General features: G+C 61.5%; 35 protein-coding genes, 2 tRNA genes, 1 pseudogene and 1 riboswitch (1 of these 39 running past the window's edge). Of the genes and pseudogenes, 25 read left to right on the top strand and 13 right to left on the bottom strand.

The window, feature by feature from the left end:
• A protein-coding gene (locus V5B44_RS22940; RefSeq protein ID WP_332361362.1) for a DNA topoisomerase III crosses the window boundary here: on the top strand, nt 1-165 show its end. 2427 nt of this gene lie to the left of the window's left edge; only the last 165 of its 2592 coding nucleotides appear in the window; its start codon lies off the left edge, out of view; its stop codon occupies nt 163-165.
• 90 nt (nt 166-255) lie between these two features.
• Here the strand turns inward: V5B44_RS22940 and V5B44_RS22935 are convergent, their stop codons facing one another.
• Together V5B44_RS22935 and V5B44_RS22930 are read right to left on the bottom strand one after the other, a co-directional pair.
• Nucleotides 256-1167 (bottom strand): hydrogen peroxide-inducible genes activator, encoded by a 912-nt coding sequence (locus V5B44_RS22935; protein WP_332361361.1) that lies wholly within the window; start codon nt 1165-1167, stop codon nt 256-258.
• 244 nt (nt 1168-1411) lie between these two features.
• Nucleotides 1412-2137: a 16S rRNA pseudouridine(516) synthase gene (locus V5B44_RS22930; RefSeq protein WP_332361360.1), complete on the bottom strand. Its 726-nt coding sequence runs from the start codon at nt 2135-2137 to the stop codon at nt 1412-1414.
• Nucleotides 2138-2228: 91 nt separating this feature from the next.
• Here V5B44_RS22930 and V5B44_RS22925 point away from each other — a divergent pair, with 91 nt between their 5' ends.
• Entirely contained in the window at nt 2229-2570 is a 342-nt protein-coding gene (locus V5B44_RS22925) for a DUF1840 domain-containing protein (RefSeq protein ID WP_332361359.1), read from the top strand.
• A 287-nt stretch (nt 2571-2857) separates the two neighbouring features.
• On the opposite strand, the gene thiC is transcribed toward V5B44_RS22925, so the two are convergent.
• From thiC to V5B44_RS22905, 4 genes are all read right to left on the bottom strand, one after another.
• On the bottom strand, nt 2858-4774 hold the full coding sequence (gene thiC, locus V5B44_RS22920; protein WP_332361358.1) for a phosphomethylpyrimidine synthase ThiC: 1917 nt from the start codon (nt 4772-4774) through the stop codon (nt 2858-2860).
• Between the two features lie 102 nt (nt 4775-4876).
• A riboswitch (TPP riboswitch) is annotated at nt 4877-4976 on the bottom strand.
• Between the two features lie 216 nt (nt 4977-5192).
• Nucleotides 5193-5268 (bottom strand) — tRNA-Glu (locus V5B44_RS22915).
• 24 nt (nt 5269-5292) lie between these two features.
• Nucleotides 5293-5368 (bottom strand) — tRNA-Ala (locus tag V5B44_RS22910).
• 26 nt (nt 5369-5394) lie between these two features.
• Complete coding sequence (locus V5B44_RS22905; RefSeq protein ID WP_434735518.1) at nt 5395-5931, bottom strand: toluene tolerance protein; 537 nt, start codon at nt 5929-5931, stop codon at nt 5395-5397.
• A 209-nt stretch (nt 5932-6140) separates the two neighbouring features.
• Between V5B44_RS22905 and pyrF the strand changes: the two genes are divergently transcribed.
• Nucleotides 6141-6962: an orotidine-5'-phosphate decarboxylase gene (gene pyrF / locus V5B44_RS22900; RefSeq protein ID WP_332361356.1), complete on the top strand. Its 822-nt coding sequence runs from the start codon at nt 6141-6143 to the stop codon at nt 6960-6962.
• Between the two features lie 12 nt (nt 6963-6974).
• Here pyrF and gyrB read toward each other — a convergent pair whose 3' ends face one another.
• The 3 genes from gyrB to dnaA all read right to left on the bottom strand — a co-directional run bounded on the left by gyrB (nt 6975) and on the right by dnaA (nt 12250).
• Complete coding sequence (gene gyrB, locus V5B44_RS22895) at nt 6975-9443, bottom strand: DNA topoisomerase (ATP-hydrolyzing) subunit B (RefSeq protein WP_332361355.1); 2469 nt, start codon at nt 9441-9443, stop codon at nt 6975-6977.
• Nucleotides 9444-9506: 63 nt separating this feature from the next.
• A complete protein-coding gene (gene dnaN, locus V5B44_RS22890) occupies nt 9507-10637 on the bottom strand; it encodes a DNA polymerase III subunit beta (RefSeq protein ID WP_332361354.1) in 1131 nt (376 codons plus the stop codon).
• 212 nt (nt 10638-10849) lie between these two features.
• Nucleotides 10850-12250 (bottom strand): chromosomal replication initiator protein DnaA, encoded by a 1401-nt coding sequence (dnaA, locus tag V5B44_RS22885; protein ID WP_332361353.1) that lies wholly within the window; start codon nt 12248-12250, stop codon nt 10850-10852.
• A 302-nt stretch (nt 12251-12552) separates the two neighbouring features.
• Here dnaA and rpmH point away from each other — a divergent pair, with 302 nt between their 5' ends.
• From rpmH to V5B44_RS22810, 15 genes are all read left to right on the top strand, one after another.
• Nucleotides 12553-12687 carry a 50S ribosomal protein L34 gene (gene rpmH / locus V5B44_RS22880; RefSeq protein WP_081444259.1) on the top strand — a complete coding sequence of 45 codons (135 nt, stop codon included), beginning with the start codon at nt 12553-12555 and terminating at the stop codon, nt 12685-12687.
• The gene (gene rnpA, locus V5B44_RS22875; protein WP_332361352.1) at nt 12684-13082 is read left to right on the top strand and encodes a ribonuclease P protein component; all 399 of its coding nucleotides are present in this window, start codon (nt 12684-12686) and stop codon (nt 13080-13082) included. The genes rpmH and rnpA overlap by 4 nt, the downstream gene beginning before the upstream one ends.
• Nucleotides 13083-13086: 4 nt before the next feature.
• On the top strand, nt 13087-13296 hold the full coding sequence (gene yidD / locus V5B44_RS22870; RefSeq protein ID WP_332361351.1) for a membrane protein insertion efficiency factor YidD: 210 nt from the start codon (nt 13087-13089) through the stop codon (nt 13294-13296).
• Between the two features lie 26 nt (nt 13297-13322).
• On the top strand, nt 13323-15005 hold the full coding sequence (yidC, locus tag V5B44_RS22865) for a membrane protein insertase YidC (protein WP_332361350.1): 1683 nt from the start codon (nt 13323-13325) through the stop codon (nt 15003-15005).
• Complete coding sequence (mnmE, locus tag V5B44_RS22860) at nt 14971-16332, top strand: tRNA uridine-5-carboxymethylaminomethyl(34) synthesis GTPase MnmE (protein ID WP_332361349.1); 1362 nt, start codon at nt 14971-14973, stop codon at nt 16330-16332. Before yidC ends, mnmE begins: the two co-directional genes overlap by 35 nt.
• A gap of 379 nt (nt 16333-16711) precedes the next feature.
• Nucleotides 16712-20443, top strand: a complete 3732-nt coding sequence (locus V5B44_RS22855) for a DUF6531 domain-containing protein (protein WP_332357583.1) — start codon at nt 16712-16714, stop codon at nt 20441-20443.
• Nucleotides 20440-22380, top strand: a complete 1941-nt coding sequence (locus tag V5B44_RS22850; RefSeq protein WP_332361348.1) for an Ig-like domain-containing protein — start codon at nt 20440-20442, stop codon at nt 22378-22380. Before V5B44_RS22855 ends, V5B44_RS22850 begins: the two co-directional genes overlap by 4 nt.
• 537 nt (nt 22381-22917) lie before the next feature.
• Complete coding sequence (locus V5B44_RS22845) at nt 22918-24132, top strand: RHS repeat-associated core domain-containing protein (protein WP_332361347.1); 1215 nt, start codon at nt 22918-22920, stop codon at nt 24130-24132.
• On the top strand, nt 24120-24407 hold the full coding sequence (locus V5B44_RS22840; RefSeq protein ID WP_332361346.1) for a hypothetical protein: 288 nt from the start codon (nt 24120-24122) through the stop codon (nt 24405-24407). The genes V5B44_RS22845 and V5B44_RS22840 overlap by 13 nt, the downstream gene beginning before the upstream one ends.
• Before the next feature lie 346 nt (nt 24408-24753).
• Entirely contained in the window at nt 24754-25386 is a 633-nt protein-coding gene (locus tag V5B44_RS22835; protein ID WP_332361345.1) for a cohesin domain-containing protein, read from the top strand.
• A gap of 318 nt (nt 25387-25704) precedes the next feature.
• Nucleotides 25705-35970, top strand: coding sequence for a PKD domain-containing protein (locus V5B44_RS22830; protein WP_332361344.1), 10266 nt, complete (start codon nt 25705-25707; stop codon nt 35968-35970).
• Nucleotides 35971-36612: 642 nt separating this feature from the next.
• A complete protein-coding gene (gene ltrA, locus V5B44_RS22825; protein WP_332358919.1) occupies nt 36613-37947 on the top strand; it encodes a group II intron reverse transcriptase/maturase in 1335 nt (444 codons plus the stop codon).
• A 220-nt stretch (nt 37948-38167) separates the two neighbouring features.
• The gene (locus V5B44_RS22820; protein ID WP_332361343.1) at nt 38168-38560 is read left to right on the top strand and encodes a hypothetical protein; all 393 of its coding nucleotides are present in this window, start codon (nt 38168-38170) and stop codon (nt 38558-38560) included.
• Entirely contained in the window at nt 38557-39027 is a 471-nt protein-coding gene (locus tag V5B44_RS22815; RefSeq protein ID WP_332361342.1) for a DUF2846 domain-containing protein, read from the top strand. Before V5B44_RS22820 ends, V5B44_RS22815 begins: the two co-directional genes overlap by 4 nt.
• A 252-nt stretch (nt 39028-39279) precedes the next feature.
• Nucleotides 39280-40959: an IS1634 family transposase gene (locus tag V5B44_RS22810; RefSeq protein WP_332361341.1), complete on the top strand. Its 1680-nt coding sequence runs from the start codon at nt 39280-39282 to the stop codon at nt 40957-40959.
• Nucleotides 40960-41261: 302 nt separating this feature from the next.
• Here the strand turns inward: V5B44_RS22810 and V5B44_RS22805 are convergent, their stop codons facing one another.
• The 3 genes from V5B44_RS22805 to V5B44_RS22795 form a co-directional block, all read right to left on the bottom strand.
• Nucleotides 41262-42941, bottom strand: coding sequence for an IS1634 family transposase (locus tag V5B44_RS22805; protein ID WP_332361340.1), 1680 nt, complete (start codon nt 42939-42941; stop codon nt 41262-41264).
• A 118-nt stretch (nt 42942-43059) separates the two neighbouring features.
• Nucleotides 43060-43323 (bottom strand): type II toxin-antitoxin system HicA family toxin, encoded by a 264-nt coding sequence (locus V5B44_RS22800; RefSeq protein ID WP_332361339.1) that lies wholly within the window; start codon nt 43321-43323, stop codon nt 43060-43062.
• On the bottom strand, nt 43323-43550 hold the full coding sequence (locus V5B44_RS22795) for a type II toxin-antitoxin system HicB family antitoxin (protein WP_332361338.1): 228 nt from the start codon (nt 43548-43550) through the stop codon (nt 43323-43325). The genes V5B44_RS22800 and V5B44_RS22795 overlap by 1 nt, the downstream gene beginning before the upstream one ends.
• A gap of 1153 nt (nt 43551-44703) precedes the next feature.
• Between V5B44_RS22795 and gltB the strand changes: the two genes are divergently transcribed.
• The 7 genes from gltB (at nt 44704) to ribD (ending at nt 57449) form a co-directional block, all read left to right on the top strand.
• On the top strand, nt 44704-49380 hold the full coding sequence (gltB, locus tag V5B44_RS22790; RefSeq protein ID WP_332361337.1) for a glutamate synthase large subunit: 4677 nt from the start codon (nt 44704-44706) through the stop codon (nt 49378-49380).
• Nucleotides 49381-49382: 2 nt separating this feature from the next.
• Nucleotides 49383-50825 (top strand): glutamate synthase subunit beta, encoded by a 1443-nt coding sequence (locus V5B44_RS22785; RefSeq protein ID WP_332361336.1) that lies wholly within the window; start codon nt 49383-49385, stop codon nt 50823-50825.
• Between the two features lie 368 nt (nt 50826-51193).
• Nucleotides 51194-52552 (top strand): bifunctional UDP-N-acetylglucosamine diphosphorylase/glucosamine-1-phosphate N-acetyltransferase GlmU, encoded by a 1359-nt coding sequence (glmU, locus tag V5B44_RS22780; RefSeq protein WP_332361335.1) that lies wholly within the window; start codon nt 51194-51196, stop codon nt 52550-52552.
• A gap of 7 nt (nt 52553-52559) precedes the next feature.
• On the top strand, nt 52560-54389 hold the full coding sequence (gene glmS, locus V5B44_RS22775; RefSeq protein ID WP_332361334.1) for a glutamine--fructose-6-phosphate transaminase (isomerizing): 1830 nt from the start codon (nt 52560-52562) through the stop codon (nt 54387-54389).
• A 233-nt stretch (nt 54390-54622) separates the two neighbouring features.
• Nucleotides 54623-55873 carry a serine hydroxymethyltransferase gene (gene glyA, locus V5B44_RS22770; RefSeq protein ID WP_332361333.1) on the top strand — a complete coding sequence of 417 codons (1251 nt, stop codon included), beginning with the start codon at nt 54623-54625 and terminating at the stop codon, nt 55871-55873.
• 5 nt (nt 55874-55878) lie between these two features.
• Complete coding sequence (gene nrdR / locus V5B44_RS22765; RefSeq protein WP_332361332.1) at nt 55879-56349, top strand: transcriptional regulator NrdR; 471 nt, start codon at nt 55879-55881, stop codon at nt 56347-56349.
• Entirely contained in the window at nt 56349-57449 is a 1101-nt protein-coding gene (ribD, locus tag V5B44_RS22760) for a bifunctional diaminohydroxyphosphoribosylaminopyrimidine deaminase/5-amino-6-(5-phosphoribosylamino)uracil reductase RibD (RefSeq protein ID WP_332361331.1), read from the top strand. Before nrdR ends, ribD begins: the two co-directional genes overlap by 1 nt.
• Before the next feature lie 119 nt (nt 57450-57568).
• Here the strand turns inward: ribD and V5B44_RS26885 are convergent.
• Nucleotides 57569-57616 (bottom strand): annotated as a pseudogene (locus V5B44_RS26885) (hypothetical protein); the annotation flags it as partial.
• Between the last annotated feature and the right edge of the window lie 55 nt (nt 57617-57671).

The following is a 57671-nucleotide window of genomic DNA, read 5'->3' as shown; positions in this document are numbered from 1 at the left end:
GCCTATCTGGTACGCGGTGCGGATGGTAAGGTCGGCTTCGAGTTCGAGAAACGCGAACCCAGAACGACCAGGAAGACAAGCTCGGCTACGGCCGGGAAGACCAGCCCAAAGGAAGTGCCAGCAGGACCCAACGTGCCGGCACGTCGGCGGAAGGCTGGGTCCTGACCCCACAAAGGGAAGCCTGTTTCACGTGGAACAACGGTGGCTATCACTGCCACCCTGCCGCCACAACCGCCTCGCCGCAAGTATCACCTGTCAAACAGCGATCACGCCAGGTGGGGGCGCATCCAGGATGGCAGCTCGCAAGATATCAACGGCCTGTGGTCTGGGGAAAGTGGCTCGCCAGGCGATCACCACCTCGCGTAGGGGCACAGGCTCACTGAAATGGCGAAATGACAGCAGCGAGTCTTCCTGTGGCCACGACGCAGCGGCCGATGCCGGGACGACGGATATGCCAGCGCCACTCGCTACCATATAGCGCACTGTTTCCAGCGAACTTCCTTCCACCGCGCCTTCCGTACCTCCTGGCGCCGCCAGCTTTGGGCATGCTTGCACCACCTGATCTCGAAAGCAGTTGCCAATACCCAGCAGCAACAGGTTCTCCGACGCTACCTGCCCGGGGTCGATCAACGATTGCTGCGCCAGTTGATGTCCCCGCGGCATCACGACACAGAACGGCTCCCGGTAGACCAGTCGCGATACGATACCAGACTCCGAAAACGGTAAGGCCACAACGATCACATCCAGCTCGGCCCGACGCAGCTGCGCAGCCAGGTTTACGGTGAAGTTCTCGTGCAGGAAGAGTGGCATCCGCGGAGCTCGCGCGTGCAGCGCCGGAATTAGCCTTGGCAACAGGTAGGGCGCTATCGTATAGATGACGCCGAGGCGCAATGGCCCCTGCAGCGGATCCTTACCTTGTGCGACGATCTCCCTGAGCTTTCCTGCTTCCTCGAGTACGCGCTCAGCCTGCGCCGCGACCTGGTCGCCAATCGTTGTCAGGCGGACATCGGCTGATGACCGTTCGAAAAGGATAACGCCGTATCGCTCCTCAACCTTCTTCAGCGCCACCGAAAGGGTCGGTTGGCTGACGTGGCATTTCTCGGCAGCGTGTCCAAAGTGTCTCTCGCGAGCAAGGGACACGATATAACGCAGTTCAGTCAAAGTCATCACGAAGATCCCTCGGCTCAGACGGCGATTGCCTTGTGGGTATGGATAGCCCACTCCGCAACTCTGGTTAGCCGCCCAACACCAGCACCATCGACACCACCGTCACAACACCTCGTGACCGCCCACAGATACCAGACAGACGAAACGGCGTACCTCGTTGTACCAGATCCTCGAATCAACCCCATAGCCATCGCCATCCTCCCGAAAGAGCACCCGCCCTCAACATCGTTCAGCCCAATCATCGTTAGCCATCGACTCGGCCTCCCCGACGTTCCGCCAGGAGTTCAAGATCCGGCGATTCCAGCCACATCCATTGACCCAAAGGCAATGTGACCGGCAAAGAAAAGCCACCAATGGCAATCCGATGCAATCCCACCACACGATTGCCGGCTGCCGCGATCATTCGCTTGACCAGATGATACTTGCCCTGCGTCACGGTCAAGCGCAACTTTCGCTCGTCCAATAGCGTGCAGGCGCTGGCTACCACCCGCTTCGGTTCGCCATGCAACTCCACTCCGCCTAGCAGCGCGGCGCATTGCGCATCGTCTACTGGATGCCGGGTGATCACATCGTAAATCTTCGGCACCAGCTTTCGCGGTGAGGTATAACTGTGAATGAAAGGACCATCGTCCGTCATCAGAAGCAGGCCTGTCGTATCCTGGTCAAGCCGGCCAACAGCCTGGACACCTCGCACTACCAGCGGCCGAGGTAACAGCGAATAAACGCTTGGATGGCACACCGGCCGACGTGAACACTCATGGCCCGCAGGCTTGTTCAGCGCCAGATAGACAAGCTTGCGATAGGTCCACAGAACATTGTCGACGGAAAAACTCAAACGCTCGGCCTCAAACTCAGCATCCGCATCATCGCAGACCTCTCCGTCCACCCTGACCCGACCCTGGCCAACCAGCGCGCGGCACTCAGCGCGGCTACCAAAGCCCTGCGATTTAAGCAATTGCTCAAGGTCCATTCGCATACGATACCTCTTCGGCTATTGTTGCCCAACGCGACAACTGCAACAATAGGAACCCTGCCCCCCAACTTCGCGGAGACCGCCACTCATGTTGGTGAAATTCACTTCCAGCACCTCCGGCCAGATCATGATGTTCGCCCAAACCGCGCGCCAATTGCTCGCTATCCTAGGCAAGGAGTGTAACGCCCGCGGAGTCATCACCACGGAGCAACTACCAGGGGCCATCGAACGACTACGCCTCGCAGTTGCGGATGACAAGGGCGTCTCTCCGGCCACGGACGAGCGGCCAAACGATGCTCCCGACAGCGATGACCGGGACCAGGCTGCAAGGGTTGGGCTTCGTCAGCGTGCGTACCCTTTGATCGAACTCCTCGTGTGGACGAGCAAGGAAGACGGATTTATCCTTTGGGAGGCTGCGAAGGACTTCTGACTGTTGTGGTGGAACCGGGACGGCACAACCCGGACCGACCGCGACCCCCTGCGGTGGTTTGGCTTTGTGTCTCACACGACAAGCACCCTGCGCTCTGCGTCAGCCATGGTTGCGAGCCTGCCCCGGACCGGAATTCTGCCAACCCTGCCTTTCACCCAAACAGTGCTTGGCCCAGCTTGATCCACCAAGCAGGAAACAAGCAGCCGACACGATCGCCACCTATAGAGCAGCCGCCCTTAATGTTCCGGGAGGCTTCCCGGTTGGGCGGCGACACGCATGGCGCCGCTTCAAACCTTCCGATAAACCTCTGCGCCTGCCTTGACGAACTCGATAGCCTTGCCTTCCATTCCCACCGCCAGCGCTTCAACCTCAGTCACGCCCTGCGCAAGAGCGAACTCCCTCACCTCCTGGGTGATCTTCATCGAACAGAAGTGCGGACCACACATCGAGCAGAAATGCGCCACCTTGGAGGACTCCTTGGGCAGCGTTTCATCGTGAAACTCGCGAGCCTTGTCGGGGTCGAGACCGAGGTTGAACTGATCCTCCCAGCGAAACTCGAAACGCGCCTTTGACAGGGCGTTGTCACGAATCTGTGCGCCCGGATGACCTTTGGCCAAGTCTGCGGCATGCGCGGCAAGCTTGTAGGTGATGATTCCGGTCTTCACATCGTTCTTGTCGGGCAAACCGAGATGTTCCTTGGGTGTGACGTAGCACAACATCGCCGTACCCAACCAGCCGATCATCGCCGCACCGATACCACTGGTGATATGGTCATAACCCGGCGCGATGTCGGTAGTCAGCGGACCAAGGGTGTAAAACGGCGCTTCCTTGCAGTATGCCAGCTGCAGGTCCATGTTCTCCTTGATCATGTGCATTGGCACATGCCCGGGGCCCTCGATCATCACCTGCACGTCGTGCTTCCAGGCGATATCAGTCAGTTCTCCGAGGGTCTTCAGTTCAGCAAGCTGGGCTTCGTCGTTGGCATCGTAGATCGACCCTGGACGCAGGCCGTCACCCAGGCTGAAGGCGACATCATAGGCCAGCATGATTTCGCAGATCTCCTCGAAGTGCGTGTAGAGGAAACTCTCTCTATGGTGGGCGAGGCACCACTTCGCCATGATCGAACCGCCGCGGGACACGATTCCGGTCAGGCGTCCGGCAGTCAGTGGCACATAACGCAGGAGCACGCCGGCGTGAATCGTGAAGTAATCAACCCCTTGCTCGGCCTGCTCGATCAGGGTATCGCGAAAGATCTCCCAGGTCAGATCCTCCGCCTTGCCATCGACCTTCTCCAGGGCCTGGTAGATCGGTACGGTCCCTATCGGCACCGGACTGTTACGAATGATCCATTCGCGCGTCTCATGGATGTTCTTCCCGGTCGACAGGTCCATCACCGTGTCGCCGCCCCAGCGAATTGCCCAGGTCATCTTTTCAACCTCTTCCTGAATGCTCGAGCCCAACGCTGAGTTGCCGATGTTGGCGTTGACCTTGGTCAGGAAGTTGCGCCCGATGATCATCGGCTCGCTTTCCGGATGGTTGATGTTGCAGGGAATGATCGCGCGACCTCGCGCGACTTCCGAACGCACGAACTCGGAGCTGATTTCATCGGGAATACTGGCGCCGTGGCTGTTGCCGCGATGCTGGCGTCCGAGTATCTCGGCGAGACGCTCGCCTTGCGCACCAGAAGCCTTCAGCTGCTCCATGTAGCGGCGGCGGTTATTGTTTTCCCGGATAGCCACATATTCCATTTCCGGCGTAACGATGCCGCGCCGCGCATAGTGCATCTGGCTCACGTTGGCACCCGGCCTGGCACGCAGAGGACGGCGCTGCAGACCTGGAAAGCGCATTTCGTCCAGCGTCACGTCGGCGGCGCGACTACGCCCGAAATCCGAGCTGAGAGCTGGTAGCGGCTCGCTGTCGGATCGCTCGGCGACCCACCGTGCGCGCAGCGCTGGCAGCCCATTGCGAATGTCGATTGTTGCCTGCGGGTCGGAATACGGTCCGGAACAGTCGTAGACATAAATTGGCGGGTTCTTCTCGCCGCCAAAAGCGGTGTCGGTGTCCGCCTGACTGATCTCCCGCATCGGTACGCGGATGTCGGGCCGACTGCCTGCCATATAGACCTTACGCGAATTGGGCAGCGGCTGGATCGCGGCTTCGTCCACATGAGCATCGGCAGCGATGAATTTTTCGTTAGCGTTCATGGTGTTTCCTTGCAAAGGGCTATGGCAGAAGCGCTGCAACAAGAGGCAGCATGCAAGGGGATTGGCGACGCGACGGAGACGGATGAGGCACAAGACCGCGCAAGGCGACCGGCTCCGCTTCCCTACGACGGCATGACCCGTACAGGTTCGAAGGGACTCTCTCAGCCACACCAGGATCGACGTGGCACCCCCAACGTGACGCCACAACTTACTGGAATTGCCGCTCTTTGGCAAGAATCTTGATGTTCACCGTGCATGCGCAGCTGCGTGCTGCAAGGAGATTTCCATGTGACCGCTTCCGGCCTGCGGCAAAGACTGGAAGAATCGCTCGCTGCTTTGGAAAACTGGGGCCGACTGCTGCTTGCGTGCAGGCGCAAGGCTGATCGACAAGGTGATACCGGCTGCAGCCAAGGCTGGCTGGCGTCCCCACGGGGATTCGAACCCCGGTACCTACCGTGAAAGGGTAGTGTCCTGGGCCTCTAGACGATGGGGACCCGGAAAAATCTCCCTCGACGTGCTGGTGGAGGTACGCGGGATCGAACCGCGGACCTCTTGCATGCCATGCAAGCGCTCTCCCAGCTGAGCTATACCCCCCTCGAAAGGAGCGCCGATTATAGGGTTCATGAGCGCTCCTGTAAAGCTGGTGGAACCCCCTTCGCATTGACCACCGTTCCGAAGTCGACCCAATCGCTCTCGCCAGCAATGCCCTGAAGACGACGGAGGTTTCGCGCGCGCTGGCGCTTGCTCAGGCGTCTCAGTCGAATCCGTGCATCGGAGATATCGATCAGACCAAATCGATGTTCAGGCGTGTAGACCACGTTTCCCAGGTGCAGCGAACGGAAATACACCCCGCACTCATGCAAGCAGATGACGAAACGCGTGAAGGCTTCCCGCAAACGATCTTCCGAATCAGGGTCCAAACCCTCCCGCCGAATCTCGCGCAGCGTCTTGCCAACTAGCGGATGATAGTGCACGGCGTCGCGCGCTATTGAGGGAATTCGCAAGACCTCGATGACCTTCGGCACGGGAATCCCGCGTTTGTCCAGAGCGACAGCGTTGTCAGCAAAACGTTGTGCGTACGGATACCATGCCGCCGATGAAAACATGCGCTTTCGTCGAAAGAGCTTCAGCATCGTTCCATCGGCCAGGCGCAGCACCTTATCGCCAAATCCATCGGCTTCAAGGACCGTCGCTCCGGCGCGCATGGCCAGATAGTCATCGTGCACCAGTCTCTTCAAGGTGCCAACTCTGCCAAAAGCCCTCAGTTTGCATTCTCCTGGAAGACGCATGCACGATCGACTGCGCAAGCCAAGCCGTCGATACGAATACCTCTTAGAATGATGCCTTTGCAACAACTGCTATAGCCATGAACTTCATCCATGCCTTGAACTCGGCTTGGCGCGAGCGCGACAGCCTGCTTTGCGTTGGTCTCGATCCCGACCCTGACCGCTTCCCTCGCCACCTCAAAGGCAAGCCGGATGCCATTTTCCAGTTCTGCGCAGCCATTGTCGACTCCACGGCAGACCTCGTCTGCTGCTTCAAACCCCAGATAGCGTATTTCGCCGCGCGCCGCGCGGAAGATCAACTCGAAACACTGATTGAACATATCCATCGCCAGCATCCGGCTACGCCCGTGATCCTTGATGCCAAGCGCGGCGACATCGGCAGCACCGCCGAACAGTATGCGATCGAGGCTTTCGAACGCTTCCAGGCCGATGCGGTAACGATCAACCCCTACATGGGACACGACTCGGTGGCTCCCTACCTGGCCTACAGCGACAAGGGCGTCATCATCCTTTGCCGGACATCGAACGCTGGTGGCAGTGATCTGCAGTTTCTCGAGGTCGGCGGCGAAAGGCTTTACGAGCGAGTTGCCCGTCTGGTAAGCACGCAATGGAATGTCAATGGTCAGTGCGCCCTGGTTGTCGGCGCCACCTTCCCCGGCGAGATCGCCCGCGTCCGAACCTTGACCGGCGACATGCCGCTGCTTGTACCGGGCATCGGAGCACAGGGCGGTGACATCGAAGCGACTGTACGCGCTGGGCGCACGGCGAGCGGCTGCGGCCTGGTGATCAATTCCTCCCGCGCCATCCTCTACGCCGGCAATGGTGAAGATTACGCAGAGGCCGCACGCGCAATGGCCCGGTCTACTCGCGATGCCATCAACCGCCATCGCCTATCGGGCTGAGTCAACTTTGCGTCAAACGTCAATGTTGCGTGCTGCCAGAGCATTCGATTCGATGAAACTGCGACGCGGCTCCACCAGTTCCCCCATCAGTGTGCTGAAAATCTCATCGGCACCGATTGCGTCTTCAATCTGAACCTTGAGCAAACGCCGTACCTTCGGGTCCATTGTCGTTTCCCAGAGTTGCGCCGGGTTCATCTCTCCGAGGCCTTTGTACCGCTGCTTGCTGACACTACGCTCGACCTCGCTGAGCAGCCATTGCATTGTTTCTGCAAAACTGCTGACCGCCTTCTTCTTTTCACCGCGGACGACGAAACCACCCGCACCAAAGAGCCCTGCGAGAATCTCGGCCGTCCTCCGCAGCTGCGCGTAATCACCGCTGACCAACAAGTCTTCGTCAATGACACCCAGCTTGAGGTTGCCATGCAGAATCTTTTCCAGACGGAGCTGCCAACGCTCCTGAACTGCGTCATAGCGTGCCAGGATATTGATGCCCAGCTTGTTCCCCACGGCTTTCATCAAAGCGTCTGCGCTGGCCATGGAAGACGTTTCATCGGCGAGTTCAACCTTCAGATTGCTGTCGATCAGCGCATGCAGCACCTCCGGGTTGATCAGATGCGAAAGACGATTGATCACTGCCTCGGCCAGCAGATACTCTCTTGCCAGGTTTTCCAGCGCAGATCCCGAGATTTCTGGCGAACCGGCCTGTGGGGTCAGCACCGAACCCTCGAGCGCTAGGGTCAGCAGGAACTGCTTCAGCGCCTGATCATCCTTGATGTAGCGCTCGGTCTTGCCATGCTTGACCTTGTACAGCGGCGGCTGCGCGATGTAGATATGGCCACCCTCCACCAGTTCCCGCATCTGCCGGTAAAAGAAGGTGAGCAACAGTGTGCGGATATGGGCCCCGTCGACGTCGGCATCGGTCATGATGATCAACCGATGATAGCGTAGCTTCTCCGGCTTGTACTCGTCCTTTCCGATACCGGTACCAAGTGCGGTAATCAGGGTGACGATCTCCTGTGACGAAATCAGTTTGTCGAAACGAGCCTTCTCCACGTTCAGGATTTTTCCCTTGAGCGGTAGGATGGCCTGGAACTTCCGGTCTCTGCCCTGTTTGGCCGAACCTCCGGCAGAATCACCCTCGACCAGATAGAGCTCACAAAGCGCCGGGTCCTTCTCCTGGCAATCGGCAAGCTTGCCCGGCAGACCAACGCCATCGAGCAATCCCTTGCGTCGAGTCATTTCCCTGGCCTTGCGCGCGGCGTCCCGAGCACGTGCGGCTTCCACGATCTTGCCGGTAATGACCTTCGCATCGACCGGCCGCTCCTGCAGGAACTCTGTCAGTTTCGCCGCCACCACTTCTTCGACTGCCGGACGTGCCTCCGAGGAGACCAGCTTCATCTTGGTCTGTGAAGCAAACTTTGGATCCGGCATTTTCACCGACAGAACGCAAGCAAGGCCCTCGCGCATGTCATCGCCACTGATATCGACCTTGGCCTTCTTGGCAATCTCGTTTTCTTCGATATAGCGATTGATCACCCGCGTCATGGCCGCGCGCAGCCCGGTCATGTGGGTTCCACCGTCAGCCTGCGGGATGTTGTTGGTGAAACAGAGAACCTGCTCGGCGTAGCTGTCGTTCCACTGCATGGCCACTTCGATGCTGATGGCACCATTGACGCTCAATGACTCACCGCTGGCGTAGAAGATGTTCGGATGCAGAACCGATTTTGTCCGATTGATGTACTCGACGAACCCCTTGACGCCCCCGAGAAAGGCAAAATTCTCGTCCTTGCCAGTGCGCTGGTCATTGAGGCGAATCTTCACGCCATTGTTCAGAAAGGAAAGCTCTCGCAGGCGCTTGGCGATGATCTCGTAGTGAAACTCGACCTGGCCAAAGATCTCCTCATCAGCCATGAAGTGAAGCTCGGTACCTCGCTTCTCGGTGTGACCCACCACCCTCAGTGGGGAAACCTCGACACCCCTCTGAACTTCGATCAGTCGATCGACGACAGAGCCCCGATTGAACTCCACCAAGTGCTTCTTGCCCTCACGCCGAACAGTCAGACGCAACCACCGGGAAAGCGCATTGACACAGGAAACGCCAACGCCGTGCAAACCGCCCGATACCTTGTAGGAATTCTGATTGAACTTGCCACCCGCGTGCAGCACACACATCACGATCTCGGCCGCCGACCGCTTCGGCTCATGCTTGTCGTCGAACTTTATCCCGGTCGGGATACCACGACCGTTGTCGCTCACCGATATCGAATTGTCGGCATGGATGGTGATCACGATATCATCGCAATGACCGGCCAGAGCCTCGTCAATGGCGTTATCAACCACTTCAAACACCATGTGGTGCAAACCCGTGCCGTCAGAAGTATCCCCGATATACATCCCGGGACGCTTGCGCACTGCCTCCAGGCCCTCAAGCTGCTGGATGCTGGATTCGTCGTAGGCAAACTGCTCGTTCTCTTCAATCATCTGAAACCGGTATTCCTTTCGTGTTGAACCGCTGCAACTTCCGGGCCTTTGCTACCAACTCAGCTAGATCCGCATCGGCATCACGACGTACTTGAATCGGTCGTTGCCCGGGATGGTCAACAGCGCACTTGAATTGGCGTCGTTGAAACCCCACTCGATGATGTCGTCGGCCGTATTGTTCAGGACATCAAGCAGATAGGACACATTGAAACCGACGTCCAGGGGCTCGCCGCTGTAATCCACTTCAATCTCTTCCTGCGCTTCCTCCTGTTCAGCATTGGCGGCCATGATCTTCAAACTGCCGTCCGCGAGGACCAAGCGAACGCCACGAAACTTCTCGTTGGTCAGAATTGCCGCTCTGATCATCGACTGCAGCAGAAGACTGCGCTCCACGGCCACGACATTCCGGAGCGCTGTCGGTATGACCCTCTGATAATCCGGGAATCTCCCATCGATCAGCTTCGAAACAAGATTGATCTGTCCAAACTGGAAGCGGATTTGCGCCGGCAGAATCTCGATCGACAAAGGCTCATCGCTATCGGCGAGCAAACGATTCAGTTCGATCACCGTCTTGCGCGGCAGAATGACTTCCTGACGCTGGCCGCTATCCGGAGGTGATGCATCCCCTGTATCACCGAGGGCCATGCTCGCATAGGCAAGCCGATGACCATCGGTCGCTACGGCACGCAGCTCACCGCCTTCAACGAGCAAGAGGAGCCCGTTGAGGTAATAGCGAACGTCCTGCGTCGCCATCGAATAATGGGTTTGCGCGAGCAAATGACGAAACTGCTTCTGGCTTACCGCAAACCTCCTGGCTTCCCCCTCGGAAAGCGCCATGCACGGAAAGTCGTCAGCAGGCAAGGTCTGCAGGTTGAAGCGGCTCTTTCCCGCTTTCACCTGCATCCGTCTGTCCTCGAGAATGAGGCTGACTTCCGCGGCTTCCGGCAGTGAGCGCAGGATCTCCTGTAACTTTCGGGCACCAACGGTGACCGCGCCATCGCCCTCACCGCTGGCGCCGGTCGTGGACGTGGTGATCTGGATCTCGATGTCGGTCGCCAGCAGCGTCAGCACCTGTCCCCTCTTTTCGAGCAGAACATTGGAAAGGATCGGCAACGTGTGACGTCTTTCCACTATCCCGGAAACTGCCTGCAAGGGTGCCAAAAGAACGTCTCGCCGTGTTTTGATAAGAAGCATATATATAAATCCTAAAAAGACTATGGTCCGGTCAAGTCTGTTGATACATACAATTTTTATAATTTAATCAATAAGTTATATATCATTTCACGACTGTATAAGGGCGGTATCGTGTTGTGTACTCATTCTTACAACTTATCCACAAGCCCTTCTCGCACGTCTTGTTCACTATTCCTCAACAACTTTTCCACTGATTCGTCCCCAGGGCTGAGTCAGCCCTTGAGCACCTGCTGCAGCACATGCACGTCGTGATTGAGGTCGTTATCCCGGGTACGCAGTTCATCAATCGTTCGTACAGCATGCAGTACTGTCGTATGGTCACGACCACCAAAGGCACTGCCGATAGACGGATAGCTTTGCGAGGTCAGATTCTTTGCCAGCCACATGGCGATCTGCCGCGGTCGGACAATCACCCGAGTTCTCTTCTTCGAAAACAGGTCGGCTACCTTGATCTTGAAATACTCGGCCACGGTCTTCTGGATGTTCTCGACCGTGATCTGCCGGTTGACCGAACCGATCATGTCCTTGAGAGCCTCCTTGGCCAGATCGAGTGCTATGTTCTGACCGTGAAACGCGGAGTAGGCGAGGACCTTTTTCAGCGCTCCCTCCAGTTCGCGAACATTGGAGCGCAGATGTTTGGCGACGTAAAAAGCGACCTCGTCGTCGAGTGCTACTCCCTCCGCCTCCGCTTTCCTTTGCAGGATCGCAACGCGCATTTCCGTTTCCGGCGGCTCTATCTGAACCGTCAGTCCCCAGTCGAAACGGGTTACCAGACGATCCTCCAGACCGGAAATGTTTTTCGGATAGGTGTCACAGCTGATGACAATCTGTTTCTTTGCCTCACTCAGCGCGTTGAAGACGTAGAAAAACTCTTCCTGCGTTCGGTTCTTGCCGTTGAAGAACTGAACGTCGTCGAGCAGCAGCACGTCCAGTGACCGATAGTAGCGCTTGAACACGTCGAATGACTTCTGCTGGTAAGCACGAACGACGTCGGAATAGTAGTCCTCGGCATGGACGTAACGCACCACCTTTTCCGGGCAATGTTCGAGAATCTGGTTGCCGATCGCGTGTACCAGGTGGGTCTTGCCAAGACCAGCGCCGCCATAGATGAACAAGGGGTTGTAAGTCGCTTCGCCAGGACTGAGGGCGACGCGCCTGGCGGCTGCCCGCGCGAGATCGTTTGCCTTTCCCACGACCAGGTTGTCGAAGGTGAAAGTAGGGATCAACCTGGTTTTCTCGTAGCTCGACCGGTCCTTCTCAACCGGAGCCGCCATTCTCGCCATCGTACCAACGGCAACCATCTTCCCGGCCGTGGGGTTCGCAGCCCTGCCAGTCGCACCTGAAACCTGAGTCGGCGCTACAGCGACACGTTCGCCCAAGGTCAGCGTGATGTTGACGGGAACCGAGAAGTACTCGCTTCCCAGTGCTTCAATTCTTGCCAGATAACGCTCCTTGACCCACTTCAGGATGAAACCGTTTGGCGCCAGCAAGCGCAAGCCGCGCGCCAAGTCCTCTTCACCGTCAAGACGCAGGGGCCGGATCCAGGTATTGAATTGCTGCGGCGGGAGTTCCTGTTCGAACTGGCTCAGGCAGGACGACCAGAAGCTACTCATTGGCGATCATGACGGTAAATTCTGACGTGGGGCAAAGGTCTGGGTGGCTGAAGATGCTGCATTTTTCTTTCTTGAACTCAACAACATCAGTGGGCATCGCTGGCAGCGGCAAGCTAACCAGCAGACGCGTCAGCTTGCCGCTGGGAGTCTGGTGCCATCTCTTGCCGAGAATTCCTAAACGCAAATTCTAACCCGTTGGGGCGAAGTTATCCACAGCTCGAACAAAAATATGGCCTTGACAAAGGTCTCGCGGAGGCTGTCTAATTGCACGTTTTTCTTGCTTTGACTTCAAGGGTTTAACCATGAAACGTACCTATCAACCGTCGGTTGTTCGCCGCAAGCGCACGCACGGCTTCCTCGTTCGCATGTCTACCCGTGGCGGTCGTGCCGTAATCAGGGCCCGTCGTGCCAAAGGTCGTCACCGCCTGGCCGTTTGAGCGGTAGCTCCCTTGCCACGGGCGATCTTGCACTAGCATCTGCCACTTTTCCGAAGCACTACCGCCTGATCAAAACGGATGAGTATTCATCCGTTTTTGGTTTCAGGAGGGCACTGAAAAGTCGGCATTTCCTGCTACATTATCGCCCGCGTGGTGTCGACGAAGTGCCGGGAGCTCGGCTAGGACTGGTTGTTGCCAAGCGCTTCCTGCGTCGCTCCGTTGATCGAAACCTTCTTCGACGTCTGGCCAGGGAGCAGTTCCGCCTGCTGCGGGCGCAGCTTCGCTCAAGCGATTTCGTGCTACGGTTGGCCGTCAAGCCATCAACTCTTGATCGGCAAGCCATGGCGCAGGAAATCAATGCCTTGTTGAGCAAGGCGACCTCACCTCAACGATGAGCCGATGAAACAGTTGCTGCTGGCGTTGATAGCCTTTTACCGATACGCGGTCAGCCCCATGCTCGGCCGCCGCTGCCGGTTTTTCCCCAGTTGTTCCGAGTACGCAGCAGACGCCGTCGAGAAGTATGGCGCCATCAAAGGGGCAGGTCTGTCCCTGCGCCGACTGTGCCGCTGTCATCCGTGGAATCCAGGCGGTTTTGACCCAGTACCCTGAACAGCAATCAAATCGTATAGGTTTTCATGGATAACCGACGCCTGCTCCTCCTCCTTGTTTTTTCGTTCTCGCTGGTGATGCTCTGGGACGCCTGGCAGAAGTACAACCAGCCGAAGGCCGTTGCTTCAATCACGGTCAGCACGGCCGAAACGCCGACACCACAGCCGACCTCAAGCCTGCACGCACCGCTTCCGGTGGCACCTGTGACTGCCGCCGTGCCTGGTGCTGAACGAGCCGAAACAGTCGTCGTCAAGACCGATCTGTTGAGTGCCGAGATTTCGAAGCAGGGTGGTGACATCGTCCGCCTCGAGTTCAATCACTACAAGGACAGCGTCAACAAGAAAAAGGACTTCGCGCTTTTTGAGGCCAAGCATCAGTACGTCGCGCAGAGCGGTCTGATCGGTGACAACCTGCCCAATCACAAGACCGTCTTTTCTGCGGTAGCGGGCAAGAGAGAGCTCGGCAGTGACGCCGAGACCCTGGAGCTTCGCCTGGAGGCACCGACGACCAACGGCGTCAGCGTGGCCAAAGTCTATACCTTCACCCGCGGCAGCTATCTGATCAACGTCGCCTATGAAATCGACAACAAGGGCGAGAAGGAGATCGCAGCGCACGCCTACTATCAGTTGCAGCGCGACATTAAGGCGCCTGATGGTGAAAGTTCGATGGTCTCGACCTTCACCGGCCCGGCAGTCTATACCGACCAGGAAAAGTTCCAGAAGGTCGCCTTTGCCGACATCGAGAAAGGCAAGGCCAACTTCGCAACCAAGGCAGATAACGGCTGGCTTGCCATGATTCAGCACTACTTTGTCTCTGCCTGGATTCCGGAGCCCGGATTACCGCGCGAGTTTTACATGCGGATGGTGGAAAACAGCGTCAGTCCTGCCGTTGCGGCGGGGGTCATTGTGCCGGCACCGGTTGCTGCGCCCGGCACCAAGGCCACCCTTTCGGTGCCAATCTATGCCGGCCCACAGATTCAGACAACGCTTGAACAACTTGCCAAGCCCAAGGCAGACGGCGGTATTGGCGCGCAGGGCCTGCCGCTGGTGGTCGACTATGGCTGGTTGACAATCATCGCTGCGCCGATCTTCTGGTGCCTCGAAGCCATCTACAAGGTGGTCGGTAACTGGGGCTGGGCGATCGTCCTGCTCACCGTGTGCATCAAACTGCTGTTCTTCCCGCTGTCGGCGGCCAGCTACAAGTCAATGGCCAAGATGAAGACCGTCACGCCGCGGCTGATGGCCCTCAAGGAACGCTATGGCGACGACCGCCAGAAGCTCAACCAGGAGATGATGGCGCTCTACAAGCGTGAAAAGATCAACCCGCTCGGCGGCTGCCTGCCCATAGCCGTGCAAATCCCGGTTTTCATCGCCCTCTACTGGGCCTTGCTGGGTGCCGTTGAAATCCGCGATGCACCGTGGATCCTCTGGATTACCGACCTCTCGGCGCAGGATCCCTATTATGTTCTGCCGGTGATCATGGTCGTCACCATGTTGATCCAGACCAAGCTCAATCCCACCCCGCCCGATCCGATTCAGGCCAAGGTGATGATGATGATGCCGTTCATTTTTGGCGCGATGTTCTTCTTCTTCCCGGCCGGCCTGGTGCTCTACTGGGTGGTGAACAACATCCTTTCGATAGCCCAGCAATGGCAGATCACAAGGATGATCGAACGTGGCGGAAAAGCCGCCAACGACAGCAAGGCCTGAGGCAACCATAGCCGCCATCGCGACCGCTGCTGGTCGCGGTGGTATCGGCGTCATCCGCGTCTCGGGAAAAGGCCTCCTCGCGTTTGCTGAAGCAATTAGCGGCAAACGGCCGGCCGCCCGAGTGGCAACGCTCACCGATTTCTCGGCGGCTGACCGGAGCGTGATCGACACCGGGCTGCTGCTGTACTTCCCGGCGCCAGGCTCCTTTACCGGCGAGGATGTCCTCGAGCTGCACGGCCACGGTGGGCCCGTGGTCATGCAGATGCTGCTGGCGCGCTGCCTCGAACTTGGTGCACGACTCGCCGAACCCGGCGAGTTCACGCGCCGGGCCTACCTCAACGGCAAACTCGACCTGGCGCAGGCCGAGGCGGTCATCGATCTGATCGACGCGGCGACGACAGCCGCCGCCCGTAGCGCCGTGCGCTCGCTGCAGGGCGAGTTTTCCAGGGAAGTGAACGCCCTGCTGGCGCAACTGACCGAACTCCGCGCCCTGGTCGAAGCCACCCTCGACTTTCCCGACGAGGAAGTCGACTTCCTCGAAGCGGCCGATGCCTTTGGCCGCCTTGAGCGCCTGCAGCAGTGCTTGACTCAGGTGTTCGACCGCGCCCAGCAGGGCCGGCTGCTGCAGGGCGGCCTGCACGTCGTACTCGCCGGCCAGCCGAATGTCGGCAAATCCAGCCTGCTCAACCGGCTGGCCGGCGACGAGCTGGCAATCGTTACCCCGCTTCCCGGCACGACGCGAGATCTGGTGCGCAGCACCTTGCAGATTCATGGTATCCCGCTGCATGTGATCGACACCGCAGGCTTGCGCGAGACCGACGACGAGATCGAGAAGATCGGTATTGAACGCACCTGGCGCGAGATCGAACGCGCCGACGTAGTCGTCCTGCTGGTTGATGCGCGCACCGGTGTCGGCCCCGCCGACCGGGCCATCATGGCTCAGTTTCCTGCTCAGCTTGCTCGGCTGACGGTCTACAACAAGATCGATCTGGTCTCCCTGGCAGCTGAACGCCGCGAAGAAGCCGATGCCGTGGCGATTGCCCTGTCTGCCAGGACCGGCGCCGGCATCGAACTGCTGCGTCAGGAGTTGTTGCGCATCGCTGGCTGGCATCCCGCCGAAGATGTCTTCATTGCCCGAGAACGTCACCTGCGCGCCCTCACCGAAACCTGCCGACATATGGACCGCGCGCGCGAACAATTGCCGCGGCTGGAACTCTTTGCCGAGGAGCTTCGCCTAGCGCAGTTGTCGCTGAGCGCCATCACCGGCGAATTCAGTGCCGATGACCTTCTGGGCGAGATCTTCGGGCGCTTTTGTATTGGCAAGTGAGTATTACGAGTATTTAAGGGACGTATTTAAGGGACAGTATATTAATTTGAGGGTAAATAGAGCCGCATTACGGGGACAGTATATTCATTAGAGGGAAAGGAGGGAGAGGGGACCACGGTCGACATACGTTGGGCAACTGAACGGCTGTCCCCCTTGCAATTCCCTTGCAAATAGGTTGAAATTCGTGGTGTCGCCTTGGGGATTCGACCCTTCTGGGGGTCGGCTGGTGGATTGGGGGGGTTTTCCGCTCTGAAGATTGGCCGCTGACAACAGCGAACCGGAGACCGGATACCCTCGGGCTGCTCAACAGCGCCTCAGGGAAAACGCCGCAAACTGCTCACCCACAGGACAGCCAGCTCCAGACGCCAGGACCCCCAGGATGAAGAGACCCCGCGCCCCGTCTCCGACCATACCGCGCTGGCCCCACTGGACCCCCCGTGCCCTTCTCGCCATCGCCGCCCTGCTCGGCGCCCCGGCCGCCTGGAGCGCCACCTGCAGCTACCCCAACTTCGCAATCGGCTTCGAGATCTCCGCTCGCCAGGGCCCTGACAGCACCGGCAAATACCTCTTCGCCGTCTCGCCCCTGCGCTGCAACGCCAGTGGCAGCGTCATCCACGACAGCGGCCTCGGCTTTTCCGACGGCTACGAAATGGGCTGGTACACCCCGACCGCCATCCGGGAAGCCCTCCAGAAATCCTTCCTCTTCAACCTCAAAGCCTTTGAAGGCTGGTGCCGCCTGCACTACCTCGGCATCCACCGGACGTACCGCGGCGAAGTCGCCGGCGTCGACGTCAACCGCTATCCCGTCCAGCCGACGCCCCACCTCGGCGTCTTCCCCAGCCCCCTCCACCTGCCGCTCGGCGACACCCCGCAAACCTACCTGCGCGATGCCGTCGCCGAACTGGACAGTAACCTGTGCCATCTACCGGCCCAGATCAAGGAAGCGCAAAGCTGTATCGGCAACCCCATCGTCCCCGGCCAGGGCTGCAAGCGCCAGCAAGAAACCGACTACCGCGCTGCCGGCACCTCACCACTCGACTTCGTCCGCCACTACGACAGCCAGAACCCCTACCACGACTTCAGCGCACCGCCGCGCCCGCTCGGCAACCGCTGGCGGCACAACCACGAAGTCAGTCTCAACCCCAGCGTCCCCGGCCTCGTCGTCGTCCAGCGCGAAGACGGCCAGATCCACCACTACCGCCAATCCGGCAATGGCCCATGGACCGCCGACGCCGACCTCGTCGGCCAGCTCAGCCAGACCGGCCAAGGCTGGACCTGGCACGGCCCCGACGACGCCCGCGAAACCTTCGACCGCAGCGGCCGCCGCCTCAGCCGCACCCTCGCCGACGGCCGCCGCCTCAGCTACACCTACGACGCAACCGGTCGCCTCAGCGAAGTCAGGGACCCGGCCGACCGCCGCCTGCAACTCACTTACGACCCCGACGGTCGCCTGAGCACCCTCACCGACCCCGCCGGCCAGGCCACCACCTACCGCTACGACCCCGACGGCTCACTCGACACCGTCCGCTACCCCGATCACAGCGAACGACGCTACACCTACACCCAGGTCACCGTCGCCGGCCAGCGCCAACCGGCCCTGCTCACTGGCCTCATCGACGAAAACGCCACCCCCTACGCCAGCTGGACCTACGACGCCAACGCCCGCGCCACCAGCAGCGAACACGCTGGCGGCGTCGACCGGCACCAGCTCACCTACCAAACCAGCGGGGACCAGATCACCGGCGTCACCCTCACCCACCCCCTCAACGCCGTCAGCCAGCACAGCTACCAGGCCATCCTCGGCGTCAACAAAGTCAGCCGCAGCAGCCACCCCCTGCTTCCCGGCCTCAGCCAGACCTACACCTACGACGCCAACGGCAACCTCAGCCGCCGCACCGACTTCAACGGCCGCCTCGACACCACCCAGCACGACCTCAGCCGCAACCTCGAAACCCGCCGCAGCGAAGCCACCGGCCAGGCCGAAATGCGCACCGTCTCCACGCAGTGGCACGCCACCTGGCGCCGCCCCGTCCAGCGGGCCGAACCGAATCGCCTCAGCACCTGGACCTACCACGGCGACCCCCTCGCCGGCAGCCCCGTCAGCTGCGCCCCCGATCCCCAGCCGCTCGCCCTCGTCTGCCAGCACAGCGAACAGGCCACCACCGACACCGACGGCAGCAGCGGCTTCAACGCCACCCTGACCGGCCAGCCCCGCACCTGGACCTACCGCTACAACGAGCAGGGCCAGATCCTCAGCGCCGACGGCCCGCGCATCGACCTCGCCGACCTCAACAGTTACCGCTACTACGACCTCGACGATCCCGACCCCGGCCGGCGCGGCCAGCTCGCCAGCATCACCAACGCCCTCGGACAACGCACCGAGATCACCGCCTACAACGAACATGGCCAGCCGCTCACCCTCATCGACGCCAACGGCAGCGTCACCACGCTCGGCTACGACCCCCGCCAGCGCCTCACCAGCCGCAGCGTCGACGGCGAAGTCACCACCATCACCTACGACCCCGCCGGACAGATCACCCGCATCACCCTCCCCGACGGCAGCCACCTCGACTACACCCGGGACCCCGCGCATCGCCTCACCACCCTCAGCGACGGCCTCGGCAATCAGATCCGCTACACCCTCGACGCCCAGGGCAACCGCCTGCACGAAGCAATCCACGACGCCACCGGCCAGCTCGCCCAGACCCGCCAACGCCTCTACGACAAGCTCGGCCGTCTCGCCCAGGAGATCGGCGCCCGCGGCCAGATCACCGCCTACGAACACGACGCCCAGGGCAACCGTAGCCGCATCACCGACCCGCTCAACCAGCAGACCGTCCTCGCCTACGACGCCCTCGACCGCCTGCGCCAGGTCACCGACGCCGCCGGTGGCCAGACCCACTACCAGTACGACGGCCAGGACCGCCTGCGCCGCGTCACCGACCCGAGAAACCTCGCCACCACCTACACCATCGACGGCCTCGGCAACCGGACACAGCAGCACAGCCCCGACAGTGGCCTGACCAGCAGCCGCCATGACGCCGCCGGCAACGAAATCAGCCGCACCGACGGCAAGGGCCAGACCACCACCTTCGACTACGACGCCCTCAACCGCCTCAGCCGCATCCACTACGCCGACGGCCGGCGCAGCGATGTCCTCTGGGACCAGGGCGCCAACGGCATCGGCCGCCTGAGCCGCATCGAAGACCGGCAGAACGACCAGCTCATCAGCCGTCTCGAGAACACCTACGACCCGCCGGGCCGCCTGATCCGCCAGACCCGCAGCGTCGGCCAGGCGAGCCACACCCTCACCTGGACCTGGTCAGCCGGCCGCCTCACCGGCTTCACCACCGCCAGCGGCCGCCACCTCGCCTACAGCCGCGACAGCAACGGCCGCATCAGCGCAATCCACCTGACCGATAGCGCCCCCGGCGGCGACGGCCGCACGCGGCTGATCGCCAGCGAAATCAGCTATCACCCCTTCGGCGGCGTCCACAGCTACCGCGACGGTGCCGGCCAGAAGCACACCCGCAATCAGGACCAGGACGGCCGTCCGAGCAGCTACACTCTCGGCAACGAGCACTGGCTGCTCAGCCACGATGCCGCCGGCCGCCTCAGCGCCCAGTTCGACGCCGCGCAGGCAGCGCGCAGCGCGACCTACGGCTACGACAGCCTGGACCGCCTGACCAGCGCCAGCCTGCCCCACACCCGCTACGGCTACACCTGGGACGCCACCGGCAACCGTCTGAGTCACACCCTCGGCGGCACGACCCGCTCCTACACCCTCGACCCGGCCAGCAACCGCCTGCAGCGTGTCGACAGCACCCCGCCGAAGCACTACAGCTGGGACGCCAACGGCAGCCTGGTCAGCGATGGAGCCAGCCAGTTCGCCTACGACGGCCAGGGCCGCCTCGCCCAGACCACCACCGCCGCCGGAATCACCCGCTACGAGTACAACGGCCTCGGCGAACGCGTCCGCAAGATCGACGTCACCGACACCGTCTACGGTTACGACCCCGAAGGTCGCCTGATCGCCGAAAGCGCCGCCGACGGCACCGTCCAGCGCGAATACCTGTGGCTCGAAGACCTGCCCGTCGCGGTGCTGCAATGAAGCCGAACGACTGCCTCACCCCCGCAAGCTCCCTGCGCCGGTGGTTTGCCCGCCTGATCGGTGGCCTTTGCTCCCTCTGCCTGGTCCTCCTGGCCGGCCAGGCCTGGGCCACCCCCTGCGACCTCGACCAGGATGGCGACGTCGACCTGGACGATGTTACCCAACTCCAGCGCTCGCTACCGGGCCGTCCCAAGGTCAGCGGCCCGGACGATCCCCGCGACCCGGATCGCAACGGCCGCATTGACATTCTCGATGCCCGCGTCTGCGTCCTGCGCTGTACGCTACCTCGTTGCGCCCGCGTCAGCCCGACGCCACCGACCGTCAGCCTCACCGCGCCGGTCGCTGACGCACGCTACCTCGCGCCGGCGACGATCACGCTGGCGGCGGATGCCAGCGGCGCCACGCCGGTGACCCGGGTCGAGTTCCTGGCCGACGCAACGGTCATCGCCACCGTCGGCAACAGCCCTTATACGGTCGACTGGCCGAACGTCGCGGCGGGGACTTACCAGCTGAGCGCGCGGGCGACCGACCGTGCCGGCGCGGCGACGACCAGCGGCGCGCGCCGGATCATTGTCGACAGCCACAACACGCCGCCGACGGTCAGTCTCACCGCACCGCTCGACGGCGCGGCCTATCCCCTGTCAGCGACCGTGACCCTGATGGCGACGGCCAGCGACGTGGAAGTCAACACCCCGATCAGCCGGGTGGACTTCTACCACGGTCAGACGCTGATCGGCGGCAGCACGACGGCTCCCTACCGTCTTGACTGGACGCCGCCCGCGGCGGGGGTCTACCGCCTCACCGCCCGGGCGACCGACAGCGCCGGCGCGACGACCATCAGCGCGGCGCACGACCTCACCGTCCAGGGCAACCTGCCACCGACGGTGAGCCTGACGAGCCCGGGGGCCAACCAGAGTTTCATGGCGCCGGCGACCGTCACGCTCACCGCTGACGCGAACGATCCCGACGGGGTGGCCCGGGTCGACTTCTTCCACGGGGCGACGCTGATCGGCAGCGCGGTGAGCAGTCCGTACCGCGTCGCCTGGAACCACGTTCCAGCCGGCCGCTACCTCCTGACCGCGCAGGCGACCGACCGTCTTGGGGCGAGCCAAACCAGCGCGGCGGTGCCGATCACGGTCAATGCGCCGGCCAGCGCCGGCCTGACGATCCTCTATCTGCACGCGGACCATCTCGGGACACCGCGCGTCGCGACGGACGAGAGCCAGACCGTCGTCTGGCGCAACCCGCCCACCACCGAGCCCTTCGGCATGGCCTTGCCGGAGGAGGACCCCGATGGCGACGGCCGGGTCACGACCATCAACCTGCGTTTCCCGGGGCAGTACTTCGACCAGGAGACGCAGGCGCACTACAACTACTTCAGGGATCATTACTTCCCGGAACTGGGAAGGTATGGGCAGAGTGATCCGATTGGGTTGGCGGGGGGGGGCAACGGGTACGCCTACGTCAAGTCCTCGCCCTTAAATTTTATTGATCCTCTTGGCTTATATACCGAGATTATTCAGTGGGGGTCTGGGCCGCGTTTTGCGAGTCGTTGGGGGCATATTTCTGGCAACATTAACGGAGAGAATTGGTCGTTTGGTCCGAAAGGTTGGGATTCACAACGGCCTTCTGCTGATGCCTATGCGAGGCGCCAAACCGAGCCTGACATTGACCGCGGCGGTCGCGGCATTGTCTTGGATTTGTCGCCATTTGAAGAAGCACTATTGAGAAAATGCCTGAAAGAGACAGGCGACTATCAGGAGATCAGGAATAATTGCGGTAATCCCTGGATTCGATGCCTCAGTCGCTTGGGGATCATAAATCCTGCAGACAAGGCGCGTGTTCTTCCGATGGATGTTTATCGAATAATTCATGATTCTCCTCGGGCTATCGGCAATAAGAAATATCCGGGTAAAAATTTACCAAGTGGGCAGTAATGCATAAATCGTTCGTTTCATTTATATGCATGCGAATGGCAAAATGCAGTACAGTGGTTATTGTTGCGGCAGCGATTTCGGCAGGCATGTACCTGCTGCACATAGGTGAAATCATTACGCTGCATGCAACAGGAACCACTATAGTTTATGCCAATCCCGTAAATCAGGACTTGGCTTATACTCTGGCTGAAGGTGAACAAGCGCACGTTCTCTCATGTGAGGACACGAAGAGCGATCTACTAATTCGAGTTCGTTTGAAAAATGGCGTAACGGGATACGTTTCGAGCGGGAGCTATTTCTTAGAGCGACACCGTATCAATCCCTATCTGCTATTTTCAAAGTACGATGAAATTACATTTGATTGCAAAGGGTTATTTGAGAGCAGACGAGGGACTTTGACGAGTTACAAAACAGGGACAGAGGCTCGCGGAGAATTGCGGAGACAGTATGCGTAATTAATTATGATCGCCATGCGATACGTAATTACGGTGACAGTATTTTAATTAACCGTGACGATATGCACTGCGCGAAACGCCAGTGACCAACGTCGAGTTCCTGGCTGACGCCACGGCCATCGCCACCGCCGACGACAGTCCTTATGCCGCTGACTCGCCGAACGCCACGGCCGGGGCTTACGACCTGGCCGCCCGGGCCACCGACAGCGCGGCGCACGACCTCACCGTCCAGGGCAACCTGCCACCGACGGTGAGCCTGACGAGCCCGGGGGCCAACCAGAGTTTCACGGCGCCGGCAACCGTCACGCTCACCGCTGACGCGAACGATCCCGACGGGGTGGCCCGGGTCGACTTCTTCCACGGTGCGACGTTGATCGGCAGCGCGGTGAGCAGTCCGTACCGCGTCGTCTGGAACCTCGTTCCTGCCAGCCGCTACCTCCTGACCGCGCAGGCGACCGACCGTCTTGGGGCGAGCCAGACCAGCGCGGCGGTGCCGATCACGGTCAATGCGCCGGCCAGCGCCGGCCTGACGATCCTCTATCTGCACGCGGACCATCTCGGGACACCGCGCGTCGCGACGGACGAGAGCCAGACCGTCGTCTGGCGCAACCCGCCCACCACCGAGCCCTTCGGCATGGCCTTGCCGGAGGAGGACCCCGATGGCGACGGCCGGCTGACGACGATCCATCTGCGCTTCCCGGGGCAGTACTTCGACCAGGAGACGCAGGCGCACTATAACTACTTCAGAGATCATTACTTCCCGGAACTGGGAAGGTATGGACAGAGTGATCCGATTGGGTTGGCGGGGGGGATCAATACTTACGGCTATGCGGAGGGGAGTCCGCTTAACTTTAGCGATCGAACGGGGCTCGAGACTGGGGTAACAATTTGGCAGCCAGTTGGCTTTGGGAGGTCCTCGTTCGGGCACGTCTCTACGGATATTAACGGGACCACCTATTCTTTTGGCCCTGGCGGGATGAGTGATATGCCGACGTCGAGCTACCGTGAAGCGAACGCCTTTAGAGACGGGATGGAAGTAAAGCTGAATCTCAAGCCCCAGCAGGAAAAAGCCTTGAAAGCATGCTTATCCTGGTCACGGGATGATTACAGCTCGATAAGCAACAATTGCGGTAACCCTGTCCAGAGATGCTTAAAAGTCTTGGGTATCGATACTGGAAATAAAATACTACCCGTATCACTCGGAAATAAATTGCTCGATTTAGATGCCGCAAATGGGGCGACGGGCTATCCGGCATCTCAACCGGGCAGTGGTTGGAGTGCACCTTGGGCAAAATAGTGGGGTGGCTAGTACCCGTGGCGGTGGGCATAGTCGCCCTGGTGATCGCTTATTTTTCGTTTCGTGCGGCGGGTAGTTTAAACCAAGGTTATTCTTGGCAGGAGATGGACTGGCACCAAAATGGCAGTACATCTCTAGGAGACTTCTTTGCCGCCAGCGATATAGGAAAGCGAGAAGTGAGTCAGAGGGGCAAAAAATGTATCGAGTATTACTATTACAAAGACGGCCTACCCGTCAAAACGGTATGCGCTGGTGATGGACAGCCGGTCCAATGAGTAATCCCGGAATTACGGGGACAGCCCGAATTCCGCAATTACGGTGACAGTCTCCTAATTAACTCTGACGACAAGCGCTGTGCGCAACGCCGGTGACCCAGGTCGAGTTCCTGGCTGACCCGGCAGGCATCCGCCGCTACATCTCGATGCGGCCGCCGGGTCGAAAAGTGTCGGAATTTTTTACAGTAGGCGTTTCTCGAAGAACAGTTCTGCGTAGCATCTATATGATCCATAGAGACTTTTCATTTCAGGCACAAATCTTGCACTTTAATCCGTGTCGGCCACATGGTATCGAGCACAGTGCTAGCATGGCCGTTTTTTCGGGGATTCTGGGGAGATCGACTCGATGAAAACCACGCACCTCTCACGAGCGCTGTTCGGCGCTGTTCTTGCGGGCCTCGTCTTCCTTTCGGGAGCGGCTTCAGCCTACACGCTCAGCTTCTCGCCGTCCACGCAAGACGTGGGGCTCGGCAGGGTCGCGACGGTCGACGTTCGCATTGCTGGCATCTTCCCCGGCACGCCAAACCAGGATGACGGCCTCGGTGCTTACGATTTCGACGTCGTCTACGATCCAGCCATCATCCGTTTCAAGAAGGCAACCGATGGTTTTTCACTGGGAACGTCAATCGGTCTGGGTGTCGACGACAATGGACAGAGCGGCAGACTGACGGTCAGCGATTTCTCGCTGGAGCCCGTGCCTGACCTTCTCGTTTGGCAGACTTTGCTCGTCCGCCAAGACGGTACCATGCGGCTGTTTTCCATCGAATTCGACACCCTTTTGCCCGGCACGACCCTGCTGGAATTCAAGACAGTCACTCTTGGCAACGTCTGGGGCGATCCACGAACGCCCACGCTGAGTACGGGCAGCATCACCGTGCTGCCTGCGGCTGTGCCGGAACCCGGCACGCTGGCTTTGCTTGCCGGTGCCGGGCTGATTACCCTTGGCGGTCGCCGGTTCAGGAGGGTGCGTACCGGCTGATCCGATCAGGGCAGCGTGGTCGCGAATCCTTCGGGGGATCGGGTTTACATCGTCGATAAAATCCACTAAGGTAAGCGGGACAAAACGCTCCAGACAACACCCGGCCCGGCCCGTGCAGCAGCACCCGGCGCTTCAAGCCACCTGCAAAGCGCAACAAACTGGCCGGCGCAACCACATCAAAAGCCGTCCACCTGCCGTGGGCGGAGCAGGCAGCACAGACTGCCGAGCAAGAATACTGAACGCCGGGCGAGGGGCCTGGCCTTGAGTCGAGGCAGCTTTTGAGAGCCTCAAACGCTTGTTCAGGGGGAAGAGGGGTCGATGTTTCGAAGCGTGAAACATTGGGTGTGGCTGCTCCTGTTCTGGTTCGTTCTCGCGGGCCAGGTCGGGGCCATGCCGTGCGACGTCGATAACGACGGCGACATCGACCTCAACGACCTCACCCTCATCCAGAAATCCATTCTCGCCCGCGCCGCAGTGACCGGCCCGAGCGATCCGCGCGACCCCGACCAGAACGGCCTGATCAACTCGATCGACGGCCGCCTGTGCGCCCTGCGCTGCACCCGCGCCAAGTGCAGCACCATCAACCAGACGCCGTTCGCCAATGCCGGACCCGACCAGACGGTCAAGGTCGGCGACCCGGTCCAGCTCAGCGGTGCCGCTTCTTCCGACCCCGACGGCGACCCGCTGCGCTACAGCTGGACCTTCAAAAACCATCCGCTCGGCAGCCTCGCCAGCCTGCTCGACGCTGTCACCGTCGCGCCGCGCTTCACCGCCGACAAACCCGGCCAATACGTCATCCAACTCATCGTCAGCGACGGCAAACTCGACAGCGTTCCCGATACCGTCATCGTCAGCACCGAGAACAGCCGCCCGATCGCCAACGCCGGTCCCGACCAGAGCGTCCGCGTCGGCACCCTCGTCATGCTCAACGGCGGCGGCTCGACCGACGTCGACGGCGATCCGCTGACCTACACCTGGCAGCTCGCCAGCGTCCCGCCGGGCAGCGGCGCCACGCTTGGCAACCCCGACACCGTCAATCCGACGCTGCTGATCGACCAGCCCGGCAGCTACCTGATCGCACTCACCGTCAGCGACGGCAAAGTCCCCAGCCTGCCCGACACCGTCGCCGTCACCACCGAGAACTCACCCCCCGTTGCCAATCCCGGACCCAACCAGTCGATCCCGCTCGGCGCCACGATCACCCTCAACGGCAGCCACTCCAGCGACGTCGACGGCAACCCGTTGACCTTCCGCTGGTCGCTGCTCGCCCGTCCGCCCGGCAGCGCCGCCGTGCTTAGCAACCCCAACACCGTCACGCCAAGCTTCAATGCCGACGCTCCCGGCACCTACGTCGCCCAGTTGATCGTCAACGACGGTACCGTCGACAGCGCCCCGGCCAGCGTCACCCTGACCACCGCCAATGCCGCACCGATCGCCAACGCCGGTCCCGACCAGAGCGCAGCGCTCGGCAGCAGCGCCACCCTCGACGGCAGCGCCTCGCACGATCCCGAAGGCGCCGCGCTGACCTACACCTGGTCGCTGACCGGACGGCCCGCCGGCAGCGCTGCGACCCTCAGCGGCAGCGATACCGTCAACCCGAGCTTCACCCTCGATCGCCCCGGCAATTACATCGCCCAGTTGATCGTCAGCGACGGCCAACTCGCCAGCGCGCCCGATACCGTCACCTTGTCCACCACCAACTCGCGACCGGTCGCCAACGCCGGTGCCGCGCAGACCGTCACCGCGGGTACGCCCGTGAAGCTCGACGGCAGCGCCTCGCACGACGCCGATAGCGACCCGATCACCTTCGTCTGGTCGCTGACCACGCTGCCGCCGGGCAGCAACGCCGCCATCACCCCGTCCGACGGCGTCAGCCCAAGCTTCGTCCCCGACCTCGCCGGCAGCTACATCGCGCAACTGATCGTCAGCGACGGCCAGCTCAGCAGTGTGCCGGCGACCGTCGTCGTCACCGTCAACGCAGCCAACCGCAAACCGATCGCCGTCGCTGAAGCCATCCCGACCCAGACCACGGTCGGCAGCCCGGTGGTCCTCAAGGGCAGCGCCTCGTCCGACCCGGACGGCGACCCGCTGACCTGGTCCTGGAGCATCGCCCTGCGCCCGGGCGGCAGCAACGCCAGTATCGTCAGCCCGACCGCGGCACAGACTTCGTTCGTACCGGACGTGCCGGGCATCTACACGATCCAGCTCGTCGTGCGCGACGGGAAGGTCGACAGCGTCCCGGCGCTGGTCGTCGTCGAGGCGGTGGCGGCCAATCACCCGCCCAGAATCATCTCAAGTCCGCCAACACTGGCTGTCGCGGGGCAAGCCTACAGCTACCCGATCGTCGCGACGGATGACGACCCTGGCGATGTGCTGACGTATTCTTTGGTCCTGGCACCGCCGGGGATGGTCATGGACGGCTCATCCGGGCGCATCCAATGGGTGCCGCAGGTAGACCAGGTTGGCTCGCATGGCGTTACGGTCCGTGTTAGCGACAGAAGCGGCGCGTTCACCGAGCAAAGCTACTCGGTGACCGTTTCCCTGTCCAATCGTGCTCCGGCTATTGCCTCGACCCCGCTGACCATCGCAGCCGGGGGCATACCCTACAGCTACGCGGTTAACGGAACTGACCCGGATGCGGGCGACGTACTCACCTATTCGCTCACCAGTCTGCCGACGGGGATGTCCATCAGCCAGACGACTGGTTTGATCAACTGGACACCCGAAGAGACTCAGGGTGGCAACCACCTTGTCACGGTCCGCGTGCAGGACACCGGGGGGCTGTTCGCCGAACAGAGCTATACGATATCCGTCTGCGCTGCACCGCCTCCCGGAATGGTCGGATGGTGGGGCGGGGAAGGCGATGGTCGGGATCTCTTGGGCCGATTCAACGGAACCTTGGTCGATGCACCCGGTTTCGCGCCCGGGAAGGTCGATCAGGCATTCAGCCTGGTTGGCGGCCCTGAGCATGTTTCCATCCCGGACGATGCCGCTTTGAACCTGGTTGATGCTATTTCCGTTGAGGCCTGGATCAAACCCAGCGCGTTTGTCGCAGGCTATGACCCCATTGTGAAGAAGGCTGGGGAAGGGTTGGGCCAAACGGACGGCTACGCTCTCGAGTTCCTTGGTCAAAACGTAGCCTTTTTTGTCGATGTTCCTGGATGGTTTCTCAGCGAATGGTTTCTCAGCGCGCCTGCTCCCCTCAACCTCGGAGAATGGATGCACGTGGTGGGGACGTACGATGGATCTTACGTTCGGCTCTACGCCAATGGTGTGAGGGTGGACCCACCAACGCATGCCCCCGGCAGGATCAAGGCGTCGGGCAATCCACTCAACATCGGGCATGATCCGGCAAACCCGAACCGGGCGTTCAGTGGGTTGATCGATGAGGCGACGATCTATAACCGCGCACTTTCGCTCGAGGAGGTCCAAGCGATCTATCGAATGGGTTCAGCCGGCAAGTGCAAGGCCGGCTTCCCGATGGCGAATGCGGGCCCGGACCAGTCGGTCGACGAGGGCGCCACGGTCACGCTTGATGGAACCATATCGAAGGACCCTGCTGGTCGACCGATCACTTTCGCCTGGTCGATCCTGAATTCGCCGGCCGGCAGCAGTCCCGTGCTGAGTGGGGCAGCAACGGGAATGCCCACACTGCTGGCCGACAAGCGTGGCATCTACATCGCACAACTGATCGTCAACAATGGCCTGACGGAAAGCCTGCCGGATACAGTGGTGATTCGGGCAGCTGCGGTTCCGAATCACGCGCCCAGAATCACCCCCAGTCCGCCAACAATCGCTGTAGTGGGGAAAACTTACAGCTATCCGGTTGTCGCGGCTGATGACGACGTCGGCGATGCGCTGACGTATTCCTTCCGACGCGTCCCCTTCTACCCCGTCCCGGCCGAGATGACGATCAACGCGGCGAACGGCCTGATCGTGTGGACCCCCACGCTCGCGCAGGTCGGTAGCCACTACGTCACCGTCCGCGTCACCGACGCCGGTGGCCTTGTCGCTGAAGAGACCTTTGTTCTCGTGGTGACACCAACGCCGCCGGTGATCACCTCGGCGCCCGTAACTTCCGCCACCGTCGCCCAGCCCTACACCTATGCCGTCACCGCCACCGACCCCGACCCCGGCGACACGCTGACCTATTCGCTGACTACGGCTCCCCCCGGCATGGTCATCGACGGCGCCAGCGGCCTGATCCAGTGGACCCCCACCGCGGCGCAGGCCGGCGACCACCCGGTCGAAGTCAAGGTCCAGGACGCCGGCGGCCTCTTCGTTACCCAGCCATTCACCTTGAGCGTCGCCGCCGTCCTCGTCTGCGTCCCACCGCCCAGCGGCCTTGTGAGCTGGTGGCCCGGCGACGGCAACACGCTCGACCGCGCCGCCGCCAGCGACGGCCTTGCCGAGAACGGCGCCAGCTACGCCGCCGGCCTCGTCGGCCAGGCCTTCCGCTTCGACGGCGTCGACGACCTGACCCGCATCGCCAGCAGCCGCACCACCGGCTTCGCCGGCGCCTTCAGCGTCGAATTCTGGTTCAACCCGACAACGACGATCAACGTCAGCACGCCCAACCAGATGCTCCTGGCCAAGGGCCGCTACCTCGAAGGTGGATTCAACGCCCCGGTGGCGATCCAGGTGCTGGGCGGCGACGGCCGGCTGCTGGTGCGCATGCCGTCCGCCCCGGCGCTGGTCAGCAGCACCGACACCTGGCCGGCCGGCACGTGGCAACACATCGCACTGAGTTGGGACGGTGCGCGCTATCGCCTCTACGTCAACGGCAGCGAGGAAGCCGGCCTCGATAACGCCTTCTCGATCTTCGACAGCAGCGACCCGATCACGCTCGGCAATGCCGACGGTTTTGCCGCCGGAGGTTTTGCCGGCCTGCTCGACGAACCGACGCTCTACAACCGCGCCCTCACCCCGGCCGAGGTCAACGCCCTGCACGCCGCGCGCGGCCTCGGCAAGTGCACCGCCACCTACAGCCGCGCCGACGCCGGTCCCGACCAGGCCGTCGAAGTGGCGGCCACCGTCACCCTCGACGGCAGCGCCTCGCGCGCCTTCGACGGCGCCCCGCTCAGCTACCAATGGACGCTGACCAGCCGCCCGGCCAACAGCGCCGCCGTCCTCGCCAACCCGGCCACCGTCAGCCCGAGCTTCACCGCCGACAAGGCCGGCGCCTACACCCTCGACCTGATCGTCAGCAACGCCGGCCGCGCCAGCGCCCCGGACAGCGTCAGCATCACCGCCGCGAAGGTCAACCACCCGCCGACCATTACCTCCACCGCGATCACCGCCGGCGCCGTCGGCACTGCCTATACCTACCCGGTCACCGCCAGCGACCCCGACCCCGGCGATACGCTGACCTTCTCGCTGACCACCGCCCCCGCCGGCATGAGCATCAACGCCGCCAGCGGCCTGATCCAGTGGACCCCCAACGCCGGCCAGATCGGCAGCCACGCCGTCACCATCCGCGTCCAGGACCAGGGCGGCCTCTTCGCCCCGCAAAGCTTCCTCGTCGTCGTCGCCGCCACACCGGTTCCGGTCAGCGTCCCCAGTGTCGTTGGCCAGGAACAGGCCGCCGCGCAGAGCGCGATCAGCGCCGCCTCGCTGACCGTCGGCACCGTCAGCCTTGCCGCCAGCGACACCGTTGCCGCCGGCCGCGTCATCAGCCAGAACCCCACCGCCGGCACGCTCGTCAGCAGCGGCAGCGCCGTTGCCCTCGTCGTCTCCAGCGGCCAGGCCGGACCGGCGGTTACCGCGATCCGCGTCACCCCGCTCAACGCCCTGATCCTCACCGGCCAAAGCCAGGCTTTCGCTGCCACCGGCATCCTCAGCAACGGTTCCAGCCTGCCGCTGACCAGCGGGCTTACCTGGACGAGCAGCACCCCGGCAGTGGCCAGCATCGACGTCGCCGGTGTTGCCAGCGCGCTCAGTGAAGGCAGCACGACGATCAGCGTCAGCCAGGGCGGCGTCAGCGGCAGTACGACCCTCAACGTCAAGGCGGCCGTCGCGGACGGCACGAAACCTACGGCCGCCATCACCGCACCGACGAGCGGCGCCACTGTCAGCACAGCGATCCCGGTAACCGGCACCGCGGCCGACGACAACTTCCTGAAGTACGTGCTCGAGATCGCACCCTTCGGCCAGCCGAGCTTCACCACGATCGCTGTCGGTACCGTACCGGTCGTGAATGGCGCGCTGGGCGTGCTCGACCCGACGACGCTGGTCAACGACTACTACCTCCTGCGCTTGACCGTGTTCGACCGGGCAGGCAACCAGCAGACGGCCGAGGTCGACTTCCAGGTCGCACGCGACAAGAAAGTCGGCAACTTCACGCTCGCCTTCCAGGACGTGAACGTGCCGATGGCCGGCATCCCGATCAGCGTCGTGCGCAGCTACGACAGCCGCGACAAGACCAAGGGCGACTTCGGCATCGGCTGGCGGCTCGACGTGAACAGCATCCGCCTGCGCGTCACCGGGGTCGAGGGCGCCGACTGGTTTGAGGACAAGACCCTCGCCATCTTTCCGACCTATTCGCTGGCGCCGACCCGCAAGCACCTCGTGACCATCACGTTGCCCGACGGCAGGGTTGAGGAGTTCGACTTTTCGGTCGTGCCGAGTTCGCGGGAGTTCGTCCCGCTCGATATCGTCCGTGCCACCTACGTGCCTCGCGGCATCACCCGCGGCAGCCTGCGGCCGGCCGATGCCGATGAACTGTTGGTGCAGTCGACGGCCGGAGTTTTCCCGGGGGCGGTCGAGTTGTACGCCATCGTCAACCCCGTTGCGCCGTATGCACCCGCCGCCTACGACTACACCACCCCCGAGGGCCAGACCATCCGCATCACACGCGCCGGGGTGGTGCAGTACATCCGCGACCGCAATGGCAACACCGTCACCTTTGGCCCGCTGGGCGTCACGCATTCGGCGGGCCTGAGCATCGCCTTCACGCGCGACAGCGAAGGCCGCATCACCCAGGTGACCGACCCCAACGGCAATGTCCAGCGCTACGCTTACGACATCAACGGTGATCTGGCCAGCCATACCGACGCGCAGGGCCGGGTCACCAGCTTCCTCTACAACTTCAGCCATGGCCTGATCGAAATCCGTGACCCACGCGGTGTTCGCCCGATTCGCAACGAGTACGACGACGCCGGACGGCTGATCAAGACCATCGACGCCTTCGGCAAGGAGATCGTCTTCACGCACGAGCTGGCCGCCAACCGCGAGATCATTACCGACCGCCTCGGGCGCCAGACCATCCACGAATACGACGACCAGGGGAATGTCACGCGCACGACCGACGCCAACGGCGGCGTCACCGCCCGCAGCTACGACGCGCGCGGCAACACGCTTAGCGAGACTGATCCGCTGGGGCGCACCCGCAGCTACACCTATGACGCAAACAACAACCGGCTGAGCGAAACCGACGCACTCGGCAAGGTCACGACCACTACCTACAACGCGAACCGCCAGGTGCTGACGATCACCGACGCGCTGGGCCGGGTGACGAGCAACACCTACGACGCGCGCGGCAACCTGATCTCAATGCAGGATGCCGCGGGCAATACGACGAGCTACAGCTACGATGCCAGTGGACTGCCGCTTAGCCGCACCAATGCCCTCGGTCAGGTCACCGTTTACGAGTACGATGGGCCGGGCCGTGTCGTCAAGGAAACGGAGCCTGTCGGTGGCAAGACCACGAGCTATACCTACGACGCCAACGGCAATCGCCTGACGCAGACCGTCACCCGCACCCTGCCGGGTGGCGGCAAGGAGGCGCTGATCACGCATTTCGACTATGACGCGATGAACCGGGTGGTCAAGACCACGCAGCCGGACGGCTCGGTTAGCCAGGTTGCGTACAACGCGATCGGCAAGCAGGACAAGACCATCGACGCACTGGGTCGCGAGACGCGCTACGAGTACGACGACATGGGGCGGCTGGCGCGCACCTCGTACCCGGACGGCACCTCCGAAACCTCGACCTACGACGCCGAAGGCCGGCGCACCGGCAGCACCGACCGGGCAGGGCGGACCACCACCTCGACCTACGACGCGCTCGGCCGGCTGACCGCCACCACCTTCCCCGACGGCAGCGGAAGCAGCACCGCCTACGACGCCGCCGGCCAGGTCCTCACCAGCACCGACGCGCGCGGCAACGCCACCACCTATGCCTACGACGGCGCCGGCCGCCGCACGCAGGTCATCGACGCCCTCGGTAAAGCCACCACCTTCAGCTACGACGACCTCGGCAACCAGACGCGCGTCACCGACGCCAACGGCAACGCCGTCGCCTTCACTTACGACGCCAACAACCGCCGCACCCGCACCACCTACGCCGACGGCACCTTCGAGCAAGTCAGCTACGACGCCCTCGGCCGGCAGACCGCCAAGACCGACCAAGCCGGCAAGACCACCCAGTTCGCCTACGACGCGCTCGGCCGGCTGATCAATGTTACCGACGCCCTCGGCCAGATCACCACCTACAGCTACGACGAACAGGGCAACCAGCTCACCCAGACCGACGCCGAAGGACGCACCACCCGCTTTGCCTACGACAGGATGGGCCGGCGCAGCAGCCGCACCCTGCCGCTCGGCCAGACCGAGACCTCCACCTACGACGCCGCCGGCAACCTGCGGACGAAGACCGACTTCAACGGCCGCACGACCAGCTACGCCTACGACAGCGTCAACCGCCTGCTCCGGAAGACCCCCGATGGCAGCCTCGGCCAGCCGCCGGTGGTCTTCACCTACACCCCCTCCGGCCAGCGCGCCGGTATGCAGGACGCCAGCGGTAGCACCACCTACAGCTACGACAGCCGCGACCGCCTGCTCAGCAAGGCGACGCCGCAGGGAACGCTCAGCTACAGCTACGACGCCGCCGGCAACCTGACCCGCATCCAGTCGAACCACGCTGGCGGCGCGGCGATGGACTACAGCTACGACGCGCGCAACCGCCTGGCCACGGTCACCGATGCCGAAGGCCGCGTGACGAGCTACAGCTACGACGCCGTCGGCAACCTCGCCGGCTTCCTCTACCCGAACGGCGTGCAGACCACCTACACCTACAACCCGCTCAACCGACTCACCAACGTCACCGGCGCCAGGGGCGCGACGACGATCGCCGGCTACACCTACACCCTCGGGCCGTCAGGCAACCGCGTCGCGGTGACCGAAGCCAGCGGCCGGCGGGTCGACTACACCTACGACGATCTCTATCGGCTAAGGAGCGAGACGATCAGCGCCGACCCGGCCGGGCCGAATGGCGCCATCGCCTACACCTACGACAAGGTCGGCAACCGGCTGGTGCGCACTTCGACGGTCGCCGGCATCACCGACCAGAGCTTCGAATACGACTTCAACGATCGCCTCGGTGGCGAGGGCTACGACAACAACGGCAACACGCTGACTTCGGGCGGGCGGACGTTCGGGTATGACTTCGAGAACCACCTGACCAGCGCCGATGGCGGCGTGAGTTTCGTCTATAACGGCGACGGGATTCGGGTGGCGAAGACGGCGGGCGGCGTGACGACGGGATTCCTGGTCGATGACCGGAACCCGACGGGGTATGCGCAGGTGCTCGAGGAGATCGTCGGCGGGGCGGTGGAGCGGAGCTATACGTATGGGCTGAAGCTGATCAGTCAGAAGCAGGCGTCAGGGGTGAGCTTCTATGGGTATGACGGGCATGGGAGTGTGAGATTCTTGACGAGATCTGATGGCGTGGCTACTGATGCTATGCGGTATGACGCGTTTGGCGTTCAAGTTTCGCATGCTGGATTGACAGCTAATTCATACCTGTATTTAGGAGAGCAGTTTGAAAACGAATTGAATTCGTACTACCTTCGCAATAGATACCTCGACCCTTCAATTGGAAGATTCCGATCGATTGATCCTGTGGATGGCGACGAGTCGGCGCCCGCAACATTACACTCTTATGTCTACGGAGGCGGCAACCCGGTGAATATGATTGATCCTGACGGACTGAGCTACAGCCCCGAAACGGGCAGGGCCGTTGAAGCCGTTGTTGGGTGGCAATATGCACACACACATCCAAAGGATCGCATCTCCTACGGAGCATGGGCGGGAGTTGGATGGCTAGATAATCTGAAACCTGACATCCTTAACTTCACTCGCAAGAAGTTCCTCGAAATAAAACCTCTATCGAGAAGTGGAATCGCTGCCGGTTTGGCGCAAATGGCTTACTACTGCGTTAGCTTGTGCGATATCGGCTATTCACCTGACACTCGTTGGATCGTGCCAAATCCTGTTGGGATAGTCGATGGGAGGTTGATGGCCATTGCTAATATTGGAGGGCTTGTCTTTTACACTGACCAGTATACTCAGGAACAATTGAACGCCTATGCGCGACAACCGGTTCAGCAACTACGGAATCTGCTGCTTGAGAAGCCTGCTCAATCATTGATAAGCGTGGTCAATGAGTTTGATTTGGTAGATCGCCTTCGGTGGACTATTGCAAGTGAGTCATTTGGTCGAGAAATCTACTACGGAGTATTGACGACGGCGGTAATTGTAGGGTTCTATTTCCTTGGGCCTGCCGCGTTCGCACTGGCGTTTTGAAGCAGGTCGGATGATCCGGTGGGGGGCAGCTCTTACCTATTGCCCTCCCTCTGCAAGTCACGTTTGGGGTCATCACGTTTGGCACGTTTGGCACGTTTGGCACGTTTGGGGTCACGTTTGCGAGCGAGGCTGAGGGTTAAAGGGGCCAGGGTGTTCGCCGTGATCGGCGGTATATCCAGCGGGTTAAAGTCCCGTGAAAGGAGTTGTCCGTACGCCTTTCTAGCACCGGGAAGCGGCGTTCGAGTAATCGGAGGTCGTAAGTTTCCCAGGGCAAAGCAGCAGGCCGCAACGCAAGTGAACCTAGACGTAGCCTCGTCACACTAAATGGGGAAGCCGACCCTGTATCCTGAAGGGGAAGGCCGCTGGAAGGACGCTGGAATAACGGAAGTGGCGTCCATCGACTCCCGGGGTAGCAGGGGTGGCATGTTGTGGAGGAAATACCGTGCAGCACGGGAGACCCGTTACGGTGGTGGGGAGACCACCGACTGAAGCGTATAAGGAAACGAAAGCGCCGCAGACCGTAGCGGGAGTCGGAGGGGTTCATAGTACTGCTGGAGTTCGCGGGACAACACAACCCCGGACGAGGGAAGGGACCCTACTTTGTTCATGCAACCGAAGAGTGAAGGAGAAGGGGATTGCGTCATGCTAACCACCCCTGAAATGATCAGGCCACTACAGAGGAAGCTCTACACCAAGGCCAAGCAGGAACCGGCCTATCGCTTCTATGCGCTATATGACAAGGTCTGGCGAGCAGACATCCTCAATCATGCCTACCGCCTTGTCCGCGCCAACAAGGGAAGTCCCGGTGTCGATGGGATCAGCTTCGAGGCCATAGAGCAGACGACAGGGATAGACGCGTTTTTGTCGGAGCTGGCCCAAGACCTGAAAGAAAAGACCTACCACCCCAGTCCGGTACAGCGCGTCATGATCCCTAAAGCGGACGGCAGCCTGCGTCCGCTGGGGATACCGACGATCCGTGACCGTGTTGCCCAGATGGCCGTCAAGCTCGTCATCGAACCGATATTTGAAGCCGACTTCTGTCCGAACTCTTACGGGTTCAGGCCGAAGAAATCGGCCCACGATGCGGTCGATGCAATTGCCGAAGCGCTTTATCGCGGCTACACGGAAGTCATCGATGCCGATCTGTCGAAATACTTTGACAGCATTCCGCATGCCAAACTGCTGGCCGTGGTGGCCGAGCGCATTGTTGATGGTGCGATTTTGCACGTCATCAAGCTATGGCTCAAAGCGCCGGTCATTGGTGAGGACGCGGACGGCACACGGAAGCATGTCGGCGGTGGCAAAGCCAACAGCAAAGGCACTCCGCAAGGGGGTGTGATTTCACCGCTGTTGTCGAACTGCTACCTGCATCTGCTGGATCGGATCTGGGACAGGCATCAACTCTGCTGGAAATTGAAGGCGCGGATCGTTCGCTATGCGGACGATTTTGTCGTGCTGTGCGGGGGCGAAGTTGACGCGCCCCTCGCCACGGTGCGGCGAGTGCTGGATCGACTTGAACTCACGTTAAACGAGACCAAGACCCGCATCATTGATGCCCGGAAGGAAAGCTTCAACTTCCTGGGATTTGCAATCAGGGTGAGCAAGAGTTGGAAGTCGGGCAAAAGTTATCCGCATGTCTGCCCGGCGCCAAAATCGCTTGCGAAAATCAAGGAACGTATCAAGCAACAGACGGATCGACGGCTCACGCCAGTGCCGCTGGGTGACGTGGTGAGGAATATGAATGCCAGCCTTCGCGGGTGGGTAGCCTATTTCCACTACCGGAATTCCAGCAAGGTGCTCGGCAAGGTGAAAACGCAGGCGGAAGAACGTCTGCGGACGCACCTGATGAACCGTTACAAGATCAGTGATCGGGGGACCGCGCTATTACGGTTTCCGCGTCAGAAGCTCTATGCGAACTATGGGCTGTACAAAGTCCCGATGACGGCAGGCTGGAACACGGCGCATGCCTCGGTGTGAAGAACATCGGAAAGCCGTGTGCGGGCAAATCGCATGCACGGTTTGATGAGGGAGGGCAGGCGACGCAAACTATGGCAAGGCTATTGAGGCACCGCCAGACGAAAGGGGCGGTAACAGCTAGGTTATGCCTAAAGAATGACAAGTCTGTTCTCTACTCTACCGAATTATCTCGGGAAATAGCGCAAGGCGTCTAGGGAGCATGAAGTGGCCGGGAGATGACATGAATAAAATGTGGGTATTGTTGCCAATAGCACTGGGGCTTTTCGGATGTGCGAGCGAGGTTACTCGTCACCCGGTTGATTTGTCGAGAGCGAGGCAGCCACCGGATAAACTGTTTTTTGCTTCGCAAACGGTCCCGGTGCGGCTTGATTCCGGCTACGAGCGGAGCATAAAAGCTGGGACCGAGTTTGTTGACGCCGGCGGCATTGCCCAAGGAGACATACTGAAACCTACGAACGCCAATTTCACCGTCGAGGGCGCGCACATGCATGAGGCTTACCTCGTGGTAAATAGGGGCCGTCTCGTGGGGTTTTATCTCCCTGTTGAGAAGTCGTTTTCTCCATTATCCACTTCAGTCGCCTTGCCACTTGAGATCAAGGAGTTGCGGAAATGAACGTCAATCGTCTCTGTGTCAGTTTGCTCTTGCCGCTCGTATTGGCGGCTTGTGCTACGGGGCCAAAACTCTCGGAAATGAAATCATCGATTCCGACCCTCAGTCCGGAGCAAGGTCGAATCTATTTCTATCGTAGTGGCAGTGCGTTTGGCGCGGCGGTCCAGCCATCGATCCTGTTGAACGGGACTGTGGTCGGTGAATCGAAGCCGGGGGGATTTTTCTTTGTGGACCAGGCTGCCGGTAACAAGGAGGTGAGCACGTCGACCGAGGTTGAGAAGAAACTGTCCTTCACGCTTGATCCAGGTCAGACAAGGTACGTTCGGACCGTCATTGGCCTCGGTTTCTTTGTGGGAAGGGTTTATCCGGAACTCGTAGACGACGCAACAGGGGAGCGGGAGCTTCAAGAAGCAAGCTACATCGGGCCGCCGTTGAGCCAGGGGGTGAAAGCCGATCGCAAAGCGGAATAGGGTCGAATGGCGGGGTTACCCATCAGCCGGCTCCGGTCAACACGCACAGGCGGGGTCTTCCCTTCAGCCTACCGCGGCCGGAGCCTGCGGTCAGGCCTCCCGAGTTCGACACTTTTCGCGTGCCAAACGCATAATCGGGGCTTCGGTCCCAATAAAAACAGGGGGTTGGCGCGCAGCCGAAGATTTGTTGTAGTGACACGTCTGGCCTAAAATCCTATTGCGATCATGGCAGTATGTGGATACAGTAGCGACATGTTCGTGAAGATCACCACGTCCGGCCCGCGCCAGTACGTCAAGCTCGTCGAGTCCTACCGGGACACCGCCGGGGTGCCTCGCCAACGGGTCATCGCCACCCTGGGGCGCATCGAAGCAGTGCGATCTGGCGAGGCTGACTCGCTGCTCAACGGTCTGCTGCGTGCGGCGGGCAAGCCCTCCCTGGAGGAGGGAACCGGCGAGGTCGCCTTCGCGCCAGCGCTGTCGGTCGGCGACACCTGGCTGCTGACCGCCTTGTGGAAGGAACTGGGCTTCGCCGACGCCTTTCGCCGGTTGCTGCGCAACCGCCACCAGTTCGATGCCGAACGCCTGTTGCGGGTGATGGTGTTCAACCGGCTGTGTGATCCGGAATCCAAGCTGGGGATCCTGCGCTGGCTGGAGGGCACCCGGGTTCCCGAGGTCAGCGCCGATTCGGTGAACCACCAGCACCTGCTCCGCACGATGGATACCCTGGTAGAGGGTGCCGACCGGGTGGACGACGCCTTGACAGGTCTTCTGCGGCCGTTGATCGATCAGGAGTTGGCGATCGTCTTCTACGACCTGACGACGATCCGTGCCGAAGGCAGCACCGACGAGTCCGAAGACCTGCGGCACTTCGGCCATGCCAAGGAGGGCGGTACCGTGCGCCAGGTGATGCTCGGGGTGGTCCAGACAGCGGAAGGCCTGCCGATCCATCACGAGGTCTTTGCCGGCAATACCGGTGAGACAACGACGCTGGTGCCGACGATCGAGAAAGTGCTGGCACGCTATCCGATCAAGCGCGTGGTGCTGGTTGCCGATCGCGGCCTGCTGAGTCTCGACAATCTCGACGCCATCCGGGCCCTGCGGGTCGGCGATCAGCCGCTGGAGTTCATTCTGGCCGTCCCGGCGCGGCGCTACGGGGATTTTGACAGCCTGCTCACCCCGTTCCACGAGAAGAGCTGCCAGTCGGCGACGGCAGAGGTCTTCGGTGAGCTGAAGTGGCAAGGGTTTCGTCTGATCGTTGCCCATCGCCCCGACAGGGCCAGCGAACAGAGTCGCGTGCGCGATGAGCGCATTGCGGCGCTGGAGGCCGATGCCGCGCAGTGGGCGGACAAACTCGATGCTCAGGAGGCCGGCCAGACCCATCCGGGCAAGAAGCTGTCAGACGCCGGCACGATCGCCCGTTTCTACAAGGCGGTCGCTGACGCGCATCTGGCGCACATCATCAAGGTCAATCTCGCCTCCGAGGTATTCACCTACGAGATCGACGAACGTGCGCTGAAGCGCGCGCGGCTGATGGATGGCAAACTGATCCTCGTTGCCAACGTTCCGGATTCTCCCCCACCTGAGATCGTGGCGCGCTACAAGGCGCTGGCCGACATCGAACGGGGATTCCGTGTCCTGAAGTCCGAGATCGAGATCGCGCCGGTCTTCCATCGCCTGCCGAACCGAATCCGGGCGCATGCCTTGATCTGCTTCCTGGCGCTGCTGCTCTATCGGGTGCTGCGGCTGCGCCTGAAAGCGAAGGCCAGCCCCCTCTCCCCGGAGCGCGCTCTGGAGATCGCCCGCCGGATCCAGTACCACCAGGTCACGCTGCACCAACGCCAGTCAGCCTCCGGTCTGTCCACCATCACCCCCCAACAGAAGGATCTGTTCGAAACCGTCGCCCTGCCCGAGCCCTCCGCCAGACGCCTGTAGTGCCAATTTAGAACCCGTGAATTGAGCACAAACAATCACTTGGCCGTATTTTTGTCGAACTCGGGAGTCCTTGTTTCTGAGCTACCTCCCTTGAGGAAAGAAAGCAAGGAGCGGAGAACAATCGAGGTCAGACTCGCATTGATTGGGCAGATTTCAGAGAGTTCATCGCCCGGAGCCACCGCTCATCGCCTATGTTCGGGTTGTTGAACAAAGGCGGCGGGCGAATGGGCCAGACCTCCCGAGTTCGACAAAAATACGGCCAAGTGATTGTTTGTGCTCAATTCACGGGTTCGAAATTGGCACTACAAGCGTCTGGCGGAGGGCTCGGGCAGAGCGATGGTTTCGAACAGCTCCTTCTGTTGAGGGGTGATGGTGGACAGGCCGGATGCCGACTGGCGTTGGTGCAGCGTGACCTGGTGGTACTGGATCCGGCGGGCGATCTCCAGAGCGCGCTCCGGGGAGAGGGGACTGGCCTTCGCTTTCAGGCGCAGGCGCAGCACCCGATAAAGCAGCAGCGCCAGGAAGCAGATCAAGGCATGCGCCCGGATTCGGTTCGGCAGGCGATGGAAGACCGGCGCGATCTCGATCTCGGACTTCAGGACACGGAATCCCCGTTCGATGTCGGCCAGCGCCTTGTAGCGCGCCACGATCTCGGGTGGGGGAGAATCCGGAACGTTGGCAACGAGGATCAGCTTGCCATCCATCAGCCTCGCGCGCTTCAGCGCACGTTCGTCGATCTCGTAGGTGAATACCTCGGAGGCGAGATTGACCCTGATGATGTGCGCCAGATGCGCGTCAGCGACCGCCTTGTAGAAACGGGCGATCGTGCCGGCGTCTGACAGCTGCTTGCCCGGATGGGTCTGGCCGGCCTCCTGAGCATCGAGTTTCTCCGCCCACTGCGCAGCATCGGCCTCCAGCGCCGCAATGCGCTCATCGCGTACGCGACTCTGTTCGCTGGCCGTGTCCGGGCGATGGGCAACGATCAGACGAAACCCCTGCCACTTCAGCTCACCGAACACCTCTGCCGTCGCCGACTGGCAACTCTTCTCGTGGAAAGGGGTAAGCAGGCTGTCAAAGTCCCCGTAGCGCCGCGCCGGGACGGCCAGAATGAACTCCAGCGGCTGATCGCCGACCCGCAGGGCCCGGATGGCGTCGAGATTGTCGAGACTCAGCAGGCCGCGATCGGCAACCAGCACCACGCGCTTGATCGGATAGCGTGCCAGCACTTTCTCGATCGTCGGCACCAGCGTCGTCGTCTCGCCGGTATTGCCGGCAAAGACCTCGTGATGGATCGGCAGGCCTTCCGCTGTCTGGACCACCCCGAGCATCACCTGGCGCACTGTCCCGCCCTCCTTGGCATGGCCAAAGTGCCGCAGATCTTCCGACTCGTCGGTGCTGCCTTCGGCACGGATCGTCGTCAGATCGTAGAAGACGATCGCCAACTCCTGATCGATCAACGGCCGCAGAAGACCTGTCAAGGCGTCGTCCACCCGGTCGGCACCCTCCGCCAGGGTATCCATCGTGCGGAGCAGGTGCTGGTGGTTCACCGAATCGGCGCTGACCTCGGGAACCCGGGTGCCCTCCAGCCAGCGCAGGATCCCCAGCTTGGATTCCGGATCACACAGCCGGTTGAACACCATCACCCGCAGGAGACGTTCGGCATCGAACTGGTGGCGGTTGCGCAGCAACCGGCGAAAGGCGTCGGCGAAGCCCAGTTCCTTCCACAAGGCGGTCAGCAGCCAGGTGTCGCCGACCGACAGCGCTGGCGCAAAGGCGACCTCGCCGGTTCCCTCCTCCAGGGAGGGCTTGCCCGCCGCCCGTAACAGCCCGTTGAGCAGCGAGTCAGCCTCGCCGGATCGCACCGCTTCGATGCGCCCCAGGGTGGCGATGACCCGTTGGCGAGGTACCCCGGCGGGGTCCCGGTAGGACTCGACGAGCTTGACGTACTGGCGCGGGCCGGACGTGGTGATCTTCACGAACATGTCGCTACTGTAGCCACATACTGCCATGATCGCAAAAGGATTTTAGGCCAGACGTGTCACTACAACAAATCTTCGGCTGCGCGCCAACCCCCTGTTTTTATTGGGACCGAAGCCCCGATTATGCGTTTGGCACGCGAAAAGTGTCGAACTCGGGAGACCTACATGCGAGACAGCTAGCAGCGGTCACGGGCGCCGACAGCCGAAGTCTCCGCCATGCAGTGTTACTTCGCCTGCAAGAATGTCTCGGGATCGTTGTGTACCGGTTCAGCGCTGGGTTAAACCAGATCTCATGGGAGCCCGCCGCCTGGCGGTGGAATTTCAGGCCGAGCTCTTTCAGACGCTTGACGATCTCGCGGTAGCTGAACCCCGCGAGTTGCCCCATCAGGTAGCCACGACCAGCGGGTAGTCGAAGGCCTCGCGGGCTGGCGGCAGCGGCGGGGTGCTCGCGTCGGACTGTGCCTCGATCAGCCTCTTGGCCACATCGCGCGCAATCTCGATGGTTTCCTGGATCGTACGGCCTTGTGCCACCAGGCCTTGCACGTCATCGCTGGTGGCGAGGTAAGCGCCCTCGGGCAGCTTCTCGATATGCAACTGAATGATATGTTCCATGATCTTCACCCCTGATACGCCACATCAATGGCTCGCGCATGTCGTGGCAGGTGGCAATGGTAGCGTAGACCGGAGATCGGGGTCAGCACGTCGGGGTCACCCACAGGGCACTTGCATGAATCTTGTACAAGACCGAGCAGTTCCAAAAATAGGGGTCAGACTCGCATTTTTCCGCCAGGCTTGGGATCGATCGCTCCCGGAGCCTCCCGCACAAAACCAGCTCAGAGGACTGTTTTCCTGACCCTTGCGTTTTGCTGCCAACAATTCGTGCAGCCGGGTGGCCGTTTGCTCGTGTACCTCCACAGCCTCGAAAAGAGAAGCCGGATAAAGAAAGTCCTCGTCGGAATCGTCAATGATCCGCAGCATGCTGTGGCTGTCCGCCGGGGCGAGCACTTCATAGAGCCGCCCGAGCGTCAGATCATCCGTCGAGAACTCGCCAAATCGCTTCGCGAGACAGGCAAACCACAAACCTCATGGCCATTCCTTTATCTTCAGCTTCACCTCGCCGACAGTACAGAATTCCATTGATCAATGCTATTCCGATTCCCGGACTTGCCAATGCCTTGACGCACACATCGGTACCCAAGCACATAGAAGCGCGGTGGAGCCATTTTTCATAATGCCGACCATCTCAGGCCAGCAGGGCAGAGTGGTGCGGCGGGCAGCAGGCAACGGCCTCCTGGTCGTCCAGGCCAACGGCAGCCGATGCGGCGAGATCGTTCGACGAGCCCCGGCTTTCAGGCGGGGGCAGAAAGACGATCCCTTCTTGACGACCTCAGCGATGACCGTCGGCCGCGTTTTTCCGCTAGCAGCCGGCCCCGGGGCTGTGTCGATCCGGGCCAGAGATTCGAGATGCCGGGCCCCGGATCGAGGGGCCTGCACATTCGGGCATGGCGTTTGCTTTACAGTTAGACTGCGCGGCCGAGCTTCTTTGAAGCCGCGCGGGAGCCTTGGGCGCCTCATTCGGGTGCAATAGCGACCATCTGGCGCACTTTTGTGGTGCGGCGCAACATCTTGAACGGCCCTCCCTTTCGGGGTATAGTCGCCAGTCCCCGAAGAGCCGCTGGACGCTCGTGTTGGCGTCTGGGTGTGTGCCGTTTCAGCAAGCGGTCGCATGGGTACCGCGTCTTTGTTTTGTGAGGATTTGAGCGTGATGGATTCCGCCATACCTGAAGGGCAGGGGCTTTACGACCCAGCCAACGAGCATGACGCCTGTGGCGTCGGTTTTGTAGCGCACATCCGGGGCAAGAAAAGTCACTCGATCGTCGAGCAAGGCCTGTTGATCCTGAAGAACCTGGATCACCGCGGAGCGGTTGGTGCCGATCCACTGATGGGCGACGGTGCCGGGATCCTGATCCAGATTCCTGATGACTTCTTCCGCGAAGAGATGGCCAAGCAGGGAGTCCAGCTGCCGCCACCCGGGGACTATGGCGTCGGGATGGTGTTCCTGCCCAAGGAATCTGCCTCGCGCCTCGCCTGTCAGGAAGAAATCGAGCGCGCCGTGCGCACCGAGCACCAGGTTGTTCTCGGCTGGCGCGACGTGCCGGTCGACCATGCCTTGCCGATGTCGCCAACGGTACGTACCAGGGAACCGATAATCCGCCAGATCTTCATCGGCCGTGGCCCGGACATCATGGTCACCGATGCCCTCGAGCGCAAGCTTTACGTGATTCGCCGCAGTGCGGCGAACGCCATTCAGGCGCTCGGGCTCAAGCACAGCAAGGAGTTCTACCAGCCGTCGATGTCTGCGCGGACGGTCGTCTACAAGGGCTTGCTGCTTGCGGACCAGGTTGGCGAGTACTACAGCGACCTCAGGGACCCGCGTTGTGTTTCAGCCATGGCGTTGGTCCACCAGCGTTTCTCGACCAACACGTTCCCGACCTGGCAGCTGGCGCACCCGTTCCGGATGATTGCCCACAATGGTGAGATCAATACGCTGCGGGGCAATTACAACTGGATGCGCGCGCGCGAGAAGGGGACCTCGTCACCCTTGCTGGGCGCGGACCTGGAAAAGATCTGGCCGTTGATCTATCCCGGTCAGTCCGATTCCGCGGCCTTCGACAATGCACTCGAGCTGCTGGTGATGGGTGGCTATTCGCTTGCGCACGCGATGATGATGCTGATTCCCGAAGCCTGGGAGTCGCATACGCTGATGGACGAGAAGCGGGGTGCGTTCTACAAGTACCACGCGGCGATGATCGAGCCGTGGGACGGTCCGGCCGCCGTGGCCTTCACCGACGGGCGGCAGATCGGCGCAACCCTTGACCGTAACGGCCTTCGTCCGGCGCGCTATCTGGTGACCGATGACGATCTGGTGGTGATGGCGTCGGAAGCCGGCGTTCTGCCGATTCCCGAGGAACGGATCGTCCAGAAGTGGCGGCTGCAACCGGGAAAAATGTTCCTGATCGATCTCGACCAGGGACGCATCATCGATGATAGCGAACTCAAGGACACGCTGTCGCGAACCAAGCCCTACCAGGACTGGCTGAGTCGGATCAACATCAAGCTCGACGAACTGCCGGTGCCCAACAGTGTCCCTGCGAGCAGTTGCTCGGTATCGCTCCTCGACCGCCAGCAGGCTTTCGGTTACAGCCAGGAAGACCTCAAGTTCATTCTTGAACCGATGGCCGCCTCGGGCGAGGAAGCGACCGGCTCGATGGGCAACGATTCGCCCCTTGCGGTCCTGTCGAACAGAAGCAAGCCCCTGTTCAACTATTTCCGCCAGCTCTTTGCGCAGGTGACCAATCCGCCGATTGACCCGATCCGCGAGCAACTGGTGATGTCGCTGGTTTCCTTCATCGGTCCCAAGCCGAACCTGCTCGGCATCAACGAGATCAACCCGCCGTACCGTCTTGAGGTGGCGCAGCCGGTACTCGACTTCGACAATATGGCGAAATTGCGCCACATTGCGAGCTTTACTGGCAACAAGTTCCATTCGGCCGAACTCGATATCTGCTATCCGCTGGTCTGGGGCAAGGAAGGGGTCGAAGCGCGCCTGGCTTCGCTCTGTGCCGAGGCCGAGGACCACGTCCACAAGGGATCGAGCATCCTGATCGTTTCGGACCGTCGGGTCGATAGTGAGCACGTCGCCATCCCGGCGCTGCTGGCCACCTCGGCCGTGCATCACCATTTGGTCACCAAGGGGCTGCGTACCCGGGTCGGACTGGTGGTCGAAACCGGCGCCGCACGTGAAACACATCATGTCGCCTTGCTTGCCGGTTACGGGGCAGAGGCCGTGCATCCCTACCTGGCACTGGAAACGCTGCAGGAATTGGCCGGAGGTGATGCCGAAAAAGGCGAAAAAGCGATCAAGCACTTCATCAAGGGCGTTGGCAAGGGTCTGCTCAAGGTGATGTCCAAGATGGGCATTTCAACCTACATGTCCTACACCGGCGCGCAAATCTTCGAGGCGGTCGGCCTGCAGAAGAAAATGATTGACAAGTACTTCACCGGCACCTCGACGCAAGTGGAGGGGATCGGTGTTTTCGAGGTCATGGAAGAAGCCATTCGCCTCCACCGGCAGGCCTTCAGCGACGACCCGGTGCTCGCGACGATGCTCGACGCCGGCGGTGAGTACGCTTATCGCGTGCGTGGTGAAGAGCACATGTGGACGCCGGACGTGATCGCCAAGCTGCAACACTCGACGCGCACCGGCAAGTACGAGACTTACAAGGAATATGCCCGACTGATCAACGACCAGACGCGGCGACACATGACCCTGCGTGGATTGTTTGACCTCAAGCCCGCAGGTCCGGCGGTGCCGCTCGACGAAGTCGAGCCGGCAAAGGAGATTGTCAAGCGCTTTACCACCGGTGCGATGTCGCTGGGGTCGATCTCGACCGAAGCGCACAGCTCCCTGGCAATTGCCATGAATCGTCTGGGCGGCAAGTCGAATACCGGTGAGGGGGGCGAGGACCCGGCGCGTTTCAAGGTCCTGAAGGGCGGCGAGATGGTTTCCGACGTGATCGGCAAGACACGTGTCGAGCGCGACTACCAGTTGCAGCCTGGCGACAGCCTGCGCTCGGCGATCAAGCAGGTTGCTTCCGGGCGCTTCGGTGTCACCGCCGAGTATCTGGTCAATGCCGACCAGCTCCAGATCAAGATGGCGCAAGGCGCCAAGCCCGGCGAAGGGGGACAGTTGCCGGGCCACAAGGTTTCTGAGTACATTGGTTTCCTGCGCCACTCGGTTCCCGGTGTCGGCCTCATATCGCCACCCCCGCACCACGATATCTACTCGATCGAGGACCTGGCGCAGCTCATTCACGACCTCAAGAACGCCAATCCGAAGGCTTCGATCAGCGTCAAACTGGTTTCTGAAGTCGGCGTCGGTACCGTCGCCGCAGGCGTTACCAAGGCCAAGGCCGATCATCTGGTGATTGCCGGGCACGATGGCGGCACGGGTGCCAGCCCGCAGTCATCGATCAAGCACGCTGGTTCCCCTTGGGAGCTGGGTCTCGCAGAAACGCAGCAGACGCTGGTGTTGAACCGCCTGCGCGGTCGCGTGCGGGTGCAGGTCGATGGGCAAATCAAGACCGGGCGCGATGTACTGGTCGGCGCGCTGCTGGGTGCCGACGAGTTTGGCTTTGCCACGGCACCGCTGGTTGTCGAAGGCTGCATCATGATGCGAAAGTGCCATCTCAACACCTGTCCGGTGGGGGTCGCGACTCAGGATCCGGTGCTTCGGCGCCGGTTCTCGGGCCAGCCAGAGCACGTGGTCAACTACTTCTTCTTCGTTGCCGAGGAACTCCGCGAACTGATGGCGCAGATCGGCATTCGCAGCTTCAATGAACTGATCGGCCGCTGTGATCTGCTCGACATGCAGAAGGGGATCAGTCACTGGAAGGCGGAGGGGCTGGACTACAGCCGCATTTTCCATCGTCCGGAAAACAAGGCGGGGACGCCGGTGTTCCAGTGCGAACAACAGGACCATGGTCTCGGCAAGGCATTGGACAATCAGCTCATCGAGCTCGCCCGGCCGGCTCTCGAAAGGGGAGAGAAAGTCAGTATCGACCTGCCGGTGCGCAATATCAACCGCACTGTCGGGGCGATGCTTTCCGGCCGGGTGGCCGAGCGCTACGGGCATTCAGGATTGCCGGACGGCACCATCGATATCCGGCTCAAAGGCACCGCTGGACAAGCCTTCGGGGCCTTTCTGGCGCACGGCGTGTTTCTCGATCTGACCGGCGAGGCCAACGACTACGTTGGCAAGGGCCTGTCGGGCGGCCGGATCGTCGTTCGTCCGAACGCTGGTTTTCGTGGCGAGAGCCGCAGCAACATCATCGTCGGCAACACCGTCCTCTACGGCGCGACCGAGGGTGAAGCTTTCTTCGCCGGTGTAGCCGGCGAGCGCTTCGCTGTCCGCAACTCGGGGGCCACCGCTGTCGTCGAGGGCGTCGGTGATCACGGCTGCGAATACATGACGGGCGGGACGGTCGTTGTGCTGGGCATGACCGGCCGGAACTTCGCCGCCGGCATGTCTGGTGGCGTAGCCTATGTCCTCGATGAGGAAGGGACCTTCGAGTCACGATGCAACCTGGCGCAGGTATCGCTGGAGCCGGTTGAAGAAGAAATCGTTGCTCGCCAGGGCAGCGACGCCGGCGACGACCTGGAAAGTCACGGGCAGGTGGACGTCCGCCATCTCGGGGTGATCGACGAGGTCCTGCTCAAGGGACTGGTCGACAGACACTATCGTCTTACCGGGAGCAGGCAGGCGTTGCGCTTGCTCAATGACTGGGAACGGTATCGCAGACGCTTCGTGAAGATCATGCCGCACGAGTACCGGCGAGCGCTCAGCGAGCTGGCGGCGAAAAAGCAACTGGAGGCAGCTTAGCAATGGGTAAGCCAACTGGATTCATCGAGTACCAACGTCTGGCGGAGGCCTCCGAGCCGGCGCCTTCGCGGCTCAAGCATTACCGCGAGTTTGTCAGGGTTCTGACGGACGAACAGGCGAGCCTCCAGGGTGCGCGTTGCATGGATTGCGGTATCCCCTTCTGTAATACGGGTTGCCCGGTCAATAACATCATTCCAGACTGGAACGATCTCGTTTACCGAGGCAACTGGGAGCAGGCTCTCGCCGTGCTGCATTCGACCAATAACTTCCCGGACTTCACCGGCCGTATCTGCCCGGCGCCTTGTGAAGCAGCCTGTACGCTCAATATCAACACCGACCCTGTGGGTATCAAGTCGATCGAGCATGCGATTGTCGACAAGGGCTGGGAAAAAGGCTGGATCGTTCCACAGCCGCCGAAGCAGCAGACGGGCAAGAAGGTGGCCGTGATTGGCTCTGGCCCGGCCGGTTTGGCGGCTGCGCAGCAACTGGCGCGTGTCGGGCATGCAGTAGTCGTTTTTGAAAAGAACGACCGCATCGGCGGCCTGTTGCGCTATGGCATCCCCGATTTCAAACTCGAGAAGTCACATATCGATCGCCGGGTCGAGCAGATGCAGGCCGAGGGGGTCGAGTTCCGGGTCAATCAGGAGGTTGGCGGTAGCGGTGCCAACGCGGTGCCGGCATCCCAATTGCTGGCCGAGTTCGATGCGCTGATCGTTGCCGGAGGTGCCGAGTCGCCGCGGGACCTGACGGTTCCCGGCCGGGATCTCGATGGCGTCCATTTTGCCATGGAGTTTCTGCCGCAACAGAACAAGGTCAATGCCGGCGACCAGCTACCAGCACAGATCATGGCGACCGGCAAGCGGGTGGTGGTCATTGGCGGCGGCGATACGGGTTCCGACTGTGTCGGCACCAGCAACCGCCATGGTGCGGTTTCGGTGACCCAGTTCGAGGTGATGCCGCAACCGCCAGAGAAAGAGAACAAGAGTCTGACCTGGCCCTACTGGCCGCTGAAGTTGCGCACCTCATCCTCGCATGAGGAGGGTTGCGCGCGCGATTTTGCTGTCTCCACCAAGGCATTCGTCGGCGAGAATGGCAAGCTCACGGCGCTGAAAGTGGTCCGCGTCGACTGGAGTGATGGCCGCATGAATGAGGTCCCGGGCAGCGAAGTCGAAATCCCCGCCGACTTGGTGTTGCTGGCCATGGGCTTTGTTTCGCCGGTCAGGCAGGGCCTGCTGGAGCAGTTGGCGGTTGAACTCGACAGCCGTGGCAACGTCAAGGCGACGACCGATGGGGATGGCTGCTACGCGAGCAGTGTGCCCAAGGTATTTGCCGCCGGAGACATGCGGCGCGGCCAGTCGCTCGTTGTCTGGGCGATCCGCGAGGGTCGGCAATGTGCACGCGAGGTTGATGCTTTCCTGATGGGCAGTTCCGACCTACCGCGTTGAGCGCTTGAAGCTTTCAGGCGCGCCCGTTCCACGGCGTGGCGGGCAGCCCTGTTCGGTATTCTCCACCAGAGCAGACCGCTGCTGGCATATACTGCTTCCGGGATGGCATGTCCGGTGACTGTAACGACACGACAAGGCCTCAGTGAACTTGGCCCGGTCGGCAAGAAGAGTCATCAAGCGTGACATTGTTGTGAGTTTTTCGTCGCCGAACCTGAAATAATAGATCAATAGAAAGGGACGATTGGCGCCCCCCAGGGACGCCGAACGACTCCGGATGCGGCGCCTTCGCCAGCTCTCCCTGGTCGAGAGACAGCAGCTCCCGGCAGAGGGAGGAACACCAACCGTACTGTTTGACAGAGTTCCAGCTCATGAATATCGTCATTCTCGCCGCCGGGCAAGGGAAGCGCATGCATTCGAACCTGCCCAAGGTGCTTCATCCGCTGGCTGGCAAGGCGCTGGTTTCGCACGTGATTGACACCGCCCGCAGCCTCGCGCCAAAGACGTTGTGTATCGTTTATGGACATGGCGGCGAGGCGGTGCGGACGACGGTTGATGCGCCGGATCTGACCTGGGTTCTGCAGGAGCCGCAACTCGGCACTGGCCATGCGGTCATGCAGGCCCTGCCGTATCTGGCGGACGCCGGGACAACCCTGGTGCTTTATGGCGATGTGCCGCTGATTCAGGCAGACACGCTGCGGCAACTCGTTCACGCGGCGCGTGATGCGCTGGCCATTCTCACCGTCGAACTGGCTGATCCTGGCGGCTACGGTCGCATCGTGCGCAACGCTGCAGGTGTCGTCGCCCGCATCGTCGAGCAAAAGGACGCAACGGCAGAGGAGCGATCGATCCGGGAGATCAATACCGGGATCATGGCACTGCCGACTGCCCGTCTGGCCGAGTGGCTCGCTCGCCTTTCCAATCACAACGCGCAGCAGGAGTACTACCTGACCGACATCGTCGGGATGGCTGTTGCCGCAGGGTTGCCGGTCCGTACCACGCACCCGCAGACCGCTGCCGAAGTGCTTGGCGTCAACAGCAAGGTGCAGCTTGCCGAGCTCGAACGAGTCGCGCAGCGACGTACTGCAGACGGCTTGTTGGAGCAGGGCGTGCGCCTGGCCGACCCAGCCCGGATCGACGTGCGTGGCGAGCTGGTTTGCGGGCGCGATGTGTTCATCGACGTCAACTGCGTTTTCGAGGGCAAGGTGGTGCTCGAGGAAGCGGTCGAGGTCGGCCCTGCGTGCGTCCTGAAGAATGCGCATATCGGCGCGGGCTCACGTCTCGCCGCCTTCAGTCACATCGAAGACGCGATCGTCGGACCCGATGGGGTGATCGGACCCTTCGCCCGGCTTCGTCCCGGCACGGAACTCGCTGCCGGCGTCCATGTCGGCAACTTCGTCGAACTCAAGAACAGCAAGGTGGCCGCCCAGTCGAAGGCCAATCACCTTGCCTACATCGGCGACGCCGTCATCGGCAGCCGGGTAAATATTGGTGCCGGTACCATTACCTGCAACTACGATGGGGCCAACAAGTTCAAGACGATCATCGAGGACGATGCCTTCATCGGTTCCGATACCCAGTTGGTTGCACCGGTTACCGTTGGCCGCGGCGCCACACTGGGCGCGGGCACGACCTTGACCAAGGACGCCCCGCCCGAGACGCTGACCATCTCGCGCGCCCGGCAGATATCCATCCCCGGCTGGAAACGGCCACAAAAAGCCAAGAAGTGATCTGACCATGTGTGGCATCGTTGCCGCGGTCGCCGACCGCAATATCGTCCCCGTCCTTCTCGAAGGTCTGCGCAAGCTGGAATACCGTGGCTACGATTCGGCTGGCCTCGCCCTGATTAACGACAGCGGCCTGCACCGGCTACGCTCCGTCGGCCGGGTTGCCGAACTGACGGCGCAGGTTGATGAATTGCGGGCGGCGGGCAACACCGGCATCGCGCACACGCGCTGGGCGACGCACGGCGTGCCTTGCGAGCGGAATGCGCACCCGCATGTCTCGAAAGGCCTCGCCGTCGTCCATAACGGGATCATCGAAAACCATGAGTCTTTGCGCGGACGCCTCATCGTCCTTGGTTACGACTTCACCTCCGATACCGACACCGAGGTCGTGGCACACCTGATAGCGCATGAACTGAAGGCCACCCCGGATCTGTTGACCGCCGTTCGCCAGGCGGTCGCCCAACTGCAGGGCGCCTATGCCATTGCCGTGCTGCGTGAATCTGACCCGAGCAGGGTTGTCGTTGCCCGTGAAGGGGCGCCGCTGCTGCTCGGCTTGAGCGATGATGCTTGCTACGCCGCCTCGGATGCCTCTGCACTGGTGCAGGTGACGCGCCGGATGGTCTATCTCGAGAACGGCGACTGTGCCGAACTGATGCGTGATACTTACCGTATCGCGCGGGTTGATGGCACGGCAGTGGAACGTCCCGAGACCGAATCACAGCTGTCCGCCGATGCCATCGAACTCGGCAATTACCGGCATTACATGCAGAAGGAGATCTTCGAGCAGCCGGTGGCGCTGGCCAACACGCTCGAAATGCTCGGCGCTGCCCGCAGCATCCAGCCCGGCATCTTCGGCGCCGAGAGCGAGGCGACCCTAAGGGAGGTCCGGCAGGTGCTGATCATAGCCTGCGGAACCAGTTATCACGCGGGTCTGGTGGCCCGTTACTGGCTGGAGTCGATCGCCGGCATCGCCTGCTCGGTTGAAGTGGCGAGCGAGTACCGCTATCGCGACTCGGTGCCCGATCGGCAGACACTGGTCGTGACCATCTCGCAATCGGGCGAAACCGCCGATACACTGGCAGCGCTGCAGCATGCCAAGGCTCTGGGCATGGCCCACACGCTGTGCATCTGCAACGTCCCCGAGTCGTCACTGGTGCGAGAAAACACCTTGCGCTTCATCACCCGGGCGGGTCCCGAAATCGGCGTTGCCTCGACCAAGGCATTTACCACTCAACTTGCCGCGCTGTATCTTCTGACACTGGTCCTGGCCAAGGTCCGCGGCCGTCTGGACGAGCAGGAAGAAGCAACCGAACTACATGCGGTGCGGCACCTGCCGATGGCTGTGGCTAAAATCCTCGAACTGGAACCCGAGATTCGCGAATGGGCCGGACGCTTCTCGATGAAACAGCACGCCCTGTTTCTGGGGCGCGGCCGCCACTACCCAATCGCCATGGAAGGGGCGCTCAAGCTGAAGGAGATCTCCTACATCCATGCCGAAGCCTACCCGGCTGGTGAGTTGAAGCATGGCCCACTGGCCCTCGTCGATCGGGACATGCCGGTCATCGCCGTCGCCCCGAACGATGCCTTGATTGAGAAACTCAAGTCCAATCTGCAGGAAGTCCGTGCCCGCGGTGGAGAACTGTATGTCTTTGCCGATGCCGACAGCGAGATGAAGGAATCCGACGGCATTCATGTGCTGCACCTGCCCGAGCACTACGGCGCGCTCTCCGCCTTGCTGCACGTCGTACCGCTGCAACTACTTGCCTACCATGTCGCTCTGGTGCGCGGGACCGACGTTGATAAGCCACGCAACCTGGCGAAGTCGGTTACTGTCGAGTGAGCTTCCTGTATCACCGCTGATCCCAAGCGGGCATTGGTCGTCCCTGTGCCATCATGAAGTCGATCAAGGGCCTGTTCGGCAAGTGACATTCGGCGAGGGATTCAAGCACGCCGATCATGTTCTTCGCGGCTTGATCCGCCACCGCTGGCCGCCTGCTTGCCGTCGCGCGGAGTCCGGGTGAGTTGCGCGCGCGTGCTACAATTCCTGCCTTTTCAAGGCTTGCGAGGCACACGATGTTTTCCGATAAAGACACCCTGGCGAAAGTTGATCCCAAGATCTGGCAGGTGATCGAGAACGAGAATCGGCGTCAGGAGGAACATATCGAACTGATTGCCTCGGAGAATTATGTCAGCCACGCGGTGATGGCTGCGCAGGGTTCGCAATTGACCAACAAGTACGCCGAAGGCTATCCGGGCAAACGCTATTACGGTGGCTGCGAGTACGTCGATGTGGCCGAGCAATTGGCGATCGATCGTCTGAAGAAGCTGTTTGGCGCTGAAGCCGCGAACGTCCAGGCGAACTCGGGCTCGCAGGCCAACCAGGCGGTGTTGATGGCTTTTGCCAGGCCGGGTGACACGATCATGGGCATGAGTCTGGCCGAGGGTGGCCACCTCACGCATGGCATGCCGCTCAACATGTCCGGCAAGTGGTTCAAGGTCGTGGCCTATGGTCTCGATGAGCACGAAGCGATTGACTACGCGAAGATGGAAGCGTTGGCGCGTGAACACAAGCCGCGTATCCTGATTGCCGGTGCCTCGGCTTACTCCTTGCGTATCGACTTCGAGCGTTTTGCCAATGTGGCCAGGGAAATCGGTGCCATCTTCATGGTTGATATGGCGCACTACGCGGGTCTGATTGCCGCTGGTTGTTACCCGAACCCGGTGCCCTGCGCCGATGTCGTGACCTCGACCACGCACAAGACGCTGCGCGGCCCGCGCGGCGGGGTCATCCTGATGAAGGCCGAGCACGAAAAGGCGATCAATTCGGCTATTTTCCCCGGCCTGCAGGGTGGACCGCTGATGCACGTGATTGCAGCCAAGGCCGTCGCCTTCAAGGAGGCTCTGACGCCGGCCTTTCGCGACTACCAGGAGCAGGTGCTGGCCAACGCTCGCGTTCTGTCGCGCGTGCTGGCGGAAGAGCGCGGACTGCGCATCGTCTCGGGTCGGACCGAATCACACGTCTTTCTGGTTGATCTGCGCGCCAAGAACATTACCGGCAAGGAGGCCGAGGCTGCCCTGGGCGCGGCGCACATCACGGTCAACAAGAACGCGATTCCGAATGATCCGCAGAAGCCTTTCGTTACTTCCGGCATCCGCATCGGTTCGCCGGCGATGACGACGCGTGGTTTTACCGAGATCGAAGCCGAACTGGTCGCTCACCTGATTGCCGATGTGCTCGACGCGCCGGGCGAGGAAGGCGTCCTGCGGCGAGTGCGTGCGGATGTCTCGACGCTGTGCCGGAAATTTCCGGTCTATGGTGCCTAGACACCATGAAGTGCCCGTTCTGCGGCGCTGACGAAACGACCGTCGCCGACACGCGCATCAACGACGATGGTGACATTGTCCGGCGGCGGCGGCGTTGTCTGAAATGTGAAAAGCGCTTCACCACGTACGAGCGGGCAGAACTGCGAATGCCGCAGGTGATCAAGAAGAATGGCTCGCGAGTCGATTTCGACCGCGACAAGCTGGCCGCCAGTCTCTGGTTGGCGCTGCGCAAGCGACCAGTCAGTTCAGAGGCCGTCGAGGGGGCGATTGTCCGCATTGAGGAGAAGCTGCTGGCGCTTGGCGAGCGAGAAGTTGCCTCGGAAAAGGTGGGGGAGATGGTCATGCGCGAGTTGAAGAAACTCGACAAGGTGGCTTACGTACGCTTCGCGTCGGTCTATCGCAATTTCGAGGACGTGGACGAGTTCTCCAAGGTTATTCGCGAAGTCTCTCGTTTGCCGCAGCCACTTGGCCGCTGATGGTGCCGGCGTTCAGCGCGTCGGACCACGGGTTCATGGCGCGTGCGCTGCGCCTTGCCGAGCGCGGTCTGTATACGACCACCCCGAATCCACGCGTCGGCTGCGTCGTCGTCCGATCTGACCAGGTCGTTGGCGAAGGCTGGCATGTCTATGCCGGCGGTCAGCATGCTGAAATTCACGCCTTGCAGGCGGCTGGCGAAAAGGCGCATGGCGCGACGGTTTTCGTCACTCTCGAACCGTGCAGCCATCATGGCCGCACGCCGCCGTGCGCAGAGGCGCTGCTGACGGCCGGGGTATCACGAGTCGTCGCCGCCATGCAGGATCCCAATCCGCTGGTAGCGGGGCAGGGGCTGGCCCGCTTGCGCCAGGCTGGGGTGCTTGCCGAGTGTGGATTGCTGGCTGCCGAGGCGAAGGAAATCAATCTGGGCTTCGTTGCGCGCATGACGCGTGCCCGGCCCTGGCTGCGGCTGAAGCTTGCCGCCAGTCTTGACGGCAAGACGGCGCTGCAGAACGGCGCCAGTCAGTGGTTGACCGGGCCGGCGGCGCGGCAGGACGGGCATCGCTGGCGCGCGCGCGCCTGCGCTATCCTGACCGGCATGGGCACGGTTCGTCAGGACGATCCGCAACTCAATGTGCGAGGGGTTGAGGGACCGGAGCTGCGCCAGCCTTTGAAAGTTGTGGTGGACAGCCGGCTTGAGCTGTCGCCCGAGGCCAGAGTGCTGCGCGGTGGCGGGGTCCTGGTGGCCGCTGCGGTTGCTGACGGCGGAAGGGCTGCCAAGCTCGCGCAAGCGGGTGCGGAAGTTCTGGTGCTTTCTTCACCCGGCGGCAAGGTCGATCTGCTGGCTTTGCTCAACGAACTTGCACGGCGGGGTATCAACGAAGTGCACGCTGAAGCCGGTTTCGGCCTCAGCGGCTCACTGCTGAGCGCCGGTCTGGTCGACGAGCTGTTGCTCTACCTGGCACCCTGTCTGATCGGTGATGCTGCACGCGGAATGTTCGATCTGCCGCCACTTGAGTCGCTGGCCGGCAAACGCTCGCTGGTGATTCGCGACGTCCGCGCGCTGGGCGGCGACCTGCGCCTGCTGGCTCGCTTCACCTGAGGTTGTCGCATGCACCGGCTGCACTGACCCCACAGACTCCACACTCCGGGTCCGGGCCGAACTTCACGCTGCGCCATTCCCATCGACAGGCCGTCGAGCAGCCAGAGACGGCCCACAACCACCTCACCGGCGCCGGTGATCAGCTTCAGTGCTTCGGCCGCCTGCATTGCACCGATGATACCAGTCAGCGGTGCAAACACCCCCCATCAAGGCACAGCGTAT

It is taken from the genome of Candidatus Accumulibacter necessarius (genome assembly GCF_036625085.1).
This window is presented reverse-complemented; position numbering and strand designations above follow the sequence as displayed.

What these genes read in the sequence shown, in the direction of transcription:
- V5B44_RS22935 (WP_332361361.1), bottom strand. Translation starts at nt 1,167, where the DNA reads ATGACTTTGACTGAACTGCGTTATATCGTGTCCCTTGCTCGCGAGAGA.
- V5B44_RS22930 (WP_332361360.1), bottom strand. Translation starts at nt 2,137, where the DNA reads ATGGACCTTGAGCAATTGCTTAAATCGCAGGGCTTTGGTAGCCGCGCT.
- V5B44_RS22925 (WP_332361359.1), top strand. Translation starts at nt 2,229, where the DNA reads ATGTTGGTGAAATTCACTTCCAGCACCTCCGGCCAGATCATGATGTTC.
- thiC (WP_332361358.1), bottom strand. Translation starts at nt 4,774, where the DNA reads ATGAACGCTAACGAAAAATTCATCGCTGCCGATGCTCATGTGGACGAA.
- pyrF (WP_332361356.1), top strand. Translation starts at nt 6,141, where the DNA reads ATGAACTTCATCCATGCCTTGAACTCGGCTTGGCGCGAGCGCGACAGC.
- gyrB (WP_332361355.1), bottom strand. Translation starts at nt 9,443, where the DNA reads ATGATTGAAGAGAACGAGCAGTTTGCCTACGACGAATCCAGCATCCAG.
- dnaN (WP_332361354.1), bottom strand. Translation starts at nt 10,637, where the DNA reads ATGCTTCTTATCAAAACACGGCGAGACGTTCTTTTGGCACCCTTGCAG.
- dnaA (WP_332361353.1), bottom strand. Translation starts at nt 12,250, where the DNA reads ATGAGTAGCTTCTGGTCGTCCTGCCTGAGCCAGTTCGAACAGGAACTC.
- rpmH (WP_081444259.1), top strand. Translation starts at nt 12,553, where the DNA reads ATGAAACGTACCTATCAACCGTCGGTTGTTCGCCGCAAGCGCACGCAC.
- yidD (WP_332361351.1), top strand. Translation starts at nt 13,087, where the DNA reads ATGAAACAGTTGCTGCTGGCGTTGATAGCCTTTTACCGATACGCGGTC.
- yidC (WP_332361350.1), top strand. Translation starts at nt 13,323, where the DNA reads ATGGATAACCGACGCCTGCTCCTCCTCCTTGTTTTTTCGTTCTCGCTG.
- V5B44_RS22855 (WP_332357583.1), top strand. Translation starts at nt 16,712, where the DNA reads ATGAAGAGACCCCGCGCCCCGTCTCCGACCATACCGCGCTGGCCCCAC.
- V5B44_RS22850 (WP_332361348.1), top strand. Translation starts at nt 20,440, where the DNA reads ATGAAGCCGAACGACTGCCTCACCCCCGCAAGCTCCCTGCGCCGGTGG.
- V5B44_RS22835 (WP_332361345.1), top strand. Translation starts at nt 24,754, where the DNA reads ATGAAAACCACGCACCTCTCACGAGCGCTGTTCGGCGCTGTTCTTGCG.
- V5B44_RS22830 (WP_332361344.1), top strand. Translation starts at nt 25,705, where the DNA reads ATGTTTCGAAGCGTGAAACATTGGGTGTGGCTGCTCCTGTTCTGGTTC.
- ltrA (WP_332358919.1), top strand. Translation starts at nt 36,613, where the DNA reads ATGCTAACCACCCCTGAAATGATCAGGCCACTACAGAGGAAGCTCTAC.
- V5B44_RS22820 (WP_332361343.1), top strand. Translation starts at nt 38,168, where the DNA reads ATGAATAAAATGTGGGTATTGTTGCCAATAGCACTGGGGCTTTTCGGA.
- V5B44_RS22815 (WP_332361342.1), top strand. Translation starts at nt 38,557, where the DNA reads ATGAACGTCAATCGTCTCTGTGTCAGTTTGCTCTTGCCGCTCGTATTG.
- V5B44_RS22810 (WP_332361341.1), top strand. Translation starts at nt 39,280, where the DNA reads ATGTTCGTGAAGATCACCACGTCCGGCCCGCGCCAGTACGTCAAGCTC.
- V5B44_RS22805 (WP_332361340.1), bottom strand. Translation starts at nt 42,941, where the DNA reads ATGTTCGTGAAGATCACCACGTCCGGCCCGCGCCAGTACGTCAAGCTC.
- V5B44_RS22800 (WP_332361339.1), bottom strand. Translation starts at nt 43,323, where the DNA reads ATGGGGCAACTCGCGGGGTTCAGCTACCGCGAGATCGTCAAGCGTCTG.
- V5B44_RS22795 (WP_332361338.1), bottom strand. Translation starts at nt 43,550, where the DNA reads ATGGAACATATCATTCAGTTGCATATCGAGAAGCTGCCCGAGGGCGCT.
- gltB (WP_332361337.1), top strand. Translation starts at nt 44,704, where the DNA reads ATGGATTCCGCCATACCTGAAGGGCAGGGGCTTTACGACCCAGCCAAC.
- V5B44_RS22785 (WP_332361336.1), top strand. Translation starts at nt 49,383, where the DNA reads ATGGGTAAGCCAACTGGATTCATCGAGTACCAACGTCTGGCGGAGGCC.
- glmU (WP_332361335.1), top strand. Translation starts at nt 51,194, where the DNA reads ATGAATATCGTCATTCTCGCCGCCGGGCAAGGGAAGCGCATGCATTCG.
- glmS (WP_332361334.1), top strand. Translation starts at nt 52,560, where the DNA reads ATGTGTGGCATCGTTGCCGCGGTCGCCGACCGCAATATCGTCCCCGTC.
- glyA (WP_332361333.1), top strand. Translation starts at nt 54,623, where the DNA reads ATGTTTTCCGATAAAGACACCCTGGCGAAAGTTGATCCCAAGATCTGG.
- nrdR (WP_332361332.1), top strand. Translation starts at nt 55,879, where the DNA reads ATGAAGTGCCCGTTCTGCGGCGCTGACGAAACGACCGTCGCCGACACG.
- ribD (WP_332361331.1), top strand. Translation starts at nt 56,349, where the DNA reads ATGGTGCCGGCGTTCAGCGCGTCGGACCACGGGTTCATGGCGCGTGCG.